The 43739-nt window shown below is 49.6% G+C and carries 43 protein-coding genes (1 of these 43 cut by a window edge); 39 read left to right on the top strand and 4 right to left on the bottom strand.

What is annotated here, in order from left to right:
* Together E4L36_RS08420 and E4L36_RS08415 are read left to right on the top strand one after the other, a co-directional pair.
* A partial coding sequence (locus E4L36_RS08420; RefSeq protein ID WP_169051512.1) for a chemotaxis protein CheW occupies positions 1 to 453 on the top strand: 453 nt, incomplete at its 5' end.
* Between the two features lie 23 nt (positions 454 to 476).
* Entirely contained in the window at positions 477 to 893 is a 417-nt protein-coding gene (locus tag E4L36_RS08415) for a DUF2802 domain-containing protein (protein WP_240656978.1), read from the top strand.
* Here the strand turns inward: E4L36_RS08415 and E4L36_RS08410 are convergent, their stop codons facing one another.
* Together E4L36_RS08410 and E4L36_RS17820 are read right to left on the bottom strand one after the other, a co-directional pair.
* Positions 894 to 1163, bottom strand: a complete 270-nt coding sequence (locus E4L36_RS08410) for an EscU/YscU/HrcU family type III secretion system export apparatus switch protein (RefSeq protein ID WP_127694482.1) — start codon at positions 1161 to 1163, stop codon at positions 894 to 896.
* Positions 1160 to 3088, bottom strand: a complete 1929-nt coding sequence (locus E4L36_RS17820; RefSeq protein WP_169051511.1) for a flagellar hook-length control protein FliK — start codon at positions 3086 to 3088, stop codon at positions 1160 to 1162. Before E4L36_RS17820 ends, E4L36_RS08410 begins: the two co-directional genes overlap by 4 nt.
* 143 nt (positions 3089 to 3231) lie before the next feature.
* Between E4L36_RS17820 and ccmA the strand changes: the two genes are divergently transcribed.
* The 11 genes from ccmA to E4L36_RS08340 all read left to right on the top strand — a co-directional run bounded on the left by ccmA (position 3232) and on the right by E4L36_RS08340 (position 14350).
* On the top strand, positions 3232 to 3858 hold the full coding sequence (gene ccmA, locus E4L36_RS08395; protein WP_136680246.1) for a cytochrome c biogenesis heme-transporting ATPase CcmA: 627 nt from the start codon (positions 3232 to 3234) through the stop codon (positions 3856 to 3858).
* 44 nt (positions 3859 to 3902) lie between these two features.
* Positions 3903 to 4574, top strand: coding sequence for a heme exporter protein CcmB (gene ccmB, locus E4L36_RS08390; RefSeq protein ID WP_136680480.1), 672 nt, complete (start codon positions 3903 to 3905; stop codon positions 4572 to 4574).
* Between the two features lie 14 nt (positions 4575 to 4588).
* Positions 4589 to 5344, top strand: a complete 756-nt coding sequence (locus E4L36_RS08385) for a heme ABC transporter permease (protein WP_276606066.1) — start codon at positions 4589 to 4591, stop codon at positions 5342 to 5344.
* A gap of 183 nt (positions 5345 to 5527) precedes the next feature.
* On the top strand, positions 5528 to 5989 hold the full coding sequence (gene ccmE, locus E4L36_RS08375) for a cytochrome c maturation protein CcmE (RefSeq protein ID WP_136680245.1): 462 nt from the start codon (positions 5528 to 5530) through the stop codon (positions 5987 to 5989).
* Positions 5986 to 7953, top strand: a complete 1968-nt coding sequence (locus E4L36_RS08370) for a heme lyase CcmF/NrfE family subunit (protein WP_136680244.1) — start codon at positions 5986 to 5988, stop codon at positions 7951 to 7953. The genes ccmE and E4L36_RS08370 overlap by 4 nt, the downstream gene beginning before the upstream one ends.
* A gap of 12 nt (positions 7954 to 7965) precedes the next feature.
* The gene (locus tag E4L36_RS08365) at positions 7966 to 8493 is read left to right on the top strand and encodes a DsbE family thiol:disulfide interchange protein (protein ID WP_136680243.1); all 528 of its coding nucleotides are present in this window, start codon (positions 7966 to 7968) and stop codon (positions 8491 to 8493) included.
* On the top strand, positions 8490 to 8969 hold the full coding sequence (locus E4L36_RS08360; protein ID WP_136680242.1) for a cytochrome c-type biogenesis protein: 480 nt from the start codon (positions 8490 to 8492) through the stop codon (positions 8967 to 8969). The genes E4L36_RS08365 and E4L36_RS08360 overlap by 4 nt, the downstream gene beginning before the upstream one ends.
* The gene (gene ccmI / locus E4L36_RS08355; RefSeq protein WP_136680241.1) at positions 8966 to 10201 is read left to right on the top strand and encodes a c-type cytochrome biogenesis protein CcmI; all 1236 of its coding nucleotides are present in this window, start codon (positions 8966 to 8968) and stop codon (positions 10199 to 10201) included. The genes E4L36_RS08360 and ccmI overlap by 4 nt, the downstream gene beginning before the upstream one ends.
* A 73-nt stretch (positions 10202 to 10274) precedes the next feature.
* Positions 10275 to 11774 (top strand): cell division protein ZipA, encoded by a 1500-nt coding sequence (gene zipA, locus E4L36_RS08350; RefSeq protein WP_136680240.1) that lies wholly within the window; start codon positions 10275 to 10277, stop codon positions 11772 to 11774.
* A gap of 30 nt (positions 11775 to 11804) precedes the next feature.
* Entirely contained in the window at positions 11805 to 14141 is a 2337-nt protein-coding gene (gene ligA / locus E4L36_RS08345) for an NAD-dependent DNA ligase LigA (protein ID WP_136680239.1), read from the top strand.
* Positions 14138 to 14350, top strand: a complete 213-nt coding sequence (locus E4L36_RS08340) for a YheU family protein (protein WP_136680238.1) — start codon at positions 14138 to 14140, stop codon at positions 14348 to 14350. Before ligA ends, E4L36_RS08340 begins: the two co-directional genes overlap by 4 nt.
* Positions 14351 to 14356: 6 nt before the next feature.
* Here E4L36_RS08340 and E4L36_RS08335 read toward each other — a convergent pair whose 3' ends face one another.
* Entirely contained in the window at positions 14357 to 14968 is a 612-nt protein-coding gene (locus E4L36_RS08335; RefSeq protein ID WP_169051510.1) for a CBS domain-containing protein, read from the bottom strand.
* 28 nt (positions 14969 to 14996) lie between these two features.
* On the opposite strand from E4L36_RS08335, the gene E4L36_RS08330 reads away from it, so the two are divergent.
* The 25 genes from E4L36_RS08330 (at position 14997) to E4L36_RS08210 (ending at position 41642) form a co-directional block, all read left to right on the top strand.
* Positions 14997 to 16100 carry an acyltransferase gene (locus tag E4L36_RS08330; RefSeq protein ID WP_169051509.1) on the top strand — a complete coding sequence of 368 codons (1104 nt, stop codon included), beginning with the start codon at positions 14997 to 14999 and terminating at the stop codon, positions 16098 to 16100.
* Positions 16097 to 16735, top strand: a complete 639-nt coding sequence (locus tag E4L36_RS08325; protein ID WP_206064532.1) for a CmcI family methyltransferase — start codon at positions 16097 to 16099, stop codon at positions 16733 to 16735. The genes E4L36_RS08330 and E4L36_RS08325 overlap by 4 nt, the downstream gene beginning before the upstream one ends.
* Before the next feature lie 4 nt (positions 16736 to 16739).
* On the top strand, positions 16740 to 18440 hold the full coding sequence (locus E4L36_RS08320; protein ID WP_169051508.1) for an ATPase, T2SS/T4P/T4SS family: 1701 nt from the start codon (positions 16740 to 16742) through the stop codon (positions 18438 to 18440).
* A gap of 6 nt (positions 18441 to 18446) precedes the next feature.
* Positions 18447 to 19655 (top strand): type II secretion system F family protein, encoded by a 1209-nt coding sequence (locus E4L36_RS08315; protein WP_136680235.1) that lies wholly within the window; start codon positions 18447 to 18449, stop codon positions 19653 to 19655.
* A 59-nt stretch (positions 19656 to 19714) separates the two neighbouring features.
* A complete protein-coding gene (gspG, locus tag E4L36_RS08310) occupies positions 19715 to 20143 on the top strand; it encodes a type II secretion system major pseudopilin GspG (RefSeq protein WP_240770694.1) in 429 nt (142 codons plus the stop codon).
* Between the two features lie 8 nt (positions 20144 to 20151).
* A complete protein-coding gene (locus E4L36_RS08305; protein WP_136680234.1) occupies positions 20152 to 20610 on the top strand; it encodes a prepilin-type N-terminal cleavage/methylation domain-containing protein in 459 nt (152 codons plus the stop codon).
* Complete coding sequence (locus E4L36_RS08300) at positions 20607 to 21005, top strand: type II secretion system protein (protein WP_136680233.1); 399 nt, start codon at positions 20607 to 20609, stop codon at positions 21003 to 21005. The genes E4L36_RS08305 and E4L36_RS08300 overlap by 4 nt, the downstream gene beginning before the upstream one ends.
* The gene (locus tag E4L36_RS08295) at positions 21002 to 21601 is read left to right on the top strand and encodes a prepilin-type N-terminal cleavage/methylation domain-containing protein (protein WP_136680232.1); all 600 of its coding nucleotides are present in this window, start codon (positions 21002 to 21004) and stop codon (positions 21599 to 21601) included. Before E4L36_RS08300 ends, E4L36_RS08295 begins: the two co-directional genes overlap by 4 nt.
* Complete coding sequence (locus E4L36_RS08290; protein ID WP_136680231.1) at positions 21598 to 22476, top strand: type II secretion system protein GspK; 879 nt, start codon at positions 21598 to 21600, stop codon at positions 22474 to 22476. Before E4L36_RS08295 ends, E4L36_RS08290 begins: the two co-directional genes overlap by 4 nt.
* The gene (locus E4L36_RS08285) at positions 22476 to 23495 is read left to right on the top strand and encodes a PilN domain-containing protein (protein WP_136680230.1); all 1020 of its coding nucleotides are present in this window, start codon (positions 22476 to 22478) and stop codon (positions 23493 to 23495) included. Before E4L36_RS08290 ends, E4L36_RS08285 begins: the two co-directional genes overlap by 1 nt.
* Positions 23495 to 24052 carry a type II secretion system protein GspM gene (gene gspM, locus E4L36_RS08280; protein ID WP_136680229.1) on the top strand — a complete coding sequence of 186 codons (558 nt, stop codon included), beginning with the start codon at positions 23495 to 23497 and terminating at the stop codon, positions 24050 to 24052. Before E4L36_RS08285 ends, gspM begins: the two co-directional genes overlap by 1 nt.
* Before the next feature lie 2 nt (positions 24053 to 24054).
* Positions 24055 to 24624, top strand: coding sequence for a hypothetical protein (locus E4L36_RS08275; protein ID WP_136680228.1), 570 nt, complete (start codon positions 24055 to 24057; stop codon positions 24622 to 24624).
* 62 nt (positions 24625 to 24686) lie between these two features.
* Positions 24687 to 26795: a type II secretion system secretin GspD gene (gene gspD / locus E4L36_RS08270; protein ID WP_169051507.1), complete on the top strand. Its 2109-nt coding sequence runs from the start codon at positions 24687 to 24689 to the stop codon at positions 26793 to 26795.
* Positions 26796 to 26882: 87 nt separating this feature from the next.
* Positions 26883 to 27278 (top strand): hypothetical protein, encoded by a 396-nt coding sequence (locus E4L36_RS08265; protein WP_136680226.1) that lies wholly within the window; start codon positions 26883 to 26885, stop codon positions 27276 to 27278.
* Between the two features lie 270 nt (positions 27279 to 27548).
* Complete coding sequence (locus E4L36_RS08260; RefSeq protein ID WP_136680225.1) at positions 27549 to 28949, top strand: hypothetical protein; 1401 nt, start codon at positions 27549 to 27551, stop codon at positions 28947 to 28949.
* A 181-nt stretch (positions 28950 to 29130) separates the two neighbouring features.
* A complete protein-coding gene (locus E4L36_RS08255) occupies positions 29131 to 30318 on the top strand; it encodes a cadherin-like domain-containing protein (RefSeq protein ID WP_136680224.1) in 1188 nt (395 codons plus the stop codon).
* A 63-nt stretch (positions 30319 to 30381) separates the two neighbouring features.
* Positions 30382 to 31266 (top strand): peptidylprolyl isomerase, encoded by an 885-nt coding sequence (locus tag E4L36_RS08250; RefSeq protein WP_136680223.1) that lies wholly within the window; start codon positions 30382 to 30384, stop codon positions 31264 to 31266.
* Positions 31267 to 31312: 46 nt separating this feature from the next.
* Complete coding sequence (locus E4L36_RS08245; protein WP_136680222.1) at positions 31313 to 32650, top strand: ABC transporter ATP-binding protein; 1338 nt, start codon at positions 31313 to 31315, stop codon at positions 32648 to 32650.
* Positions 32651 to 32678: 28 nt separating this feature from the next.
* On the top strand, positions 32679 to 33485 hold the full coding sequence (locus tag E4L36_RS08240; protein WP_136680221.1) for an ABC transporter permease: 807 nt from the start codon (positions 32679 to 32681) through the stop codon (positions 33483 to 33485).
* Entirely contained in the window at positions 33475 to 34872 is a 1398-nt protein-coding gene (locus tag E4L36_RS08235; protein ID WP_136680220.1) for a class I SAM-dependent methyltransferase, read from the top strand. The genes E4L36_RS08240 and E4L36_RS08235 overlap by 11 nt, the downstream gene beginning before the upstream one ends.
* A complete protein-coding gene (locus E4L36_RS08230; protein ID WP_169051506.1) occupies positions 34866 to 36182 on the top strand; it encodes a glycosyltransferase family 2 protein in 1317 nt (438 codons plus the stop codon). The genes E4L36_RS08235 and E4L36_RS08230 overlap by 7 nt, the downstream gene beginning before the upstream one ends.
* Positions 36179 to 37396 carry a glycosyl transferase gene (locus E4L36_RS08225; RefSeq protein WP_136680218.1) on the top strand — a complete coding sequence of 406 codons (1218 nt, stop codon included), beginning with the start codon at positions 36179 to 36181 and terminating at the stop codon, positions 37394 to 37396. The genes E4L36_RS08230 and E4L36_RS08225 overlap by 4 nt, the downstream gene beginning before the upstream one ends.
* Before the next feature lie 22 nt (positions 37397 to 37418).
* Complete coding sequence (locus E4L36_RS08220) at positions 37419 to 39596, top strand: glycosyltransferase family 4 protein (RefSeq protein ID WP_136680217.1); 2178 nt, start codon at positions 37419 to 37421, stop codon at positions 39594 to 39596.
* Positions 39593 to 40729 carry a glycoside hydrolase family 99-like domain-containing protein gene (locus E4L36_RS08215; RefSeq protein WP_136680216.1) on the top strand — a complete coding sequence of 379 codons (1137 nt, stop codon included), beginning with the start codon at positions 39593 to 39595 and terminating at the stop codon, positions 40727 to 40729. Before E4L36_RS08220 ends, E4L36_RS08215 begins: the two co-directional genes overlap by 4 nt.
* Entirely contained in the window at positions 40719 to 41642 is a 924-nt protein-coding gene (locus E4L36_RS08210; protein WP_169051505.1) for a glycosyltransferase, read from the top strand. Before E4L36_RS08215 ends, E4L36_RS08210 begins: the two co-directional genes overlap by 11 nt.
* Before the next feature lies 1 nt (position 41643).
* Here E4L36_RS08210 and mnmC read toward each other — a convergent pair whose 3' ends face one another.
* Positions 41644 to 43599, bottom strand: a complete 1956-nt coding sequence (mnmC, locus tag E4L36_RS08205) for a bifunctional tRNA (5-methylaminomethyl-2-thiouridine)(34)-methyltransferase MnmD/FAD-dependent 5-carboxymethylaminomethyl-2-thiouridine(34) oxidoreductase MnmC (protein ID WP_136680214.1) — start codon at positions 43597 to 43599, stop codon at positions 41644 to 41646.
* Between the two features lie 75 nt (positions 43600 to 43674).
* Between mnmC and E4L36_RS08200 the strand changes: the two genes are divergently transcribed.
* Positions 43675 to 43739 carry the 5' portion of an NAD-dependent epimerase/dehydratase family protein gene (locus E4L36_RS08200; RefSeq protein ID WP_136680213.1) on the top strand. Its footprint extends 886 nt past the window's final position, so only the first 65 of its 951 coding nucleotides appear in the window; the start codon lies at positions 43675 to 43677; its stop codon lies off the right edge, out of view.

Below are 43739 nucleotides of genomic sequence, written 5' to 3'. Positions count from 1 at the left end.
CCAGAGCCTGCAGCCAAGAACGTGGCGCAGATGAACTGTATCTTGGTCGAGGTGTTCGGAGTGCGAGTTGCGTTGCCGTTTGAAGCGATTGAGGGAGCTATCTCCCTGAACTCCGTAACCATGCAGCTGGATAATGAGCACGCATGGGTTTTAGGCTCGTTTGGCAGTTCAGTAGCCTACACTCGTATTGTTGATACGGCGGGCTGGATCATGCCGCATAAATACGATGCCGAAAGATCCTCTTACAAAGAGGTTGTTATCTTGAAAGGGCGCCGCTGGGCTTTATCTTGCGATGAGTTGCTGCAGTCGGTGCATATTCCAATGCATGAGATCAATTGGAACTCGGACAAGACTAATCGCCCTTGGCTGATGGGCACCTATATGAAAGAAAAATGTGCGATACTCGATATTCCAACGCTGATTGGTGAATTCGAAGAAGCGTTAAATCTCTAGAATATTGCGGTGAAGGTGTAAGTGTGTCTGATACGGGTTTGTGGTTAATAGTACTCCTGCTATTCGTTGTGTTCATATTTGCGGGTTTAACCGTATTTATGTTGATTCGCCAACGTCGCCACGAACGCCAGTATCAGGCTTTGATTACTGTGTTGCGTAATGAGATTCGATCAATTACCGGTAGCTCTATAGGGATGGGAAAACGGTTGGTTGATATTGAGCAAAGGCTCAATATTACCGTCGAGAAGCAACTTGAGCTTGAGAATCGTGATCCGGGCGAGTTGGCTTACAATCAGGCGGCGAAACTTATGGAGATGGGTGCAGGGGTAGATGACCTGGTGAAAAACTGTGGCATCGGGCGTCCTGAGGCAGAGCTGATGGCGCTGCTGCACAAAGAGATGCATCCCGCCGGTAGCCGAGGTTTAGAGGGTAAATCCTAGTTAACGTGGGTCATCTTTCAGGCTGTATGCAAATGCAATAACCTCCGCAACAGCCCGATATAGCGTTTCTGGGATCTCATCGCCAAGTTCAAGTCGGATAAGTATCTCGAGTAGCTCAGGGCTTTCATGTATGTGGACATCATTTTCCTTAGCCAGCTTGATGATTTGCTGAGCGATGTCCCCACTGCCCTTCGCAACTACTTTAGGTACACCCCCTTGTTCGGGCTTATAGTTAAGCGCAACCGCTTGTGACGTCTTGTTTTTGCTCATGTTTTGATATCAACCAGTTTTCGCTGTACCGCGTCAGCTGCGCTGCTGGTTTTCCCTTCTCGTGCGCTTAAATGCTGCACTGAAAAGCCCAAGTCACTCAACTGATGATTAAATTCAGAGAGTTGGTTTCTTACTAGCTGGACTGTTTTCGTTTGCTCGCAAATAAACCCTGCTGAAATCTCTCCTTCCGTCTCATTCAGGGATATCTCGGCCGTCACTTGGCCGTGTTCCTGTAAGTTGAAGTTTAGCTTGACCCCCCAGAAGGTTTGTAACTCACCACTGCTACTGGTCTGTTTGCGGCTGCGGATTGTCATGTCAACATGTTCCAGTTGAGCATTCTGGTAGATAGGTAGGTCGAGCTGGAAAATGCGCTCTGTCGTATCGCTTCGTTGTGTCTGGTGTTGTAGATGGTGGAGTTGGTGAGTTGTGACGCGGGCCATGACCTTGTCGATAGCTGTGTTGATTCTCTCGCGTTGTTGGGCTGGAAGTTGCTCTGCTCCCTGTTTTAGCTGAAGTAGGATCTGCTTTAAATCGTTTTGCGGCGGCGCTTGGGTTGCTAGCTGTCGTTCTGTGAAAAGGCCACCTGATTGGACATTTTGTTTAATCGTTTGCGGAGCTTCGTCGCTGCCGGGTCGAACGCCAAAGAGCTGTAACAGCGAGTTAACCACCTTATCGACGGGGGTGTTTTGGACTGACCTGCTTAGCTGTTGTAGTCCATCTGCTAATGGTATCTGTAGAGGTAAACTTTCACGTAATATTTGCTCCGCCACGGCGTTTTGGGCAGGTGTCATTGGTGGAGTGGGTTGTAAAGGTTGTGCCTGCGGGATCTTTGTTTGCCATTGAATCGAGTAGTTGTTGGTGTTATCGCGCGCAATCACAACCTGATTTAGTTGGGGGAGATTTGCTGTGGTAGTGAGTGAAACCGAAACCCCTCTGATATCGACGGTTAGTGCAGTGGCTGCCGGTCGAGGCTGATACGCTGCATTGGCCGGCAATGTTGGTGATGAATGACGATCAAACCCTTGTGTAGTACCGGGGTGTTGTGCTCCGCTGGTTGCCTGCGTTGCCTGCGTTGCCTGCGTTGCCTGCGTTGCCTGCGTTGCCTGCGTTGCCTGCGTTGCCTGCGTTGCCTGCGTTGCCTGCGTTGCCTGCGTTGCCTGTTGTATTGAGTTTGGTGGGGCAGCGGGTGTTTGTGGGCTTGCTATTGAGCTTTGCTGGTTTGCAGGTGCGAAACTTTGCCCAGAAGCAGAAGCAGAAGCAGAAGCAGAAGCAGAAGCAGAAGCAGAAGCAGAAGCAGAAGCAGAAGAGGATTGAGGTAAAGGGTTTGCACTGCTCTGTGGTGTAGTGGCTTTGCCTTGGCTTGTTTGCTGAGATGCTATTGTCTGTGTCTGTGTCTGTGTCTGTGTCTGTGTCTGTGTCTGTGTCTGTGTCTGTGTCTGTGTCTGTGTCTGTGTCTGTGTCTGTGTCTGTGTCTGTGTCTGTGTGATAGCACTCTGAGCGATCACACTGCCCGGCGTCTGAGTATTTGGTGCGATGAGGGTTTGTAACTGGTTCAGTGTTGCAGCCGTTGGTGTCACGGGGGCTCGCAGCTGAGGTTGGTTTTCTGCTTGAGTTCGTGTCTGGGGCGCTGTATTAAGCTCCCTGGCTTGGTTCGCAGCAACTTGTAACGACACATCACCGTTGGGTGATTGGCTAAGTTGTACGGTTGTACCTGATGCGATGGGAGTAGGTACCGAGATACTTAATAAGCGCGAATTTAGTTCAACTCTTATCTTGAATAGCCCGTCACTTGACGGTGTATTTGCGGTATCGCGCACCGTCGCGGTAACTGGCGTGCCATCTTTGGGTAAAGCGTTCCCAATCGAGTGAGTTGTGCTCGATGTTGCTGCTTTAACACTAATGTTTAGCGGCCCAAACGATTGCATGCGATAACAGTTTCCCGTAGGTGTGATTAAGAACAATGCCAATACTTGGTCAGAATTGTATATAATGCCCACCAAATTTATCGGCGGTTACAGTATTAATTGTAGCGCGCTGTGGATGTTTTACGTGGAATGAGGTTGCTCCTTTGTCAAAACCGCTCTTGGCTGTCACCGATCTTTTTTGCGAACGCGAAGAGCGCATTCTGTTCGATGGTTTAGCATTTTCCCTGAAGCAGGGCGAAGTGATGCAGATTGAAGGCCGTAACGGCAGTGGCAAAACGACCTTGTTGCGGATTCTTAGTGGACTATCTGCCCAATACGAAGGAAGTATCGAGTGGCGCGGTGAATCCGTTGACAATGTACGCGATGAGTTTCTTGCTGATTTGCTCTACTTCGGACACCAGCCTGGTGTCAAAGGCATGTTAACGCCGCAAGAAAATTTACGCTGGTATTGTGCACTGCATCCTGCACTCCAGCGTAGCAAAATAGATGAAGCGCTGGGCATTGTTGGGTTGACGGGTTATGAAGATGTGCCATGTCACTCGCTCTCGGCTGGACAGAACCGGCGTGTTAGTTTAGCTCGCCTCTATATGAACCAAGCGCCGTTGTGGATTCTTGATGAGCCCTTTACTGCCATCGATAAAAAGGGTGTTGCAGCGATGGAGCAGTTGCTACTAGACCATGCGCAGCGCGGCGGTAGTGTGATATTGACGACGCACCACGACCTTGCAGCACAGCAAGGCGTTGTCAAAGTCAATCTGGATAGCTTTTAGGGAACTCCGTAGTGGTAGAGGAAACTAATATCGCAACAATTTCGATGAGTCAGCAGTTTAGTGCCGCCTTAAAGCGTGACCTGTTGTTATCATTTCGACGTAAAAGTGATCTGTTCAATCCATTGATCTTTTTTTTGATGGTCGCGACGCTGTTCCCGTTAGGCGTTAGTCCAGAGCCGACATTTTTGTCCGACGTTGCACCGGGTGTGGTATGGGTAGCGGCGCTCCTTGCCACGTTGCTGTCGTTAGATGGGATGTTTCGCTCCGACTACGACGATGGCACTTTAGAGCAGATGTTATTGAGTCCGCAGCCTTTGATGATTGTATGCTTGGCCAAAACGCTTGCGCATTGGATGACAACCGGTTTGCCGTTGACGCTGATGTCGCCACTGTTAGGTGTGATGCTATTTTTGCCCAGTGACGCGATGCTGGGTTTGGTATTGAGTCTATTGATCGGTACGCCGACGCTGAGTTTTATTGGCGCGATTGGTGCGGCACTGACGGTTGGGCTTAAAAAGGGAGGGATTTTGATCTCGTTGTTGGTTTTGCCTCTCTATATACCAGTACTTATTTTTGGGTCAGGGGCGGTGCAAGCTGCCGTAGCTGGGCTACCTATCGGTGGTTACCTGGCTCTTCTCGGTGCTGGCTTGGCGCTTGGTTTTGTACTTGCGCCTTTAGCGACCAGCGCTGCAGTGCGAGTTTCAGTTAGTGGTTGAGGTATAACGTAACAATGCCAGAGAAAAAATGGATGCCTCGCTGGTTTTACCAGTTGGCTTCACCAAAATGGTGTTATCAGATCACGGGTAAGTTGCTGCCTATATTTGCTTGGCTGGCTCTACTCTGTTTGGGTGTAGGGATCGTTTGGGCGCTGGCGTTCGCGCCGCCGGATTATCAGCAGGGTAATAGCTTTCGTATCATGTATCTGCATGTACCGGCAGCTATTTTGGCGCAATCTTGCTATATGCTGATGGCTATCGCCGGTGCTATCGGTCTTATTTGGAAAATGAAAGTGGCTGATATGGCTGCATTCGCGGCTGCTCCAATTGGGGCCTCTATGGCGGTCTTGGCGCTCGCTACGGGAGCCATTTGGGGCAAGCCGACTTGGGGCTCTTGGTGGGTTTGGGATGCGCGGTTAACCTCCATGTTGATCCTGTTGTTTCTTTATCTTGGTGTTATGGCGCTGTATGCAGCGATGGAAAATCCAAATACTGCAGCGAGAGCGGCGTCCATCCTTTCCCTAGTGGGGCTAGTCAATATCCCGATTATCAAATATTCAGTTGAGTGGTGGAATACGCTCCATCAGCCCGCAACCTTCAAACTGACTGAGAAGCCGGCCATGCCGATTGAAATGTGGTTGCCGCTATTAATTATGGTGATTGGCTTCTACTGTTTCTTCGCTGTGTCTTTGATGATGCGGCTTCGCAACGAAATTCTCCGCCGCGAGAAACGTGCCAGTTGGGTGCGTGAGTTGATTGTATCCCAGTGAGGTGAATGTGCAGTTCGAGACACTTGCAGATTTTTTTAATATGGGAGGGCACGGAATTTATGTTTGGTTGTCTTATGCCCTCGGTTTACTTCTTTTTGCGGGGAACCTGCTTTTGCCTGCTAAGGCCCGTAAAGACTTTCTGAAAACACTTGCGCGCAGAATTAGAAGAGAGAACGACACTAAATGAATCCGAAACGTAAACAGCGCCTAGCTCTGGTTTTATTGCTGGTTGTGGGTGTATCCGTTGCTGTTGGTTTAGCGCTTTATGCTCTGAACCAGAATATCAATCTATTCTACTCGCCTACTCAAATCGTGGGCGGTGAAGCACCAAAAGATACTCGCATCCGCGCCGGTGGCATGGTCGTTGAGGGGAGCGTAAAACGCGACCAAGAAAGTTTACGTGTTCAGTTCGCAATGACCGATTACGCAGAAGAGGTGCTTGTTGAGTACACAGGAATACTCCCAGACCTTTTCCGAGAGGGGCAAGGGATTGTGGCGCAAGGTGCAATCGATGGAAACGGCGTGTTTCAGGCGGTTGAGGTTTTAGCAAAGCATGATGAAAACTATATGCCTCCTGAAGTCGCGGAAGCACTAGAAGCGGCTGGTAAGATGCCTCAACCTGCTGAGGAGGTATTTAATAAATGATTCCTGAGCTGGGGCAATTTGCACTCATCATTTCACTGGTTTTGTCGATTCTCTTATCTGTTGTTCCGTTGGTAGGAACTTACAGTCGCAACGTACTCTGGATGGAGTATGCGCGGCCACTATCGACGGCGGTTTTCCTCTTTCTTTTTATTAGCATGCTTTGTTTGGGCTATGCGTTCCTAACGGATGACTTCTCAGTGGCATATGTTGCTGGGAACTCGAATACCGCCTTACCTTACTACTACAAAGTCAGTGCTATTTGGGGTGGCCACGAAGGCTCATTACTGCTTTGGGTGCTCATTTTGGGCGGCTGGACCTATGCGGTTGCGGTAAAAAGTGATGAGCTACCACTGGATATCGTGGCGCGAGTTTTATCGGTCATGGGTATGGTTTGTGTGGGCTTTATCCTGTTCACTCTGATGACCTCAAGCCCGTTTGAACGCCTGTTACCGAACGTCCCAGCAGAGGGGGGAGACCTGAATCCACTGCTGCAGGATATTGGTTTGATTATTCATCCGCCGATGCTTTACATGGGATATGTGGGCTTCTCGGTAGCATTTGCTTTTGCCATTGCTGCGCTGCTAAGTGGTCGCCTTGACGCTGCTTGGGCTCGTTGGTCACGTCCGTGGACCAATGTGGCTTGGGCATTTTTGACGCTAGGTATAGCGTTAGGTAGTTGGTGGGCATATTACGAGCTCGGCTGGGGTGGCTGGTGGTTCTGGGACCCTGTTGAGAATGCTTCCTTTATGCCATGGTTAGTGGGTACGGCTCTTGTCCACAGTCTGGCCGTTACTGAGAAGCGTGGTGTCTTTAAAAGCTGGACGGTGCTATTAGCGATCTTCGCGTTTTCTTTAAGTTTGTTGGGCACATTCTTAGTACGTTCTGGTGTGTTAACGTCGGTACACGCCTTTGCCACAGATCCTGAGCGGGGCTACTTCGTCCTTGTCTTGTTAGCGATTACTATCGGCGGCTCTTTCCTGCTATACGCAGTCAAGGCGGCGCATGTTAAAAGTGAATCAACATTCGAGCTTCTCTCTCGTGAAAGCATGTTGTTGGTCAACAATGTCGTTTTGGTTGTGGCGTGTTTGATGGTCTTGCTAGGAACCTTGTATCCACTCGTGATGGACGCGTTGTCGATGGGGAAAATCTCGGTAGGCCCGCCATACTTTAATTCTCTGTTTGTGCCGCTAACTATTTTCTTAGTGGTTTTCCTATCAGTTGGATCGATTGCTCGCTGGCGTAAAACAGACTCCAACTTCCTGCTTAAACAGCTGGGTATCCCTGCGGTTGTAGCCTTGGTTTGTGGTGTTGTTTTCCCGCTGATGTACGCGGGTGAGCTGCACCTACAGCCTGTTTTGGGTGGAATCATGGCCATGTGGATAACGGCGGCTGCGGCCAAAGATATCTACAACAAAGTGAAGCATCGCCGCTCATTGGGTGAGGGAATGCGCAAGCTCTCTCGTAGTTACTATGCGATGTTGCTGGCACACCTTGGTTTGGCGGTTTCGATAGTGGGCGTTGCTATGGTGTCTAACTACAGCGAAGAGCGAGATCTGCGCATGGCGCCGGGTGATAAACTCAATTTCGAAGATTATAGCTTTGAGTTCAAAGGCTCGCGCCGAGTAGAGGGACCAAACTACGTCTCTGATATGGGTGAGCTGGTGGTGTATAAAAACGGCGAAGAATATGGTTTGTTGCAGCCAGAAAAGCGTCAGTACCTCGCGCGTGGCAATGTGATGACAGAAGCTGATATCGATCCAGGGTTCTGGGGTGATCTATACGTGGCCATGGGAGAGCCTCTCGAGGGGGATGCGTGGGCAATACGTGTTCAATACAAGCCTTTTGTGCGCTGGATTTGGCTGGGTGGACTGATGATGACAGCAGGAGGGCTTTTGGCTGCATCGGATCCGCGTTATCGCCGTAAACGCATACAACAGAGTGCCGATGTGGCTGCCGTTAGCTAAGAGGAAGATCGAGTGCGACGTTTAATTCTCTTTATCCCATTAGTCGTTTTTATGGCATTGGGTGTGTTGTTTTACAAAGGGCTGCAGCTAGACCCGAGTGAGCTTGAGTCGGCGTTGTTAGATAAGCCATTTCCTGCGTTTAGCGCACCGTCTTTGAGCGATGAAAACAAGTTAGTCACAGAGCAGGATTTAAAAGGAAAGCCTGCGCTAGTCAATGTGTGGGCGACATGGTGCCCGACTTGTAAGCAAGAGCACGCGCAGTTGAATCGAATTGCGCGCGAAGAGGGAGTCATTATTTATGGTATTAACTATAAAGATGACCGCTCGGCGGCAAAAGAGTGGCTGCGGCGTTACAGTGATCCGTATGTTTTGAATATCTTTGATGCAGATGGTGCGCTAGGCGTTAATTTAGGCGTTTATGGTGCGCCCGAAACCTATGTTATTGATGCAAATGGCGTTATTCGCTACAAGCATGTTGGCGCGGTTGATGAGAAGGTATGGCAAACGTTAAAAGGTGTGCTTGCAGAGGTCTCGTTATGAGAGCGTTTTTCTTTGCGCTTGCGCTAATGGTCGCCGGGCCTGTATGGGCGGCCATAGATACGTATGAGTTTCAGGATGATGAGGCACGCGAGCAGTTCCAACAGTTAACACAAGAGCTGCGTTGCCCTAAATGTCAGAACCAAAATTTGGCAGATTCCAACTCGCCAATCGCTTCAGACCTGCGCCGCGAAGTGTATCGAATGGTAGAGTCCGGAGATAGCAATGACCAGATTGTTGACTTTATGGTGGCGCGTTATGGCGAGTTCGTCCTATATCGTCCGAAGGTAAATGAGGCAACTTACGTGCTTTGGTACGGCCCGTTCGTATTGCTCGCCATCGGCATGGTCGTCGTGGTCTTGTTAGCGCGAGCGCGACGCTCCAAAGAAGCTAAAGCGAGCGATAGCGCAAACTTAAGTCATGATGAGCAAGCGCGCTTGTCTGAGCTGTTAAAAGATAACAATGGTGAGAGTAAATGATCGAACTGTGGTTTGGAATTGCTGTACTGCTTTGCGGGGCGTTAGCGTTTCTTTTTATCCCGTTTGCGCGGGCGCGTAAAAGAGCATTCCATCAGGCTGCTGTTGACCGCAAGCAGCAAAATATTGATATCTACAATGAGCGTTTAGCTGAGCTTGAACGCGAATTTGCCGCAAATACGATCACCGAGCAAGAACTAGAAGTGCTGCGTTTAGAACTACAGCGTTCGCTTCTTGAAGATACTGACACCGATGAACCGCTAAAGCACCGGACTGTACTGGGTACTCCACAGCTACTGGGCTTGGCCATTATGGCTTTATTAGTGCCGGCGTTATCACTCGGCCTTTATGCAAACTATGGTAGCGCTGCACTCTTAGAGGTTCCGCGCACACAGCCAGCACAATCTCAAGATATGCCTTCTGTGGAAGAAGCGATCGTGATGCTCGAAAAAGAGTTGGCAGAGAATCCCGAGAATCCTGAAGGTTGGTACATTTTGGCCACCACTTATATGAATCTTGGGGAGTTTCAAAAAGGCCAAGCAGCGTTTGAACGTTTGTTAGAGCAAATGCCAGCAGATGCGCCTCAATATGCCGGCGTTATGGGGCAATATGCGCAGTCTCTTTACTTTGCAAACGGTAAGATGACTGATGCAGTACGCCAACAGGTGAATCGTACACTCGATATTGAACCGCTTGAGGTCACTGCACTAGGCCTGCTGGGTATCGATGCATTCGAGCAAAAAGAATATGCCGACGCTATCGCGTATTGGCGTAAGGCCCTGCAAAACGCTGATGCGGAAGCTGCCAGCTCACTGAAAAGTGGTATCCAGCGTGCGGCTCAGGAGATGCAGCAGCTTGGACAGACAGTTCCAGACATCCCTGAGCTCGATGTTGCGCAAGTCGTGGCGCTTGTGGATATCGACGAGCAGCAACTTACTCAGTTAAAACCGGATCAGCCGGTATTTGTGTTCGCGCGAGCGGTTGGCCAGCGTATGCCGTTAGCGGCTGCTAAGCTTACCGTAGCAGATCTACCTGCGCGTGTTGTGCTTGATGATTCAATGGCGATGATGCCGCAAGCGAAACTATCGGGTTATACACGCGTGGAGCTGATCGCTCGAGTATCCTTGAGTGGTGAACCTGTCGCTAGTGCCGGAGACCTAGAGTCTCCTGCTGTCCTTGTTGCGGTAGGTACCACAACGCCTGTGGAACTTCAGATTAACACGATTGTTCAGTAGGCAACGACGCTTTATAGTTGTGTGCAAAGAGTTTAAACGTTTTAACAGCAGAGCCTGATACATGGAAATAGGCATGAAAGAGTGGCTAATCATCGGCGGCATCTTAGTTATCGCTCTGATAATTATTGATGGTTGGCGCCGCATGAACGGTCAGCGACAGACGCTGAAGATGGATATTGATCGATCTTTCAGCGATGCAGAAGATGATGGGTACAATCCTGAGTTGCCTAATGGCGGTGCTCGCCCACTCGGTGGCGTTGAGGCAGGTATTGAAACATCCTCGCTAGCGGGATTGACTGCGTACGAAACGCCTACTGAACAGCATCTTAGCGATACTGCCAATACTGTTGCTCACGATTCACAAGGGCCTCAAGGTGTAGAGCTGGATCCGCTGTTTGATGTGATACCTGAAAATCACCAGCCTTTACAGCCACAGCCACAGCCACAGCCACAGCCACAGCCACAGCCACAGCCACAGCCACAGCCACAGCCAGACCTGAGTTATAGCGTTGAACCCGAGCTGCCTGAAACTGCTCCACAAGAGCAGCCGCCGAGCACAATAGAAGCTTCGCAGTATGGTCATCCGGCGCAGCCAGAGAGCACTGAGCAACCTGCCATAATAGAAAGTGAGCACGACGAGCTCGACCTGTCGCTACCAGAAGAGATGAAGTACGAAGCTAAGCTTGTTCACGAGCCCGAAGTGGAGCTAACAGAGCAAGAGGCGTTAGATCTAGAGCAGCCTATCACGGTGCTTATGAATGATTCATTGCGCTACGGTGAGCACTACGAACCGGACATGGTGAATGCTGACTCAGCAGACTCTGCGGTGTTGCAGAACGACGTTCCGGTGGTTGATGAGACATTCTCTGCAAACGATGTGGCTGCTGCTAATACGTGGGTAGAGCCGGTTGCGGAACCGAGCAAAGAAGAGGTAGCTATGGAAGAGACTCCTTCGGTAACCTCGCAGCCAGAGCCAGAGCCAGAGCCAGAGCCAGAGCCAGAGCCAGAGCCAGAGCCAGAGCCAGAGCCAGAGCCAGAGCCAGAGCCAGAGCCAGAACTGAAGGCTGAACTGAAGGCTGAACCAGAGCAAAGCTCCCTATTTGCTGATAACGCTAATCGCTCGGCGCCGGACCCAGATCCAGAGCATATGCTGCAAATTACGGTTGTGGCCAAGCAGGGTATTATGGACGGTTGTGCATTGCGCCAGATTGTCGAAGCTTGTGGTATGGAGCATGGTCTTTACCAGCTGTTCCACCGTTTTGAGGAAGCGACTGATGGTGGCGCTATCCAATTTAGTATGGCTTGTGCTGTAAGTCCGGGAACATTCAACCTTGATGAGCTGGAGTCGGCACATATACCTGCGGTCACCTTCTTTATGTCGATGGCAGACCCGAAAGATCCAAAATATGCGCTCGAATGTATGTTAGCGACCGCCGAGACGGTGGCGAAGCATCTGGGTGGTGATCTCCTTGATGAGAACCGCTCGATGATGGGCACGCAGACAAAAGCGCATTACCGAGAACGCATTCGGGATTACGAACTGCACCAGTTACCGAAACGCAACCAATCTTAGGTTGCGTTTTTATTTGATACTCCGGTTTATATGACAGACAAAACAACACCTGCAGAAGAGATTGCTCAGCTAACCGAGCAGTTAAATCATCACAATCATCTTTACTACGTGAAAGATGAGCCCTCTATTCCAGATGCTGAGTATGACCGCCTGTTCCAGCGCCTGCTAGCACTGGAAAGTGACTTTCCTGATCTGGTGGCTTCAGATTCTCCGACGCAGCGTGTCGGTGGTGCCCCGCTTGCAGGTTTTTCTGAGGTCACGCACGAGCGCCCAATGCTCTCGCTCGGCAATGCTTTTTCTGGCGAAGACTTTACTGACTTTGACCGACGCGTTCGTGAGCGTGCGGGCCAAGAGATGGTTGAATATGCTTGTGAGCCTAAGCTCGATGGCATTGCTGTGAGCCTTCTTTACGAGGAGGGTGTGCTGGTGCGAGGCGCGACTCGCGGTGACGGCTCGACGGGCGAAGATATCACCCATAATGTGAAAACCATTCGCTCAATTCCCCTGAGCTTGTCAGGAAGTGGGTGGCCAAAACGCCTTGAAGTACGTGGTGAAATCTATATGCCAAAGGCGGGTTTTGCTGCGATGAACGACAGGCTAACCAGTGCAGGTGAGAAAACGTTTGTTAATCCGCGCAATGCAGCCGCTGGTAGTTTGCGACAACTGGATTCGCGTGTCACGGCACAGCGCCCGCTAGAGATGTGCTGTTACGGGATTGGCGTTGTTGAGGAGGGCGAACTGCCTGATAATCACTTTGATACGATGCATGCGCTGTCTCAGTGGGGTTTCCGTATTAGTGGCTATCTTGAGAAGCTGAGTGGCCCAGAACAAGTGCTCGACTACTACGAGAGGCTATCAGCGCAGCGCAACGATCTGCCTTTTGAAATTGATGGTTTGGTGTATAAGGTCAACCGCTATGCGCTGCAGGAAGATTTGGGTTTTGTCTCGCGGGCACCGCGTTGGGCTATCGCGCATAAATTCCCTGCACAAGAGGAGCTGACTGTACTGGAGAGCGTTGATTTTCAAGTTGGGCGAACTGGTGTCATTACGCCGGTTGCCCGCCTGACTCCAGTGTTTGTTGGTGGAGTAACCGTATCTAATGCAACGCTCCATAATATGGGGGAAATTGCACGCTTAGATGCGCGTGTTGGAGATACTGTTATTGTGCGCCGTGCGGGTGATGTCATCCCTCAGGTGGTGCAAGTCGTTGTTGATCGGCGCCCTGAGCATACGAAACCCATCGCAGCGCCGAGTGCTTGTCCTGTATGTGGTTCTGATGTTGAACGTGTGCAGTTGCAGCAGCGTTCCGCAAAAGGCGCTGGGGCTGATGGTGCTGCGTATCGTTGTGTTGGCCGGCTAACCTGCTCAGCACAACGCCAGCAAGCGTTGATTCACTTTGGTTCCCGAAAAGCGTTAGATATCGAAGGCCTTGGTGAGAAAGTCGCAATCCAGCTGAGCGATGTCGGATTAGTTAAGTCCCCAGCAGACCTCTTTGAGCTGGAAGTTGAGCAGCTAGAAGCGCTTGACGGGTTCGCGCATCAGTCTGCGTTGAATCTCTTTAGAGCGATACATGACTGCCGCGGGGCGACGCTGGCGCGTGTTATCTATGCTTTGGGTATCCCTGATGTGGGCGAAGAAACCGCGCGAACGCTTGCTGAGTATTTTGGCAGCTTCGATAAAATCCGTGCGGCTACCCCACAGATTCTAACGCTATTGCCCGATATTGGTGATGAAGTCGCTGCGGAAATTGCCCATTTCTTTGCGGATGAGCATAACAATCAAGAGGTCGACCGCTTATTGGTCGTGGGATTTACGCTTGATAATAGCGGTTCTAAAACCTTGACCCTCTCTCTTGAAGAGCTGATTACGCGTGCCAAAATACCGTATGTCGGAGGGGGCAGCGCCAAACAGTTGGCAGCGCACTTTCAAACTGTGGATGCACTCGTGAAGGCAACGGAAGCTGAACTTAGCACGGTGGATAAGCTGAGTAAGCGTGCGATAGCGAGCATGTTGGATGTGCTTGCTGATGAGTCTTGGGTTGAAAGCTTGCGTAGAACAGAGGCATTGCTGCTCGACTATGGGTTCCATTGGGCATTAGCTGAAAGCCGCGTTGAAGCGGCTTCGCCTCTGGAAAATAAAACCTATGTGTTAACCGGCACGCTCAGCCAGCTCACTCGTAGCGAGGCAAAAGCCGCGTTGCAACAGTTAGGTGCGAAAGTATCGGGTAGTGTATCGAAGAAGACTGACTGTGTTGTCGCAGGTGAGGCTGCCGGTAGTAAGCTTACCAAAGCGCAAGATTTGGGTATCCCTGTCTTAGACGAAGAGGGCTTGCTGGCACTTCTCGATGAGTATGGGGTTAGTCGATGATCGTGCCTTATGAGTCGCTTTCTGCCGATGCGCTTCGCGGTGTTATTGAAGAGTTTGTAACGCGAGATGGCACCGATTACGGGGCGACGGAGACCTCATTAGAGGCGCGCGTGCAGCAAGTGAAGCAGCAGTTGCACACGGGCGAAGTGGTCATACTTTATAGTGAAGCACGGGGTGATGTTAACATTGTGCCGCGGCACAGCTTATAACGCGGTTTAAGCCCAACGCTCGACGTGCTCGCCGTGACTGATTATTTCGAGCAGGTCAGTGCGGCAAACAATACCGATGGGCTTGAGAGCTGCGTTGACAACGGGAATCGCGTTACAGTTGTGGTGAATAAAGTGGCGAGCTATCTCTGCGACGGGTGTTTCCGGCTTGGCGGCAAGCAGTGATTCGGGCAGAAAGTTTGCCACGGCAACGGGGGAGTCTACACCGTGCTGAATGGTGTCCTCATGATGCACTAGGCCGAGCAGGTCGCCATTCGAGCTGGCGACAATCAGGTGGCTGATTTGCTGTTGTTTCATCACAGTAGCAGCATGGGCGAAGGAGTCATCGCGATCAATAGTGATAAGTGGTTGCGACATTATTTTTTCGGCAGTGAGAATCGGCGTATAGTGTGCCTCTTCGCCGTATAGCTTGCTCCCCTCAGACTGGCGTTTCAGCAAATTTGGGTTAGCCTTACCCTGTGGTTTTGTTGATGCTATGCCATTGGAAGTGCTGCCTTGAGTGATGTGTTCAGCAGCACCGCTCGCTGCGATGGGGGCAACAGCAGGCTGAGTTTTAGGTATATCAGGATTAAACGCCGGAATAATTTGTAGGATGCTCATAATTTGATTATAGATAACTGGTGGCGACTTGCTTAATGAAAAACCGATGGGCGAGCCTGCCATCTTCGCTAATATTCAGCTTCTGCGTCTTTTAGCTGCTTTATCTGTTGTTTTATTTCACCTCTCGGCTTATTACCCTGCGGGAATTGGTGAGTCGGTTTCTATAACGTTGTCTCACTATTTGGGCTTCTTTGGCGTAGATGTATTTTTTCTGATTAGCGGCTTTGTGATGGCGAAAACCACGCAGAGCCTTTCAGAGTACTCAGATTCGATTCGATTTATAGTGAAGCGCTTTTATCGAATTTATATCAGCTATTGGCCCTTCGCATTAACTTTCTTTCTTATATTGGCGATTTTTGAACAGCAAGAAGGGCGGTCACTCCTCGGTTCTCTAATATTAATTGGCGTTGACTTCCAATCCCTTAGTTTGCCTATCGCGTGGACTTTGCAGTTTGAACTGCTCTTCTATTTTGGCGTGTTTGTCTTCACCTTTCTGCCTAAAAGGTGGATGAAATTCGCATTGATTGGTGTTGGGGTTGTCGTGGCAGCAGCTCAAGCCTACGCCATTTTGCTGCTTAACTTCTACAGCATGGAACGGTTCGCCGAGTATCCGATGAGCTTTTTGTACTTTGTGTCACTTTTTTGGTTTCAGTTTTTAGCCGGCTTCGCGCTATTTTTTTTCGTTTCGAGAGTGAGCTTACAAGGAGCGACTATTGCTGTTTCGGTTTTGGTCGGCACGATCTATTTTGCTATGAGTAGCCAAAGTGCGGGTGAACTTCTGTACTCGGGAAGTAACATTCCAGAAAGGGTGTTGGTTGGTGGTGTGCTTGCCTTTTCTCTGCTGTCCTTTGCATTGTATCTGGAAAAAGTTGGTTTTACCGTTAATCACAAGTTAGCCGCTGTTTGTGGTGACCTTTCGTATGCTGTCTACTTAGGACATCTACCGGTCTTATTTCTTCTATTTTACTTCATGCCGAATATGGGGTTTTATGCTTCGCTGCTAATAACGGTCACTTTGACCCTTGTTGTTAGTTGGTTATTTCATAAGCTTTTTGAGGGGCCGCTACTCTCAAGGTTTGATTACACTTATAATCAGGTGGCGAAGCATTTCAGTAAAGGTTGTAAAGCGTGAACAAAGAAGCCGAAGCGTATCATCAGTGGTACTACAACAGTGAAGTTTGGCACGATGTGAAGTATATGGGTGTTCCTTGCTACAAGTCGGTAGCGGATATGTGGAATTACCAAGAAGTTTTGGCAGAATTAAAACCTGCTTTGATCGTTGAGTTTGGCACAAGGTTTGGTGGGTCTGCGCTATTTTTTAGTGTGACGGGGCGGGCTATCAATCCAGACTTGAAGGTCGTCAGTGTTGATATATCCCATGAAGACGTTTTCCCTGAAGTGTTGTTGGATAGCGCCATTCAATTGGTAACAGGGTCTTCTTCAGATCCGCAGGTTGCGTTGCGCATTGAAAAGATGCGTGCTCTCTATCCGGGGCCTGTGTTCTTTATCCTGGACAGCGATCATAGTAAATCACATGTTTTAGCTGAACTTGAGTTGCTGCGTCGTGTCACTAAGTCTGGCGATTATCTGGTTGTTGAAGATAGCAATATCAACGGCCATCCTGTGTTGCCAGGTTGGGGTGAAGGGCCATATGAAGCGATCCAAGAATACATGGCGCAGTACCCAGATGATTACGTCACCGATAGCGTAAGAGAGCAAAAGTTTGGCTTCACCTTTGCCCCCTCCGGTTTCCTGATAAAAAGATAACAGTATGTCCGATATTAATGACCAGCTTGGCGAATTGCTCATCGAGCAGGAAAAAATCACCAGTCGCGACTTTGAGCGTGCACTGGTAGCTCAGCAAGAGATGGGAGATCTGTTAGGCCAGGTGCTTGTTAAACTTGGCTTAGTTTCAGAACAAGATGTTTGCCGCGCATTGAGCGAGGTATTGGACGTTGAGTTGGTCGCTGCCGAGCACTTTCCCGAGCAGGCAGTGCGCATCGAAGGGTTGTCGGAAGAGTTTTTGCTGAGTAACAATCTGGTGCCGCTATCGGTTGATGAAGCCAGCGTGCGTGTCGCAACGACGTTGCCTCAGGATGCTTACGTTGCGAAAGCGTTATCGATGGCAACAGGTAAAATGGCGATCATGTGCTTGGCGCTTGAAGCTGATATCAAGCAAGGTCAGCAGAAGTACTTGGAGGCGAACACTGATGATGTGGAAGCTGCAGCTGAGCAAGATCTGTTCGCTGGGGATGATGAGTTTATCGAACACCTGCGTGACCTCGCGAGTGAAGCGCCGGTTATCCGCGTTGTTAACCAGATTATTCACAAAGCGCTTGATATTGGTGCCTCTGATATCCATATCGAACCTTTCGATGACGGTTTGCACTTGCGCTACCGTGTGGACGGCGTCATTCAAGAGATGCCAGACCCGCCGCCATTAAGCCAAGCCGCAGCGATTGCATCCCGTATCAAACTGTTAGCCAACCTCAACATTGCAGAGCGCCGCTTGCCTCAGGATGGCCGCATTATGACGCGTGTTAAGGGGCATGAGCTTGATCTGCGTGTGTCTACGATTCCCACGGTCCACGGTGAGAGTATCGTGATGCGGGTGCTAGATCGCCAGAGTATTCAGCTCAGCCTCGAGAATATGGGGTTTAGCGCTGATACGTTGGTCAAGTACCAAGAACTATTGGCTAAGCCTCACGGTGTGTTACTGGTCACAGGGCCCACAGGTTCCGGTAAAACAACGACCCTGTATGCGTCCTTGGCATCGATGGATGCTCAGGCAGCGAAAATTGTGACCGTTGAAGATCCGGTGGAGTACCAGTTGACCGGTGTGAACCAAATTCAGGTACAGGCGAAAATCGATCTGACATTTGCCGCTGCGCTGCGGTCAATCTTGCGACAAGACCCTGATATCATCATGATTGGTGAGATGCGTGATACAGAAACTGCGCAGATTGGTGTTCAGTCGGCGCTTACTGGGCACCTAGTACTGTCGACGCTGCACACGAATACTGCGGCGGGTGCTATTACACGTCTTGAGGATATGGGGGTCGAGCGTTACTTAATCACCTCGTCAGTGAATGGTGTGTTGGCGCAACGCTTGATTCGCAAGTTGTGCGACCATTGCAAAACACCGGTTGAACTCACGGATTTTGAAGCGCGCGAGAGTGGTCTCGGCCAGTTTATGCCAGACGGTCAACGAACGGTTTATCAAAGCACTGGATGTGCTGTATGTCAGGGTTCAGGCTATCAGGGTCGTACCTCAATTCATGAGTTGTTTGTTATGGATGGCGCAATGCATCGAGCTATTTCAGAAGGCGCTGATGCTACTCAGTTACATCGTGTTGCCCGTCAGGCAGGGATGATAACGCTCTATGAGGATGGGCTACGCAAGGTGGCTGCAGGTGTCACTTCGTTAGAAGAGGTTTTACGTGTGACCCAAGATCAGGCTGCAGAGGACTAGCAGCAGATGCCAGATTTTTACTACAAAGCGGTGAAGCGGGATGGCTCTATTCACGAAGGAACCATCGCTGCTGAATCGACTGAAGCCGCTGGGCGGCAGTTGCGTGCACAGGGGTTATCTCCGGTGAAATTGGCAGCAGGGCAGCAAGCCAAAGTAAAAAGCGCATCCACCGCTCGTACTAATTTGGGCGCGAGCGACGTTTTGTCTTTCACGAGTGAGCTTGCGGTTTTGTTGCGGGCTGGACTGCCTATTGATCGCGCGATGAAGGTGCTTATCGAAATGAGCGCTAAGCCCGAGCAAGCTGCCATGCTGAATGACCTGCTGGAAACGGTCAAAGGCGGTAAGGGTCTCAGCCAAGCGTTAACGCGATACGAGAGTGTTTTTGGCCATTTTTATATCAACATGGTGCGCTCCGGCGAAGCCAGCGGTCAGCTATCTTCCGTTCTTGAGCGGCTTGTCGAATATTTAGAAAATGCTAAGGCTGTGCGCAGCAGCGTTGTATCGGCGCTAATTTACCCGGCTATCTTGTTGGTGGTTGCAACGTTGTCTATTTTGGTGATGTTGGGTTTTGTTGTGCCTCAGTTTGAAGCCCTGTTTGCTGACATGGGAGATGCATTGCCTTTGCTAACGCGTTGGGTGATCGACTCGGGCAACTTTATTAAAGCCTATGGTCTTGCCTTGATGGCAGGAGCATTTGTTATTGGCTTTTTAGTGAGACGTTGGCTTGGAACACCAACCGGCAAAGCTTGGAAGGATGCAAAGCTTATCAAAGCCCCCCTCATTGGTGGTGTGTTGTTTAAGTATGAGATGGCAAAATTCTCCCGCACGATGGGAACTCTGCTAGGCAATGGTGTGTCACTGTTGCAGGCCTTGGGGATCGCCAACGAAACGGTGGAGAACGAGCGAGTGCGTGCTGCGCTCGCTGAGCTAGAGCCTGCGGTCAAGCGTGGTGATCGGATGTCACAAACGCTGCAAGCTAGTGATTTCTTCACGCCGATGGTAATCCAAATTGTGCGTGTGGGGGAGGAGTCTGGGCGCCTTGATGATATGATGCTCGAGCTTGCGAAGGTCTACGATACTGAAGTTCAAGCGGGCGTCAAAAGAGGGTTAACGCTATTGGAGCCTTTGCTGATTTTGCTGATGGGGGGCTCTATTGCGGTGATTATTATAGCGATCTTGATGGGTATTCTATCGGTCAATGATTTGGCAATTTAAGTTTGCAAGCTCAGCATGTTAGTTGCGCTTGGAGTAGGAATAGATAAAGAGGTTGGTTCGTGTCTTTGAAAACGGTTTATAGAGCACAAAGTGGTATCACATTGGTCGAGATGTTGGTTGTGTTAGCTATCATCGGGCTATTGGCTGGCCTTGTGGGGCCGGCTGTGTTGAATCAGTTGGGCGGTGCAAAGTCGAAAACAGCAGCGGTTCAAATCAAGGATTTTGAGCAGAGCTTGGAGATGTTTAAGCTGGATGTTGGGCGTTTCCCAACAACAGATGAAGGTCTAGATGCGCTTGTTAACAAACCTTCTAGTGCAACAGGATGGAACGGCCCATATTTGAAATCTGGAGTACCGCAAGATCCGTGGAAACGTGCCTACGGATATCGTTACCCTGGACAGAAAGGTGAGATGGATATCTTTTCGCTCGGTCAAGACGGTGCGCCAGGTGGCGACGGTGAAAATGCTGACGTTGGTAACTGGAAGTAACCTGTACCATGCAACGTGGTTTTACATTACTTGAGATACTTGTTGTTTTGGGCATCGCCGCAGTTATGTTAGGCGTGTCCGGACCCTATGCTCAAAAGATGTACCAAACCATGCAGTATCACGGTGCAGTCAAGGACGTGATGACTGTACTGATTGCGGGGCGCTACGAAGCGATATCGCACTCTGAATCTGTAGATGTGCGTTTTGATCCCCAAGCGCGCACGGTGAACGTCGGCAGTAAAAAGATTCAGTTACCAGAGAATATACAGCTATCTGCTGCGACGGCGCGGGAGTACAACCGCCTCTATGATGGCAATTTGGCGGTCGTTCGCTTTTTTGCAGATGGCTCCTCATCGGGTGGTTCTATCTCCCTAGTGCGTGAGAGTGGAGCGGGTGTTCAGCTCACCGTCGACTGGTTGCTGGGTAGTGTGTCGCAAGCGAAACTGGCTGAGAACTCAGCCTTATGAAGGGCCTTTGCTCCGCTTCTTCAGATCGCCAGCGTGGCTTTTCTCTATTAGAAATGTTGGTTGCGATCACTATTTTGGGCTTCTCCTTGGCCGCGCTCTATCAGGCAGCGGGGACGGCCACAAGATCAGTGGCTGTGCAGGAGCAATACGTATACGCAACTGAGCTAGTACGCTCTCTGGTGGCTAATTACCAAACGATCGAGAGAAATGCGGAGATACGTGGCGAGACTGATGGCGGCTTTCGTTGGTCGGTGACATCAGAAGATACAGTGCTGGATAACTCGCAATTTTCACAAGGCACACTTCAAACCCTGCGTGTTTCGGTGCGTTGGGATAGCTTTCCGAATGGAAGGGAAGTTGTTGTATCAACCATCGTAGCAGGACGTGAGCCATGAAGCATCCGACCAAAAGGGAGCGTGGGTTTACCCTTGTGGAGGTGTTGATCGCGCTAGTGGTTCTCTCTTTTATGATGGCCGCCGCCGTTGCAAGTATTCGTACTTTAGCTACCACACAGGAAAAGGTTGAGCAGCGACTGGTGCAGCTAAACGAGATACGCCAAGTATCGGGCTTTTTACGCACAGCGCTGAGTAACGCAATGCCCATCCAAGCAAGTTTAGAGGGGATGTCGGGTTACGGTACATATCTATCGGGTGGTCCTAAAGAGGTTATTTGGGTAGCGCCAGCTACGATGGGTGTGCTTGGCGGCACCTTTGTATTTCGGCTTTTTCATGAGGACGATAAGCTCAAGTTAGCATTTGCACCCTACGAAAACGGTATTACTGAGCCTGACTGGCAGTCACTAGAGGCGCAAACGCTATTAGATAAGGTAGATGCTTTTACCATTAGTTACGGTGTTGCGTATGCTGATGAGTTGCTCGATACGTGGGAGTATCAATTAACTTTGCCGTCACGGGTTGCGCTTAGCTTAAAAGTGAACGGTAAGTTTTGGCCTGAGCTGGTGGTGGCGCTCAAGGATATCCAGCTGTTATGAGTAAGATGAAAGGGGTTTCATCTCAACAGGGGGTGGCTCTCGCGCTGTTACTATGGATTATTGCGGCGCTGAGTATATTACTGGCAGGTGTGCTGTATCAGGTTAAAGTCGACACTAAAATGACGCAGTGGCAACGCACGCAGGTTCAGGCTGAAGCGTTGGGTGATGCTGTCATCCAACTACAGATGGCGAGAATTGTCAGTGAGCCGTCGCTGCTTGGTGGCGGATATGCTGAGTTCGATGTCGAGTTTGATGAGCGCGTTGCTCAAGTTGAGTTTGTGCCTGCCGCTGGCTTAGTCGATATTAATAGGGCGTCCCGCGAGGCATTGGTACGCTTGTTCGTTGCAAGGGCAGGATTATCTGAGGCTCAAGCTGACCAGCTTGCTGACGATATTCAACAATGGCGGTCTTCCAGTAACCTTGAAGAGGATGATAGTTACAGTGAGCAGTCCGGCAAATTTAAAAGGGGTGGGCTATTTGAGGCGCCAGAGGACTTAATGCTCGTTTCGGGCATATCTCGAGAGCTGTATGACCGCATTAAGAGTGTTATTAGCGTCGCGAAAACCGGTGTTGCCGAAGTAAATACGGCAGCGGCGCCACCCGAGGTGCTTGCATTTATTGTCGATGATCAAGAGCAGTTGGCGGACCTACTTGCTCAGCGCCAACGAGATGTTCAAAATACGCTGCTTGCAGGTTCGGCGGGTACGGAATTTAGAGTAAGGGCAAAAATGCAGATTGATGGAGATTACGTAGTGCGAACCCGCTGGGTGAGAATAGGGAGAGCTGGTCCAGATGGACTACCATGGCTGTATTACCGGGTTGAGCCTGTGTCCCGTGCTCGTAACAAAGATTCTGCTGTAGAGGAGAGTGCCTGATGTCGGACGCCCAGTGGCAGTTTCTCGGTTATGATATCCGTGCCGGTTTTCGTTATATCAAGGCGGGCTGGAGCGACTTTTTCTCGTCGGACGCCTCACCCGTTGCTTCATCCTTGCATGAGCCTGTGTTGGTACATGAGAGCGAGACCGAGCGTTATGTTGTGTTGGCGGGTAAAAAGGTTGCGGGGGGTTCTGCGAAGTACGAAGCGGTATTGCTACCGGCCTCTATTAGCCTGATCAAACATCTGTCGTTACCCGTGAGTGCCGAGTCAGATATCGACTCTTTTATTGGCTTGGAAGTTGAGGCTTCAAGCCCGTTTCCGCAATCTGATACGCTTTTCGGCTGGAAAGTTATTGACCGGTCTGATGGGCAGCTGTCTTTGGTTCTTGCCATCAGCAGTGCACGGCTCTCTCAGCAATTTATCGATACGATACCGCTAAGCAATCGTGCTATGCCGTCTGAAACTTGGGCCAAGACCGAGGCCGGAGAGTTTATCGCCTTTCAAAGTGAGGCATATAGCGATCGGGTGAGTAAGCAGCGCGGTAAGCAGAAGTGGTTAGTACTTGCGATGGCCTACGTTATGTTGGCGTTGGTTGCTATCGCTGCTGTGCCGGTGGTAGCGAAGTTTCTTGAAATGCGCGAAGTGCGTCAGCTTTATAATAGTCTTGAACAGCAAGCGAACCCTGTAGCAGCCGTGCGTGGTGATCTGGCAATTTATAATCAGATGGCGACAGAGCTGAACCTTATCGGTGCGCAGCAGGTGGATGCGATTGAGTTGCTGGATACGCTCTCATCGCTATTGCCAGATGATACTTATTTGCTTTTGCTCGAATACAAAAATGGCGGCATCCGTTTAGATGGGCGCTCCTCTAATGCTGCTATGCTGCTACAGCAGTTGGATAGATCTGGGGCATTCGCAAAAGTTGAGTCGATAGCGGGCATTCGTAAGGAAGGGCGAACAGGGAAAGAGCGCTTTTCTCTGTTGATTACCCCTCTCCGCGAGGAGGGTTCTGAGTAATGCGTAGTATGTTAGCGTCACGCTCTTTTCGAGTGGTATCTTTCACTTGTGTGCTTTTACTCATTGCTTTTGCGTTAGTCTGCGCAGATCTATTTAGCCGTTATGATCGCTATCAGTCTGAAATAGATCGCATGATCCCAAGAATTGAACGCTTTAAAGGGTTGGTAGTCTCTAAAGAGCAGCTACAGCAAGCGGCCGGTTCCTCTGCTGCGACAGTCAATCAAGCAGTCTTCCCCGCGGCGACCGCTGATGCTTCTGCCGCGGCTGAGCTTCAGCGCATTGTTCGCGATATGCTGCAACAATCCGGAGCAAGTGTTACCGGCAGCCAAACACTGCCATCAGCAGTGGATGGCAGCTTTGTACATATCAAGGTCGATGTGACTGCTGTTAGTGGTTTAGCGGAGCTAGAGCAGTTTCTGCAACAGCTAAAAGGGCAAAACCCCGCGGTGTTTTTAGAGTCTCTTACCCTACAACCGATAAGAGCCAGGCGAGGTGCTCCAGAGGCGCAAGCCGTGACTGCGCGTATGAGAGTATTTGCTCTTAAAGGTGGAGCATAAGCATGAATTTTTTTAAAGTTTTAGGAATGCTTGCTGCGGCGCTTAGCGTGGTTGTGATTGCAGTTGCTTGGTTCTTCCTAGCGCAACAAGAAGGGGCCCAAGATCAGGTGGGTCTTAAGCGCCCCTCCAGCGACTCGATGATGGCGGTGGAACTCTCGACTGCAAGTGACGCTAAGCAGGCGTCAAGTAACTTTTTAGATAGACCCGTCTTCTGGGAGTCTAGGCGTCCTGTCGCGGAAGTAGAGGTGGCGGTAGTTGAAGAGCAGGCAGCGCCATCTCAGTCCATTGATGACTTTATGTTGGTAGGCGTTTTTCATGCTAACAAACGTGAAAACTCCGGTGTAATTGGGCGTTATAAAGGTGACGCTATCCGGCTAAAAATGGGTGAATCATTGCAAGGCTGGACCTTGGACTTGATGGCGCCAGATGCAGCAGTGTTTGTTAACGACAAGGGTGAGGATCTAACGGTTGTTTTGCAGCACCAATCCCCCAAGGCTCCATCTCGGCGAATACCGCCTCCGCCGCCGCTAGGGATAGAACGACCAGCCCCAGCTAAACAAGACAAAGAATAAAGGTGTTGCTCGTTTGAGTGATTGATCACCTGAGTAAAGGCTATACAAACATGGTTTATAAAATGTTGAGTAATAAACTCCCCCTTGTTGGGTTAGCGGTCTTTATCGCTGGGTGTGGGCTAAATGAGAAGCCCCAGCAAGGAGAGCAACAGCTGGCAGTGCCACTAGGAAATGAGCCGGTCTTAATTCGCGAGTATCAGGCGAAAGTAGAGTCGCCAGCTCAGGAGCAGCCGGCGCAAGCTAAAGCGGAAAATGCAGCTGATCAGCCAGCAACCTATTTAGGGTCAGGAAAGTTCATCAAAGCACCCAAGGTGCGTGAACCTATAAAGCTGTATGGTGAAGCCGTTTCCATCAACTTCGAGCAAGCTCCGCTGATTGAAGTCGTGCATGCTGTGCTTGGCGATATCTTGGAGCTCGACTATATCGTCGAACATCCGATTCAGGGTGAAGTAACGGTGCGTACTCGTACGCCAGTGAAGCGTGATCAGCTGTTGACTATTCTTGAGTCTTTACTCAAGTCTAACGGTGCATTGTTGGTGCGTGATGCAGATAATCGTCTTTTTGTTAGTAGCTCACCAAATATAAGTAAGATTGCACCTACGCTATCTAATGCTCGCTCGCAAGGTGCAGGCTTTTCCACAACGGTCATTCCTTTGCAATTTATTGGCGCGGCTGAGATGGCTGAAATACTGAAACCCGTTGCTGATGATACTGCGTTTTTGCGGGTAGACCCAAAGCGGAATCTGTTAATTTTGGCCGGTACGCGAGCCCAGATGCAGGGGTGGATGGATATCATCAACACATTTGATGTTGATGTATTACAGGGTATGTCTGTTGGTATTTACCCACTGAAATATGCCACAGTCGCGGATGTTGAGTCCGCACTGACCGAGCTGGTTGGTGCGGTGGGCGAAAATGCGCTGGCAGGCCAGGCGTTTCGTGTTTTGCCGTTAGAGCGCCTTAATAGCGTGCTCGTTATTACGCCACAACCTCGTTACTTATCACAAATAGAGATGTGGGTGAAACGCCTTGATCGAGCACCGAGCTCGGGCTCAGAGAAACGCTTGCATGTGTATCCTGTGCAAAACGCCACCGCAGAGCATCTTGCAGATTTGCTAAGCAAGGTCTATTCAGGGAGCGGAAGTAGCAGTGGCTCGAAGCGCTCTGTTGCACCTGGTCTTTCGCAAGAAAAGGTTACATCAGGTGGTAGTAGTACGAAGAGCACGGATAATAATAGTTCAAGTAGCGGTAACTCGAGCGCAACCAGTGTCTCTTTTGGCGATGTGAATGTTGTGGCAGACGAGGAGAATAATGCACTTTTGATCTACTCCTCTACGTCTGAGTATGAACGTATTGAAGCGTCGCTAAAGCAATTGGATGTGGTGCCGACACAGGTGCTTATAGAGGCAAGTATTCTGGAAGTGACGCTGACGGATAACTTCAAGTTTGGTGTGGAGTGGAGCTTCAAAGACAACCTGAGCGGCGGCAAAACCGGGACAGGCTTGTTAGGAAACACAAAAAATGCGATTGCCGCGCAGCTACCGGGCTTCTCATACACGGTGGCCGACAGTGCAGGTAATATCCGGGCTGTACTGAATGCGCTTTCGGAGCAGTCACTGCTCAACGTGATATCCACACCGTCTATTATGGCACTGGATAATCACCAAGCGTCTATTCAGGTGGGGGATCAGCAACCAGTACGAACAGGGTCGTCGACGAATGCCGATGGCGATGTGCTTACCTCAAGCGTTGAATTTAAAGACACAGGGGTGAAACTATCTGTCACACCTTCGGTCAATGCTGGTGGGTTGGTATCAATGGATATCGAACAGTCTGTTACGGATATCGGCACGATCGATGAAGCGACAGGGCAGCGTGCTTTTAATACGCGAGAAATTAAAAGTAGAGTTGCAGTTCGAAGCGGAGAGTCTATAGTGTTAGGCGGTTTGATTCGAGAGAATCAGACGGACTCGAAGATCGGCTTACCAGGGCTGCACACGGTGCCGGTTTTGGGGCATCTGTTTGGTAACACAACTGAGAACGGCACCAGAACAGAGTTACTGGTTATCATTACGCCACGAGTGTTATCTAATGAGCAGGAGTTGCGTGATCTGAGTCAAGAGTTGAGGTCTAGAATGCGTGGATTCGAACTGATAGAGTCCGAGCTTTGATAGTCTGTAGCTTAGTTGGTGCTTTGTAATAATATTTAAATAATTTGTAAGCAGAGTATGAGATACAAACGTTTTTCTAGAGGTCTCTTGAATAAAACGGGTGGCATTATTGGTGCACTTGCCTCTTTATTCGTTGCTGGAGCCGCAATTGCGGATCGAGCAGATGATGTCAGTACGGTTCGTGAGCTGTCTACTCAGCGTTTGGACGCGTTGCTGGCGGGTGACTTTGAAAGGGCTTACCACTTTACATCGCCTTTGTATCGGCAGTTTGCTTCGCTCGATGAGCATATGCAGAGAATTCACGGTGCAAAGTTTTGGAAAGCTGCTACAGTTGGAGCTGTCAGCTGTGAAGGTAAACGCTGCGAGATTAAAGTAAAACTCGATTACATCATGGCTTCAAACGGCCAGATGTCACAGACAGTCCTAGATGAGGTCTGGATCGAGAAAAATGGTAAATGGTGGATCTATTATTCACTACGATAGCTAAGTCTTAACAAGTTTTATAACAGTGAGTGTCTACCGCTTTTTAATACTTGTTTTTAGCTGTAAAATTTAAGAAAGTTCAGTTGTTTGGGCTAATTACGTGTGGTAGATTAAGAAGCTGCTTTTTGTGGCATATTATTGCTACATAGCCTGATTTGCTGAATAATTAGGAAGATGATTTTCAGTATGGGTAAGAATTACGATGTTCTGCACAACTGGTAAATTAAAAAAAAGCAATTTGGATCGTTGTAAACCTAGGAGCAACACAAAATGACGAAAAAACTTTTACCTTTAGCGCTGGCTGCAGCGACTGGTCTGGCTGCTACGGCTGCTCAGGCAGTTTACCTGAACACAGATGGCGAAGGTCAGGTTCTGATTTACCCTTACTTCACAGTAGAAGGTGGTCAGAATACACTGATCAACGTGGTTAACACTACTGGCGAAACTAAGGCTGTTAAGGTACGTATCCTTGAAGCAATGAACTCTCAAGAGGTTCTTGACTTTAACCTATACCTGTCTCCAGAAGATCACTGGTCAGCTGTTATTTCTGCGAACGATAACGGCGGCGCAAGCATCCTATCTAACGATACGTCTTGTACTGTTCCAGCAGCTATTTCTGAAGGCACAGCTATCGAGTTCCGTAACTTTGAATACCGTTCTGATCAGCAAAACACTGGTGTTGATCGTACGCGCGAAGGTTATGTTGAAATCATCGAAATGGGTGAAGTAAGCGATACTGACCTTGAAGCAGCTATCGAGCACCAGAATGGTGTTCCAGCTAACTGTGGTGAGGTAGTTGCAGCATGGCAGGGTAGTGGTCCATTCACAGCAGGTCCAACTGCTGCGATGAACCCGCCTGCAGGTGGTTTGTACGGCTACGGCGTACTGATCGATCCAGCTGAGGGTACAGATGCAACTTACGACGCAGTAGCGTTGGAAGCATTCTCTGCTCTTCCAGTTCACACTGACCCAGGTAGCTTGGATCCATCTTTGGATGGTGCTGTTCCTCCGCAGGCTGAAATCGCTAACGGTAACACTTACGTTACAGCTAGCTACACAGACGGTATTGACGCTGTAAGTGCAGTTCTAATGAGCCGCTCTATTGCGAACGATTACGTTCTCGAGCCAACTATTGGCGCAGGTACTGACTGGGTTGTTACATTCCCAACTAAGCGTGACTACGTAGCAGTTGATCCAGCAACAGCTCCTTTCACAGCTCCTTGGGACGCTGAAAATACTCAGTCTTGCGAAGAAATCTCTATCACGTACTACGACCGTGAAGAAGGTTCTCAGCAACCAAACGCTCTAGACTTCTCACCGCAGCCACCAGCAGCAGCTCCACTGTCTCTTTGCTACGAGGCTAACGTTATTTCTTTCAACAACAGCGACGTACTACAAGCGTCTGATCGTGTTGCTAAGAACCTAGCGTTGGATTCTGGCTTTGTTAACGGTTGGATGACTATCGATCTGGGTGCACAAGCTGGTGCTCCAGCGGGTACTCGTGAGCTAGCAGATACTACTGCTTCTCCGAACACAATCGTTCTTAACGGTCTGCCAGTTGTTGGCTTCGCTGTTCAGCAGTACGTGAACAACGCTGTAACAAACGGTGTTAAGGCTAACTACGCTGGTCTGGTCTCTCACAAAGTTACTCGTGAGCTAGAGACTCGTTAATAGCATCTCTACTTGTACTAAAAACGCAGCTTTTGCTGCGTTTTTTTTTTGCCTGCGTGAAACTTTCTTGTTTGTAGATGTTCTTAGTTTGGCTATCTAGTTCGTTATCAACTAGACTATATAGGAAGTTATTAAGTAAGCAGTTGGTTTGTGTATCAACAGGCTAAGTAAGAGGTTATATATGCGCAATAAGTTAGTAATAGCTATGGGGTTGGTAGCATCGTTAAATCCCTTAGCAGGCAATGCCATTGATGTTACTGTGAATGGTGTAACAAAGTCTGTAACAACGGTTACTATCCAGCATACAGCTTCTGGAGTACAGATTGATACAAACCCAGCCGTAGAGTTTTCTAGCGGTGGTGGCAGTGGAAACAATACTCCAACAGCAGTCGCTGACTCACAAACGACCGCAGAGAACACGCCGGTTACCATTAATCTAGTCGCTAATGATACAGATAGTGATGGCAGCATTGATCCGCAAACGGTAAATATCGTATCACAGCCTTCTGGTGGTAGCTTAGGTACCGTAAGCAACAGCGGTACTGTCCAATACACACCTAACGGTGGCTATATTGGTAATGATTCCTTCACGTATACTGTACGTGATAATGAAGGAGCTCTATCCAATACAGCGACTGTTTCCATTGCCGTTGGCGATGTCAGTGAACTGCCTGTCGCAAATGCAGATAATGCAACAACAGATGAAAATACTCCGGTTATCATCAATGTGTTAAGTAACGACACCGACAACGGAACACTAACCCCATCCTCTGTAGCTATAGCGTCATCGCCATCCAATGGTGCGACGTCAATAAATACAGCTAACGGCGCGATTACTTACACGCCAAATAATGGTTTTACGGGTAGTGACTCCTTCACTTACACAGTACAAGATAATGACTCTCGTGTTTCTAATACAGCGACGGTGACTGTAGCGGTTAATGCTGTATCTGCATGTGGTGCGTTGCCAGCGGGTGTTGAAATTGGAACTCCAATTAATTGGGGTAATCCGGGTAATCAACAGCGTATCGGCATTGCTGGAAACAAGACTGTGGCGATGGAGTTCACCGCGACGAACAATTCTGCATATTATGGTTTCGCTTCTATTGCCTCCACAACGGGTAACTCTGGTGTAACGCGTGAAGTGTGGATTTCTAGTTGTCCTGGTGTTGGATATAGTGATGCTGTTTCTAGAACGTGCGGTAAAAATGGTACTAGTTCCACAAAGGTTTATTGGGAGCAGAGTAATACGAAAGGTTATGCGTGTGACCTAGTGCCGGGCGAAACTTACTATTTAAATGTGAAAAACGTAAACTGCTCAGGAACGTGCGACGTTTTCCGTAACTTATATAATAGTGGTAATCCATAAGGATATTCTTATATTTCGTTTGTTAAAGCGCCTTTATTGGCGCTTTCTACGTTTAGGTGAAAGATGAAGAAACAAGTTTTATGTTTAGTGCTTTTTGCGGCTGCTTTGAATGTGAATGCGAACTCGAATGTTGTGTTGAGCAGCGGTGATATCAACATTACAACCGAAGATGTCGTGCGTTACTCTCATTTTGCAATTCCAGAAGCCCGTAGAGCTGATGCGCTCAAGCGCCCAGGTATAGTCAGGGAGATGGCTGAAAACTTGCTCATTATTCGTACTATGGCCCTTGAAGCTGAGAAAATTTCTTCAGTAGATGAAGCTCAAATTAAGTGGGCTGGGGAGCTCTATAAAGATAGAGAACGTATGAACGCGGCGTTTAAGTATGAAGAACAGGAGCTGCTATCAGCGGTTGACTTTGAAGCCGTCGCTGAGGAAGCGTACCTTGCCGATAATAAAGAATTTGTCATAGGCGAGCAGGTTGGGGCTTCACATATACTCATTAAGACGATCAAGCGTTCAGAAGATGAAGCTAAGAAGTTGGCAGAAGATATTCGCGCCTCGATTATAGCAGGCAAAGACTTCACTGAAGCCGCAAAAGAGTTTTCAGAAGATCCATCGGTCAAAAGCAATGATGGCGATCTAGGACTTTTCGCTCGGGGAAAAATGGTTAAAGCCTTTGAAGAACAGGCTTTTGCGCTAGAAAATATCGGTGATATTAGCCCAGTTATTCGAAGCCCATTCGGCTTTCATATTATTCGCCTTAATGAGCGTGTAAGTGCAGCGAAAAAACCGTTTGAAGCCGTGAGAGAAGACTTGATCGATAAAGTTAAAGGGCAATTGATAGCACAACAAAAGAAACGTCGTATCACCGCTATTCGCTCTTCTGCTGATATTGTTTTGAATCAGGATCTCTTAGAGCAGCTTAAGAAAGAGCTTGACGCAAACTAAGTGTCACCCCTGCCTTAGCGGCAGGGGAAGATAAGGTGTCTATCCATTGCAGAACCCCATCATCAGCCTCGAGAATGTCGCTAAGCAGTTTTTTAGTGGTCACAATCCTCATGGACGGTTGTTTAATTACCTTTTAGATCGGCCCTATGGTGAAGAGCATGCTTTTACTGCATTGCGAGCGATCAGTTTTACGCTTTCACGAGGCGAAACTGTTGGTATTATCGGTCGTAATGGAGCAGGGAAGTCAACGCTGCTGCAGATCATCTGTGGCACACTTTCACCTAGCTCGGGATCGATATCGGTAGAGGGCCGTGTTGCTGCGTTGCTAGAACTTGGTGCTGGTTTTAATCCCGAGTTTACTGGTCGAGAAAACATCTACCTCAATGCCGCAATTTATGGGCTGACGCGTTCTGAAATTGATGAGAAGCTGGATGCTATCATTGAGTTTTCCGGTATCGGGGACTTTGTTGATCAGCCGGTTCAGCATTACTCAAGCGGCATGTTTGTTCGCTTGGCCTTCTCTGTGATCGCTCATGTCGATGCTGATATCTTGATTATTGATGAAGCGCTGGCTGTAGGTGATGCGCTGTTTGCTCAAAAATGCATCCGTTTCTTGGAAGAGTTCAAGAAAAAAGGCTCGATTCTCTTTGTTAGCCATGATTCGGGTGCGATTACGCGTTTGTGTGATCGGGCGATATGGCTCGAGAAAGGCCATATGCGGATGATTGGTGATGCGAGTGAAGTGTCAGAGGCGTATTTAGAGTATCTGTACTCGCAGCAACAGGATGTGGAGCAGGTTGTTACTGCTAAAACACTAGAAACCCGTGGAGAGTATTCCGCGGATCATAGCTGGGTGGATGCGCGTGATGAGCTTTTTCAGCAATCAACATTACGTAACGATATTGATATCCTCCGTTTCGATGAGAGTGGAAAAGCGTTTGGTTCTGGTGCTGCTACGATAGCTGATGTGCTGTTTCGTAATACTGCCGGCCAAGCGGTATCTTGGGTTGTGGGCGGGTCGCAAACTTCGCTAGAAGTGGTGATTCATCCGGAAACCGATATTGATAACTTGATCGTTGGCTTTCTAGTCAAGAACCGTCAAGGGCAGGTGCTGTTTGGTGAGAACAATTGTGTTTTTGATCAAGACAAGCCGCTTTGTGTTAAGGCTGGGAAGCACTACCGAACACGCTTCACGTTTATGATGCCCTATTTGCCTGAAGGCGATTATGTGATCTCGGTTGGAGTGGCATCAGGAACACAGTTAGAGCATGTCCAACATTGCTGGAGGCATGATGCACTGGTATTCTCTGTGACCGGTAGTCATGTTGTGCACGGGCTGTTTGGTGTCCCTGTGGCTGCTTGTGAGACAACACCAATCGATTAATGACAGCCTCTCCTTAGAGTAATTGTTTATGCAGCGTTTTTTAAAGCCCTTTAGCTCCGCTTGGGGCTTTCGTCGTCTTATCTACAGCATGGCTGAGCGTGAAGTTTTGGGCCGTTACAAAGGTAGTTGGCTAGGGCTTTTCTGGTCTTTAGTCACACCGATTCTATTGCTCGTTGTTTATATGTTCGTGTTCGGCTTTATTTTCAAAGCGCGCTGGCCTCAGTCAAACGGTGTTGATGAAGGTTTTGCCTCACTTCTATTTTGCGGAATCATCGTTTACTTGATGTTCTCTGAGATCCTGGGGCGATCACCTCGTTTAATTGTAGATAATGTCAATTATGTTAAGCGCGTGGTGTTCCCCGTAGATGTATTAGGCTGGGTGGCTATCGGTAATTCACTGTTTCATTTCTTTATCTCTACGGTAGTGCTGCTCGCTTTTGTGCTGTTTTCCGGGAAGGGGGTTGGTTTAAGCATTTTGATGTTCCCTGTGCTCACGTTGATGTTTGTGCTTTTTTTAGCGGGCATATCTTGGTTGGTGAGCGCATTAGGGGTTTATATTCGTGATGTAACCTATGTGGCAGGGTTTCTTACGACGGCGCTAACTTTTTTAAGCCCTGTGTTCTATCCAAAGTCGATCGTGCCTGAAAAGTTTGCACTCGTCATGGATATTAACCCACTCACCTTCTACATCGAGAACTACCGTAAAGTTCTGGTACTGAACGAGTTTCCAGACCCTACCTCGTTTGCAATTGCAGCGGTTGTTGCCCTAGGTACTTTCTTTTTAGGTTATGGGTTCTTCCAGCGCGTAAGAAGAGGTTTTGCCGATGTCCTTTAATAGCTATGGCTGTATTTTGGTTGTATCTCCCTCTCCTACAACGATTGCCGAGCCGCTTAATGGGATACGTACGGTAGCGATAGAATACAGCTTCGGTGCGGTTGATAATCTACATCAGCCTATCTCTGTATTAGATCGCTCAGATGTCAGCGCTACACTGAATGTATCTGAGCATTGTCGTGAAACACGGGCAGGCTTCGCCTATCAAGCTCTTAACTGCACCGTTGCGCAGTTTGCAATTCAGCATCAAGCCAGTGCAGTTTTGATTGAAGGTTTAAACGGCGCCACATTAGACCTACCACGGATGCTCAAGCTTATGGGCATACCTTGCTTTATTGCTGCTCCCGATGGGGAACTAAATGTTCAGGCGCGGCAAGATGTCGAAGCAAGCCTTGCTGATGCAAGTGGTTGGTATTTGGGCGATTGGGCTGAAGGTTATAATATTGATGGTGGTATCTCTTCTTTTGAGGAGGTTTGCTATCGTTGTGTGACAGCGGCAAAGCAGCCAAAAGCCTCAGCAGGTTTTGACTACTCAATTTATGAGTTTGCCCAGCGAGACCACCCACTGTTACTAGCCATGCAGCGCCCTTATGTCGATCATTTCGCAGGTTGTCGCAAGGTGCTGGACTTGGGTTGCGGCAGTGGTGTGTTTTTGCAGCTTTTGCAGGATCATGGTATCGACGCCGTGGGTGTAGAGCGCAACTCAGAGATCGCTGAGTATGGCCGAGGGTTAGGTTTAGATATCCGCACAGAGGATGCGCTCGAATTTCTAGAGAATTCGACAGAGACCTTTGACGGGATTTACTGCTCCCATTTTGTTGAGCACTTGCCCTTTGAGTTGGTGTGCCGGTTGATCACTCTGCTGCAACAGCGGCTTGTTGAAGGCGGTAAATTGCTGTTGGTGTTTCCGGACCCAGAGTCAATTCGCTCCCAACTATTGGGCTTTTGGCGTGATCCTGAGCACGTGCGCTACTATCATCCTGACCTCATAAAAGCGGTAGGGGAAGCTCAGGGCCTGCGGTGTGAATGGCACAGCCATGAGGCAGCTCCGCATACGGTTGTATCGTTCTCTGAAACGGCTCCTACCGTTGCGCAATGGCCGAGTATGGAGCCAATTGCACAGCCTAAAGCTCAGCCAACTTTATGGGAACGTGTGCTTGATCGCTTGGGTATTTGTAGCCGCAGACGCCTTTGGGCGCTATTGGAAGAAAAACAGTTGCTCGTTGAGCACCTGAATGAACAGAATCGAGCACAGCAGGCTGTGATCAGTCAGCTAAAAGTGCGTACGGATATCTTGTGGGATGTGAATCGAACGTGGGGATGGGAAGACAACGCGGCGATTCGTTTGGTAAAAGGCCCACAAACAAACAAGGAGTTGCAGTGTTAGCACATAATGTAGCCGTTATTATCCCGGTTTATCGTGGATTAGAGGAAACACGCCGCTGTATTGAAGCGGTGCTGCGCCACAATAGTTCTGAGCGTGCTCAGCTTATTATTATTGATGATGCGTCGCCTGAGCCTGAAGTATCTGCGTATCTTGAGCAGGTGGCTAAGCAAGATGGTGTGGAGCTACTCGTCAACGAACAGAACTTAGGCTTTGTGGCAACCGTCAATCGCGGTATGGCCCATGCTGGCAACGCTGATGTCATATTGCTCAACAGTGATACAGAGGTCACCTGCGGGTGGTTGTCACGCATGCAAGCATGTGCCTATCGTGAGGAAAACATTGGCACGGTGACGCCTTTCTCAAACAATGCCACGGTGTGCTCTTATCCACAATTTAATCGCTCTAATTCGCTCCCAGAGGGGTGGACGCTAGAGGCTCTAGCGAGTGCGTTTGCACAAGCCAATAAAGCCCAATACGCAGATATTCCAACCGCCGTGGGCTTTTGTATGTACATCCGCCGCGATTGCTTGCAGCAAGTAGGGCTGTTTGATGTTGAAAACTTCGGCAGAGGTTATGGCGAAGAGTCGGATTTCTGTATGCGTGCAGCCAAAGCTGGCTGGCGCAATGTGATCTGCGCCGATGTTTTTGTCTTCCACGAGGGCGGTGTCAGCTTCAGTGACGAAACCCGTGAGCGCATTATTCATGCTGAGGAGGTGATGAATCGCCTGCACCCTGAGTATCGATTTGAAGTTGCACGCTTTGTTAGTGAAGATCCGTTGCGCCGATACAGAGATGCGGTTGACGACTTGCGTATTGCTCGTCTGAATGATGACTCTAATGTTGTGATTTCCCAGCTACGTACCTATCGAGATTCGATTATTCAGTCGATCTTAGAATACAAGGACTTTATTGATGTCGAACGTGAGCAATATCAGACGATGCTTGCAGAGGCACGGAGAGAGTTTAAACGTACGGATGAGGGGCTCGCACAGGCGCAAGCGATTGTCGATAAGTATGTCTTGGCAATAGAGGCGAAAGACCGAGAGATTGCAAAACTAAATCACTTGCTTGAAGAGGCGCGGGTTGAATTTAAACGCACCGATGAGGGGTTATTCGAAGCACAGCGTATTGTGCGTGAATATGCCGAAGCATTGGAGCAACGGGATCGTGCAATCGAGGTGATGAGCCAGCAGATGGATCATTATATCAAACGCAATGCGGTGTTAGAGGGTAAGTACCCCATTGTGTTAGCGCGCCGGATCGGCAGCAAAATTAAACGAATGATAACGAGGTTAGTTAAATCGTCATGAGCCCAGCTATTCATGCGTATACCAGTATTACCACTAACTACTTGCCAAAAGCGCGAGTGTTGGGCCAGTCAATTCAAAAACACCATCCGGATGTTAAGTTCCACTTGGTGCTTTCAGACGATCTACCCGAAGGATTCGATTTAGCGAATGAGCCCTTCGAGTCTGTGATTTTGGCTGAGTCGTTGCCGATTGAAGACCCCGATAAGTTCTTTTTTGTGCACTCAGTTGTTGAGCTATGTACTGCTGTTAAAGGCATGGCGTTAGAACATATTTTCGAGCAGCATAATGCCGATATTGTGTTTTATTTTGATCCTGATATGGCGATTTTTTCACCGCTTGATCGTCTGGTGAATGAACTGCAAGACAACAGCATTCTATTAACGCCTCATCAAACTGAGCCTGAACAAACAGACCAAGCGATTGTGGATAACGAGTTGTGCAGTTTGCGCTACGGCGTATTCAATTTAGGGTTCGTTGGAGTTAAAAACGATGCTGATGGGCGTCGATTCTCGGGTTGGTGGCGTGACCGTCTATTGAAATACTGCCAAGACAATATCCCGCGTGGTCTCTTCACTGATCAGAAGTGGGTTAACTTGGCACCTTGTTACTTCGACAACCTAAAAGTGCTGCGTGCGCCTGTGTATAACGTTGCGACTTGGAATTTGACGCATCGCCATGCTACCGGTAGCTCGATTGAAGATGTACACATTAATGGCGAGCCGCTCTGTTTCTATCACTTCTCAGGTTTTGATAGCGGTGGCCAAGAGTACATGCTGAACAAGTATGGTAAGCACAGCCCGATCCTTTTTGATCTGCGCGAGTGGTATATCCAAGAGTGCGATAAAAACGGGCAGGAAACGCTGGGCAAGGTGCCATGCAAATACGGCTTTTACGCCGATGGCACCAAGATCGCAAATCATGAACGCGTGATCTACCGAGATCAGCTCGAGTTGCATGAGCGGTTTGCAAACCCCTTCTCTAGTGACGAAAACAGCTTTCAAAAGTGGCTGGCTGAGGGGGCTGCTGAACAAGTGGTGCCTGCCGACAAGGTTGCAATCTCACCGACTGCGGGTGTTCGAGATGTTGTGCAGAGCATGGCAAACTACTTTTATACCGTCTCCTATACAGAGCGTGCTAACTCTTGCGTGAAGCGCTTCTTGTTGCGTAACTTTGCGCGCGCGCTGCGTATTACAGGCAATGTGGTTTTCAAGTAGAGCCGGAGCCGCATAGCCCTGTATGAGAGACTTTTCCTATCAGCTGGTTGTTGTTGCCGATGAAGCCGACAACCAGCTCACCGATTACTTAACACGATTAGGCCACCACAATGATCTAGTGGTGGTGCTATCCAAAGCACCTCAGCACGTTTTACAAGCCGACCAAGTGCTTGTTTCCCAAGATATACAGTCGGCAGCGACCTTTTGGAGCGCACTGAGTCACGTACTTGGTGCTTGTGATAAGCCGCGGCTGGTGATTCGAGCAGGTGCTCTGCTGCCTGAAGCACTGAGTCTGCGTTTATTGAGCGAACTGTGCGATAACGACGATCCTAAACTCGTGGGGATCTCGCCATTAAGCGCGCAAGATCCGCTGCTGAGTGTGTTTGACCAGCCCAATTTAGCGAACAATCTTGACGTTGATGCAGTTGATCAATGGGTGGTTGATTATGCGGAGGGGCGAGCTTGGGAAACTACGCGGTTATTGCCAAGCTGTGCCTTGCTGCCCGCGAGTAGCCCTCTATGGTCTATCTCTGCTGATACTGACAAGGCACTTTATGCACAACTTAAGTGCCAAGGTGCCGTGTTTCTGGTGGCTAACCACGTTTATATCGATGATAGTTCGCTCGACTCTGCATATTTTGCACTGGACAGCCTCAGCGACAACTGTGTTGCAAATGCGCAGGACTATCATCCGTTGTTACCTTTGCGTCATGCTTTGTCGGAGCTTGCGCAGCGAGCTGAAGCACCTGCGAAGATCGTCCCTGTCCGGCCGGTGCAGCTACATCTAGCACATAGCTGGGGTGGCGGCTTGGGCCGCTGGGTTGAGGACTACATAGAGGCCGATCAGCACCATAATAATTTGGTGTTACGGCCGTTAGGGACTTGGGGGCGTTTTGGTCAAACAATCGCGCTATATCGTAGTGCGCAAATGGATGTGCCGTTACAGACGTGGCAACTGTCTCAATCGATAGCCTCAACGGCAATCCACCATGCGGAATATGCACGGCTCCTGACTGAAATCGTTGCTGATTATCAGGTTGAGGCGGTTATGGTGTCGTCGGTCATCGGTCAGTCACTCGATATTTTTGCGCTCGGTTTACCAACTCGCGTAGTTCTGCATGACTTTTATCCATTTTGTCCGGCGATTGTGGCAACCTACAATAGTGCTTGCCAGCAATGTGATCGAGCGCGGATGGATGGGTGCAAGCAAGACAACGATTATCATCGCTTCTTTACGGATGAAAGCAATGATTACTTCTGCGCATTACGACAAGCCTTTCTGGAGGCGATACAACAGCGGCATGTTAGCTTGATTGCGCCATCACATTCAGTTGTAGAGCGCTATCAAACTCTTGCGCCAGTGCTTCGACAAAAACCGATTACGGTTATCCCCCATGGACTTTCTAGCACTCTGCTAGAGAGCTTAACGATGAAGCCGTTGCAGCCTGCGAACCCTGAAACGTTAAAGGTTGTAGTGCTCGGTTCACTGGCGCCGCAAAAGGGTCTGACCCTGCTCAAAGCTGCGCTAGATAGGTTGGCACCGTTTTGTGAGTTACTGTTGCTAGGTTGCGGCACTGACTCTAAAGGGCTTGAGAAGCATGCCCATGTGACGCGTGTAGAAAGCTTCACCAAAGATGAGCTTGCAGGCCATTTAGCTAGCTTTAATCCGCATGTGGGCTTGCTACTGTCTAATGTACCCGAGACGTTCAGTTATACGTTATCGGAGCTCTATGCGATCGGCTTACCTGTGGTTGCCACGGATATTGGCGCATTTTCTGAGCGTGTGACCCCCGATGCTGGCTGGTTGATTCCAATCGATGCCGGTGCACTTGTTGAGCAGTTACACCTCTTGCATCAAGCGCCTGAGCTGATTGAACAGAAGCGAGTTAACGTTAAAACGTATGCACAGCGCACAGCGGGTCAGATGTGTGATGAATACGCGGCACTGATCGACCTGCCTGAAAATTTACCGCGTTATCGGGTAGCAAAGCGCTCTTATATGAACCCCTATAAAGGCGTGACCGTTCAGCAAACACAAGCGCTCTATATTGATGAGCAGCAACCGTTTAAGCAGATTGTGAGCGAGTTTCTGCGCTACACGCAGAAAAAAGTGATCGCATCACCGCGTTTGCCAAACATCGTTAAACGGATCATTGCCAGCGTTATTAAGCTCTCCTTGAAACTACTGCGCCGCCTATGAAGCTATTTGCATTTTACTTTCCACAGTTCCATCAAACACCAGAGAATAGCCGCTGGTGGGGAGAGGGCTTTACTGACTGGAATTTAGTGAAGCAGGCAGTACCGTTAGAGGCGGAGCATTATCAGCCACGCATACCCTATAATGGGCGTTATTACGACCAAGCGGACGCGGACACTGTTGCTTGGCAGGCCGAGCTTGCCCAAAACCATGGTTTATCAGGTTTTAATTTTTACCACTACTGGTTCGATGGCAAGCTGATGCTTGAAAAGCCGATGGAGCTGTTTCGCGATAATCCAGACCATCAGCTTGAGTACTGTATCACTTGGGCCAATGAAACTTGGACCCGGCAGTGGGTTGGCAATCCGGAGGTGCTTATTAAGCAGAGCTATTCGGATGATCGCGCCGTATGGCGTGCCCATTTTGATTACCTGCTAACGTTCTTCCAAGATGAGCGCTACCTCAAGCGTGAGGGTTGCCCGGTCCTGTGTATCTATCGACCTGAGCTGCATAGCCATTTAGAGGCTTACCTCTCGGCATTCGATCAATGGGCTCAAGAGGCAGGTTTTAACGGCGTCCATTTTGTGGCCATCAGTGCTTATCAGCTATCACAGGCAGAAACTGCACAGCAGAACTTTGCAAGCGTTATCCGTTTTCAGCCACGTATCTTTTTTACAGCGCAGCGGGCCGAGAGTAGCGCATTGATGCGCTATGTTGAGCCGATACTGCGTTTGCTACCAGAATCGATGCAGCTGTACCTTGGGCGCATGAAAGCTGCTCATCAGCGTTATCATGCGTTTTCTTACGAGGCGTTATGGCAGCATATACATCAATTGGCTGAGCAGGATGCACCACAGGCGTATCAGTCCGTCGTTGTGGATTGGGACAATACCGCGCGCTACGGCAAGCGAGCTCGTTTTTTTAACGGTGCGACGCCAGAAGCGTTTGGTCATCATCTGGCGAAATTAGCGGGTGCTGAGCAGCGCCGTGGCAAAGAGTGGCTGTTTATTAACGCGTGGAATGAGTGGTCTGAGGGCGCTTACTTGGAGCCAGATGAGCGGTTTGGCTACCGCTACCTTGATGCGGTGAAACAAGTGCGCCAGCAGCTTGATAAGGATGCTGCGAATGTCGGCTGATCCAACCGTCGCGGTGCTACTTGCCGCCTTTGAAGGCGAGGTATGGATCGCAGAGCAAGTCAGCTCTATTCTCGACCAGCAAGATGTCCAAGTGGCGCTATACATTAGCGTAGATCCTGGCAAAGACGGGACACTCGGTTGGTGCCAACAGCTCGCTGAGCGCGACTCGCGGGTGACACTGCTCCCGCAACAACGCGCAGGCTCAGCCGCAGCGAACTTCCTGCGTTTAATACGCGATGTTCCGGCTGAAACGGCAGACTATGTGAGCTTTGCAGATCAAGATGATATTTGGCGGTCCGATAAGTTAATCGCTGGTATTAAGTTGCTGCAAGTATCTAATGCGAGTGGTTATTCCAGCGATGTGGATGCGTTTTGGCCGGATGGCCGCCAGCAGCGTATCGTGAAGTCCCAGCCTCAACGCCAGCATGATTACCTCTGTGAGTCCCCCGGGCCTGGGTGTACCTTCGTTCTGACCAAAGCGTTATACACGGCACTGCAAGGGTTTGTGGCGCAGCATCAGTCAGCACTCAATACACTGCATTTCCATGATTGGTTAATCTACGCCTTTGCGCGAGCTTCGGGTTATCAGTGGGTGATCGATAGCGAGAGTTACATGGCGTATCGCCAACACGCCAACAATGAGCAAGGCGCAAATGTGGGTGTGCTACACAAACTAAAACGCTTCAAAGCTTTGCTGGGTGGGCGTTGGTTCGGGCAGATGCAACTACTGGCAAAACTGCTGGCAGATCGCGACCCGGCTGCACAGCAGGTTGCTAATGCCTTTGCTCGTGGCCGCATGGGTTACTGGACCTTGTTTTGTTGGGCGCCCAAGCTGCGTCGTGCAAAATTTGAGCAATGGGTGTGGGCCTTCGCTTGCCTGCTGACGGTGCTTTTAGGCCCTCCACGCAGCTGATTTAAAGCTTCTTACGAATCATATCTTTGATAATAAAGCGGGCAGGATGTGTCGCATCAGCGATATCGCGCGGCAAGGGCGATGGCTCTTGGCAGGCGATACTTGCAATGTGCTCTGCCAGCAGTGGCGCTGTAATTAAACCCTTTGAACCATGCCCAATATTTACAAACAAGCCTGTCCAGTAGGGTGGTGTGCCGGATGGCACGTTGGCCTTGCGGTCTTTACGCAGCGCTTGGTATTGCTCAAGGTAGGCGTTTAGGTCCGGTGCAGGGCCTGCGATGGGGAGGTAATCTGGCGTTGCGCAGCGAAAGCCGACTTTGCCATCCCAGCTAGCTTTAGCTTCTAGTTGCGCAGCGATGTTAGGTGCAGCTTTTTGCAGCTGCGCATGGTTTTTATCGTGATCGATTCCGCGGAGCGATTCGCAGGGATCTTTTAGATCGAACGTTGCGCCGAAGCAATATTCGCCATCTACAGGTGGCGAAACATATCCCTCTGCACAGATCACTGTCGTCAGTGTTGCGCTGCCTTTAGCGTGCGTCACCTGCCCGCGTATCGCTTTAACGGGGAGGTGAGATGTTTGCGTAAAGTTTTGGGCATCTTTGGCATTGGCGATAATAACCATATCAGCCGTCGCAGCTTTGGTATCACCCGCCTGTTGATAGCTGAGCTGCCACTGTTGATCACATGGCTCGATGTTATCGACCTTAGCCTCTAGGTGCACTTGAATATTGGGGTGCCTTACCAGTGCTTTGCCGAGGGCCTGTGGATAAACCCAGCCCGCATTGGGAAAGAAGATCCCCGGGTAGTTGATCTCGGTATTCGCTAGCTGACTTGCTTGTTGTGCGTCCACACCCATGAGGATCTCTGGGCTGTAATGGTCGGCATCGATCAATTGCTGCTGGCGCTGTTGCTCTTTTTCATGGGTAGCGAGCTGCAGCACGCCACATTGTGCTCCTTGCACGTTATCGAACAGGTTCAACGTGTTTAACCAGCGGATGCTCTCAGCTAGGCCGCAGAGGTGAAACAGTCCAGCGACCGTTGGAGCAACGGGCGGTTTTGCGTAGAGTGCGCCTTGGCGATTGCCTGAGGCCTGAGTGCAGATATCGCTGGTTTGATCGTAAATGGCTACGCTGATACCGCGGCGTGCTAATGCGTAGGCGGTTGTGATACCGGCAAGTCCGGCACCAATAACAGCAGCGTGCTTGGGCTTATCAGTTTTTGGGGCTGCAAACCAAGGTTTCTCACGTTGTTGCAGTGGGCAGGCGGTTTTTATGCCGGTCAGCATCTCTCGTTTGTGGCCAAAGCCTGCTTGTTTACGCATACGAAAGCCAGCGGCCTCTAACCCGCGCCTTACAAAGCCTGCTGCCGTAAAGGTTGCCACGCTGGTGTCTGGCGGGCTTAAACGGGCCATCTCTGTAAAGAGTTCGTCACGCCACATATCCGGGTTTTTAGCGGGCGCAAAGCCATCTAAGAACCATGCGTTGACCTCTGTGTCTAGTTTCGCAAACGCGGCGGCTGCATCGCCAATGCAGAGGGTCAGAGTGTAACGGTCGCCAAAGTTGATACGGTGCATACCCGGTTGCAGCGGCGGAAATTGCGCAATGAGTTGCTTGGCATAGGGGTTATCAGGAAAGCTCTGTTCCAATGCCCGTGCCAGATCCTTTTTGTGCAGAGGAAATAGCTCGGTTGAGATAAAATGAAGCCGCTCGATCTGGAGTGCATGCTGCTCTATGAAAGCTAGGGTATGCAAAAAATTGGCTCCGGTACCAAAGCCGGTTTCTGCAATGGTGAAAACAGGGCGCTGCCAGCTCGTTAAACGGGTGAGCAACTGGTTACCATCGATAAAGACGTGGCGTGTTTCGGCTGCGCCATCGGCTGGGTTGAAGTAGATATCATCAAACAGATCCGAGTGCGGTTGGTTCTCTTTCCAGCTTAGGTTGGCGTTTTGCAGCTTCATAGTCGTTCGGTAGTTAAGTCAAAGGCGCATTGTAAATTAAGCGATTTGTTGGTGCGAATTTAACGGGGAGGTTTTGTGAAATACAAAGTATTGATCACCGGCGCTAGCGGTTATATCGGCGGTGCGCTCGTTGATCGCTT

This window comes from Neptunomonas sp. XY-337 (assembly GCF_004959845.1).
Taxonomy (GTDB): Bacteria; Pseudomonadota; Gammaproteobacteria; order Pseudomonadales; family Balneatricaceae; genus Neptunomonas; species Neptunomonas marina.
This window is presented reverse-complemented; position numbering and strand designations above follow the sequence as displayed.

Bases quoted from the DNA above. Each gene is read 5' to 3' on its own strand.
- E4L36_RS08410 (WP_127694482.1), bottom strand. From the start codon at position 1,163: ATGAGCAAAAACAAGACGTCACAAGCGGTTGCGCTTAACTATAAGCCC.
- E4L36_RS17820 (WP_169051511.1), bottom strand. From the start codon at position 3,088: ATGCAATCGTTTGGGCCGCTAAACATTAGTGTTAAAGCAGCAACATCG.
- ccmB (WP_136680480.1), top strand. From the start codon at position 3,903: ATGAGTCAGCAGTTTAGTGCCGCCTTAAAGCGTGACCTGTTGTTATCA.
- E4L36_RS08385 (WP_276606066.1), top strand. From the start codon at position 4,589: ATGCCAGAGAAAAAATGGATGCCTCGCTGGTTTTACCAGTTGGCTTCA.
- ccmE (WP_136680245.1), top strand. From the start codon at position 5,528: ATGAATCCGAAACGTAAACAGCGCCTAGCTCTGGTTTTATTGCTGGTT.
- E4L36_RS08370 (WP_136680244.1), top strand. From the start codon at position 5,986: ATGATTCCTGAGCTGGGGCAATTTGCACTCATCATTTCACTGGTTTTG.
- E4L36_RS08360 (WP_136680242.1), top strand. From the start codon at position 8,490: ATGAGAGCGTTTTTCTTTGCGCTTGCGCTAATGGTCGCCGGGCCTGTA.
- ccmI (WP_136680241.1), top strand. From the start codon at position 8,966: ATGATCGAACTGTGGTTTGGAATTGCTGTACTGCTTTGCGGGGCGTTA.
- zipA (WP_136680240.1), top strand. From the start codon at position 10,275: ATGAAAGAGTGGCTAATCATCGGCGGCATCTTAGTTATCGCTCTGATA.
- ligA (WP_136680239.1), top strand. From the start codon at position 11,805: ATGACAGACAAAACAACACCTGCAGAAGAGATTGCTCAGCTAACCGAG.
- E4L36_RS08340 (WP_136680238.1), top strand. From the start codon at position 14,138: ATGATCGTGCCTTATGAGTCGCTTTCTGCCGATGCGCTTCGCGGTGTT.
- E4L36_RS08335 (WP_169051510.1), bottom strand. From the start codon at position 14,968: ATGAGCATCCTACAAATTATTCCGGCGTTTAATCCTGATATACCTAAA.
- E4L36_RS08320 (WP_169051508.1), top strand. From the start codon at position 16,740: ATGTCCGATATTAATGACCAGCTTGGCGAATTGCTCATCGAGCAGGAA.
- E4L36_RS08315 (WP_136680235.1), top strand. From the start codon at position 18,447: ATGCCAGATTTTTACTACAAAGCGGTGAAGCGGGATGGCTCTATTCAC.
- E4L36_RS08305 (WP_136680234.1), top strand. From the start codon at position 20,152: ATGCAACGTGGTTTTACATTACTTGAGATACTTGTTGTTTTGGGCATC.
- E4L36_RS08300 (WP_136680233.1), top strand. From the start codon at position 20,607: ATGAAGGGCCTTTGCTCCGCTTCTTCAGATCGCCAGCGTGGCTTTTCT.
- E4L36_RS08295 (WP_136680232.1), top strand. From the start codon at position 21,002: ATGAAGCATCCGACCAAAAGGGAGCGTGGGTTTACCCTTGTGGAGGTG.
- E4L36_RS08290 (WP_136680231.1), top strand. From the start codon at position 21,598: ATGAGTAAGATGAAAGGGGTTTCATCTCAACAGGGGGTGGCTCTCGCG.
- E4L36_RS08285 (WP_136680230.1), top strand. From the start codon at position 22,476: ATGTCGGACGCCCAGTGGCAGTTTCTCGGTTATGATATCCGTGCCGGT.
- gspM (WP_136680229.1), top strand. From the start codon at position 23,495: ATGCGTAGTATGTTAGCGTCACGCTCTTTTCGAGTGGTATCTTTCACT.
- E4L36_RS08275 (WP_136680228.1), top strand. From the start codon at position 24,055: ATGAATTTTTTTAAAGTTTTAGGAATGCTTGCTGCGGCGCTTAGCGTG.
- gspD (WP_169051507.1), top strand. From the start codon at position 24,687: ATGTTGAGTAATAAACTCCCCCTTGTTGGGTTAGCGGTCTTTATCGCT.
- E4L36_RS08260 (WP_136680225.1), top strand. From the start codon at position 27,549: ATGACGAAAAAACTTTTACCTTTAGCGCTGGCTGCAGCGACTGGTCTG.
- E4L36_RS08255 (WP_136680224.1), top strand. From the start codon at position 29,131: ATGCGCAATAAGTTAGTAATAGCTATGGGGTTGGTAGCATCGTTAAAT.
- E4L36_RS08250 (WP_136680223.1), top strand. From the start codon at position 30,382: ATGAAGAAACAAGTTTTATGTTTAGTGCTTTTTGCGGCTGCTTTGAAT.
- E4L36_RS08240 (WP_136680221.1), top strand. From the start codon at position 32,679: ATGCAGCGTTTTTTAAAGCCCTTTAGCTCCGCTTGGGGCTTTCGTCGT.
- E4L36_RS08235 (WP_136680220.1), top strand. From the start codon at position 33,475: ATGTCCTTTAATAGCTATGGCTGTATTTTGGTTGTATCTCCCTCTCCT.
- E4L36_RS08225 (WP_136680218.1), top strand. From the start codon at position 36,179: ATGAGCCCAGCTATTCATGCGTATACCAGTATTACCACTAACTACTTG.
- E4L36_RS08220 (WP_136680217.1), top strand. From the start codon at position 37,419: ATGAGAGACTTTTCCTATCAGCTGGTTGTTGTTGCCGATGAAGCCGAC.
- E4L36_RS08215 (WP_136680216.1), top strand. From the start codon at position 39,593: ATGAAGCTATTTGCATTTTACTTTCCACAGTTCCATCAAACACCAGAG.
- E4L36_RS08210 (WP_169051505.1), top strand. From the start codon at position 40,719: ATGTCGGCTGATCCAACCGTCGCGGTGCTACTTGCCGCCTTTGAAGGC.
- mnmC (WP_136680214.1), bottom strand. From the start codon at position 43,599: ATGAAGCTGCAAAACGCCAACCTAAGCTGGAAAGAGAACCAACCGCAC.